General features: G+C 51.6%; 51 protein-coding genes and 1 riboswitch (1 of these 52 running past the window's edge). Of the genes, 27 read left to right on the forward strand and 24 right to left on the reverse strand.

Features of this window, described 5'->3' with window-relative positions; all coding sequences use genetic code 11:
• Together PsAD26_RS07520 and PsAD26_RS07525 are read left to right on the forward strand one after the other, a co-directional pair.
• Window positions 1-833 carry the end of an EAL domain-containing protein gene (locus PsAD26_RS07520; RefSeq protein ID WP_063287212.1) on the forward strand. 2,056 nt of this gene lie to the left of the window's left edge, so only the last 833 of its 2,889 coding nucleotides appear in the window; its start codon lies off the left edge, out of view; the stop codon is at window positions 831-833.
• 239 nt (window positions 834-1,072) lie between these two features.
• A complete protein-coding gene (locus PsAD26_RS07525) occupies window positions 1,073-2,089 on the forward strand; it encodes a D-alanyl-D-alanine carboxypeptidase family protein (protein ID WP_208985562.1) in 1,017 nt (338 codons plus the stop codon).
• Between the two features lie 23 nt (window positions 2,090-2,112).
• On the opposite strand, the gene PsAD26_RS28780 is transcribed toward PsAD26_RS07525, so the two are convergent.
• The 5 genes from PsAD26_RS28780 to ispH form a co-directional block, all read right to left on the reverse strand.
• Window positions 2,113-2,397, reverse strand: a complete 285-nt coding sequence (locus PsAD26_RS28780; RefSeq protein ID WP_084403602.1) for a PilZ domain-containing protein — start codon at window positions 2,395-2,397, stop codon at window positions 2,113-2,115.
• 263 nt (window positions 2,398-2,660) lie between these two features.
• On the reverse strand, window positions 2,661-3,590 hold the full coding sequence (locus tag PsAD26_RS07535; protein WP_063309894.1) for a YegS/Rv2252/BmrU family lipid kinase: 930 nt from the start codon (window positions 3,588-3,590) through the stop codon (window positions 2,661-2,663).
• Window positions 3,591-3,613: 23 nt separating this feature from the next.
• Window positions 3,614-4,066, reverse strand: a complete 453-nt coding sequence (gene rnhA / locus PsAD26_RS07540) for a ribonuclease HI (protein ID WP_057462906.1) — start codon at window positions 4,064-4,066, stop codon at window positions 3,614-3,616.
• Window positions 4,063-5,028 (reverse strand): homoserine kinase, encoded by a 966-nt coding sequence (locus PsAD26_RS07545; protein WP_063309895.1) that lies wholly within the window; start codon window positions 5,026-5,028, stop codon window positions 4,063-4,065. The genes rnhA and PsAD26_RS07545 overlap by 4 nt, the downstream gene beginning before the upstream one ends.
• 2 nt (window positions 5,029-5,030) lie before the next feature.
• Entirely contained in the window at window positions 5,031-6,026 is a 996-nt protein-coding gene (gene ispH / locus PsAD26_RS07550; protein WP_193758267.1) for a 4-hydroxy-3-methylbut-2-enyl diphosphate reductase, read from the reverse strand.
• A gap of 210 nt (window positions 6,027-6,236) precedes the next feature.
• Between ispH and PsAD26_RS07555 the strand changes: the two genes are divergently transcribed.
• From PsAD26_RS07555 to PsAD26_RS07580, 6 genes are all read left to right on the forward strand, one after another.
• Window positions 6,237-6,824 (forward strand): hypothetical protein, encoded by a 588-nt coding sequence (locus PsAD26_RS07555; RefSeq protein WP_063309897.1) that lies wholly within the window; start codon window positions 6,237-6,239, stop codon window positions 6,822-6,824.
• A gap of 121 nt (window positions 6,825-6,945) precedes the next feature.
• A riboswitch (glycine riboswitch) is annotated at window positions 6,946-7,040 on the forward strand.
• Window positions 7,041-7,239: 199 nt separating this feature from the next.
• Window positions 7,240-8,382, forward strand: coding sequence for a glycine cleavage system aminomethyltransferase GcvT (gene gcvT / locus PsAD26_RS07560; protein ID WP_063309898.1), 1,143 nt, complete (start codon window positions 7,240-7,242; stop codon window positions 8,380-8,382).
• A 69-nt stretch (window positions 8,383-8,451) separates the two neighbouring features.
• Window positions 8,452-8,823, forward strand: coding sequence for a glycine cleavage system protein GcvH (gene gcvH, locus PsAD26_RS07565; protein ID WP_063309899.1), 372 nt, complete (start codon window positions 8,452-8,454; stop codon window positions 8,821-8,823).
• 167 nt (window positions 8,824-8,990) lie between these two features.
• Window positions 8,991-10,340, forward strand: a complete 1,350-nt coding sequence (gene gcvPA, locus PsAD26_RS07570; protein WP_063309900.1) for an aminomethyl-transferring glycine dehydrogenase subunit GcvPA — start codon at window positions 8,991-8,993, stop codon at window positions 10,338-10,340.
• Complete coding sequence (gene gcvPB, locus PsAD26_RS07575) at window positions 10,337-11,926, forward strand: aminomethyl-transferring glycine dehydrogenase subunit GcvPB (protein ID WP_063309901.1); 1,590 nt, start codon at window positions 10,337-10,339, stop codon at window positions 11,924-11,926. The genes gcvPA and gcvPB overlap by 4 nt, the downstream gene beginning before the upstream one ends.
• A gap of 177 nt (window positions 11,927-12,103) precedes the next feature.
• Window positions 12,104-13,288, forward strand: a complete 1,185-nt coding sequence (locus PsAD26_RS07580) for a glycosyltransferase family 61 protein (RefSeq protein WP_063309902.1) — start codon at window positions 12,104-12,106, stop codon at window positions 13,286-13,288.
• 22 nt (window positions 13,289-13,310) lie between these two features.
• On the opposite strand, the gene PsAD26_RS07585 is transcribed toward PsAD26_RS07580, so the two are convergent.
• On the reverse strand, window positions 13,311-14,240 hold the full coding sequence (locus tag PsAD26_RS07585; protein ID WP_063309903.1) for an alpha-1,2-fucosyltransferase: 930 nt from the start codon (window positions 14,238-14,240) through the stop codon (window positions 13,311-13,313).
• 211 nt (window positions 14,241-14,451) lie between these two features.
• On the opposite strand from PsAD26_RS07585, the gene PsAD26_RS07590 reads away from it, so the two are divergent.
• Complete coding sequence (locus PsAD26_RS07590; protein WP_063309904.1) at window positions 14,452-15,150, forward strand: HAD family hydrolase; 699 nt, start codon at window positions 14,452-14,454, stop codon at window positions 15,148-15,150.
• A gap of 65 nt (window positions 15,151-15,215) precedes the next feature.
• Here the strand turns inward: PsAD26_RS07590 and PsAD26_RS07595 are convergent, their stop codons facing one another.
• Window positions 15,216-16,127: an alpha-1,2-fucosyltransferase gene (locus tag PsAD26_RS07595; RefSeq protein ID WP_063309905.1), complete on the reverse strand. Its 912-nt coding sequence runs from the start codon at window positions 16,125-16,127 to the stop codon at window positions 15,216-15,218.
• A 447-nt stretch (window positions 16,128-16,574) separates the two neighbouring features.
• On the opposite strand from PsAD26_RS07595, the gene tyrS reads away from it, so the two are divergent.
• Complete coding sequence (gene tyrS, locus PsAD26_RS07600; protein ID WP_063309906.1) at window positions 16,575-17,846, forward strand: tyrosine--tRNA ligase; 1,272 nt, start codon at window positions 16,575-16,577, stop codon at window positions 17,844-17,846.
• A gap of 45 nt (window positions 17,847-17,891) precedes the next feature.
• Here tyrS and PsAD26_RS07605 read toward each other — a convergent pair whose 3' ends face one another.
• From PsAD26_RS07605 to PsAD26_RS07625, 4 genes are all read right to left on the reverse strand, one after another.
• Window positions 17,892-18,299 (reverse strand): cytidine deaminase, encoded by a 408-nt coding sequence (locus PsAD26_RS07605; protein WP_063309907.1) that lies wholly within the window; start codon window positions 18,297-18,299, stop codon window positions 17,892-17,894.
• Between the two features lie 40 nt (window positions 18,300-18,339).
• On the reverse strand, window positions 18,340-19,566 hold the full coding sequence (locus PsAD26_RS07610; RefSeq protein WP_063309908.1) for a DUF418 domain-containing protein: 1,227 nt from the start codon (window positions 19,564-19,566) through the stop codon (window positions 18,340-18,342).
• 397 nt (window positions 19,567-19,963) lie between these two features.
• Window positions 19,964-21,061, reverse strand: a complete 1,098-nt coding sequence (locus PsAD26_RS07620; RefSeq protein ID WP_063287226.1) for a site-specific DNA-methyltransferase — start codon at window positions 21,059-21,061, stop codon at window positions 19,964-19,966.
• Between the two features lie 424 nt (window positions 21,062-21,485).
• Window positions 21,486-22,706, reverse strand: coding sequence for a glycerophosphodiester phosphodiesterase family protein (locus PsAD26_RS07625; RefSeq protein WP_063309910.1), 1,221 nt, complete (start codon window positions 22,704-22,706; stop codon window positions 21,486-21,488).
• 304 nt (window positions 22,707-23,010) lie between these two features.
• Between PsAD26_RS07625 and PsAD26_RS07630 the strand changes: the two genes are divergently transcribed.
• On the forward strand, window positions 23,011-24,489 hold the full coding sequence (locus PsAD26_RS07630; RefSeq protein ID WP_063293848.1) for an AMP nucleosidase: 1,479 nt from the start codon (window positions 23,011-23,013) through the stop codon (window positions 24,487-24,489).
• 64 nt (window positions 24,490-24,553) lie between these two features.
• Here PsAD26_RS07630 and mutY read toward each other — a convergent pair whose 3' ends face one another.
• A complete protein-coding gene (gene mutY / locus PsAD26_RS07635; protein WP_063309911.1) occupies window positions 24,554-25,606 on the reverse strand; it encodes an A/G-specific adenine glycosylase in 1,053 nt (350 codons plus the stop codon).
• A 146-nt stretch (window positions 25,607-25,752) separates the two neighbouring features.
• Between mutY and PsAD26_RS07640 the strand changes: the two genes are divergently transcribed.
• Complete coding sequence (locus PsAD26_RS07640; protein WP_208985563.1) at window positions 25,753-26,280, forward strand: DciA family protein; 528 nt, start codon at window positions 25,753-25,755, stop codon at window positions 26,278-26,280.
• A gap of 35 nt (window positions 26,281-26,315) precedes the next feature.
• Here PsAD26_RS07640 and PsAD26_RS07645 read toward each other — a convergent pair whose 3' ends face one another.
• Window positions 26,316-26,807: a hypothetical protein gene (locus PsAD26_RS07645; protein WP_152986677.1), complete on the reverse strand. Its 492-nt coding sequence runs from the start codon at window positions 26,805-26,807 to the stop codon at window positions 26,316-26,318.
• A gap of 509 nt (window positions 26,808-27,316) precedes the next feature.
• On the opposite strand from PsAD26_RS07645, the gene PsAD26_RS07650 reads away from it, so the two are divergent.
• The 7 genes from PsAD26_RS07650 to PsAD26_RS07680 all read left to right on the forward strand — a co-directional run bounded on the left by PsAD26_RS07650 (window position 27,317) and on the right by PsAD26_RS07680 (window position 34,352).
• Window positions 27,317-27,958 carry a DsbA family protein gene (locus PsAD26_RS07650; RefSeq protein WP_057462890.1) on the forward strand — a complete coding sequence of 214 codons (642 nt, stop codon included), beginning with the start codon at window positions 27,317-27,319 and terminating at the stop codon, window positions 27,956-27,958.
• Between the two features lie 93 nt (window positions 27,959-28,051).
• The gene (smc, locus tag PsAD26_RS07655) at window positions 28,052-31,510 is read left to right on the forward strand and encodes a chromosome segregation protein SMC (protein WP_063309912.1); all 3,459 of its coding nucleotides are present in this window, start codon (window positions 28,052-28,054) and stop codon (window positions 31,508-31,510) included.
• 196 nt (window positions 31,511-31,706) lie between these two features.
• Window positions 31,707-32,081, forward strand: coding sequence for an AtpZ/AtpI family protein (locus PsAD26_RS07660; RefSeq protein ID WP_108817844.1), 375 nt, complete (start codon window positions 31,707-31,709; stop codon window positions 32,079-32,081).
• Between the two features lie 52 nt (window positions 32,082-32,133).
• Window positions 32,134-32,901 (forward strand): F0F1 ATP synthase subunit A, encoded by a 768-nt coding sequence (locus PsAD26_RS07665; protein ID WP_057462888.1) that lies wholly within the window; start codon window positions 32,134-32,136, stop codon window positions 32,899-32,901.
• A gap of 74 nt (window positions 32,902-32,975) precedes the next feature.
• A complete protein-coding gene (locus tag PsAD26_RS07670) occupies window positions 32,976-33,203 on the forward strand; it encodes a F0F1 ATP synthase subunit C (protein ID WP_063295525.1) in 228 nt (75 codons plus the stop codon).
• A 100-nt stretch (window positions 33,204-33,303) separates the two neighbouring features.
• A complete protein-coding gene (locus tag PsAD26_RS07675) occupies window positions 33,304-33,855 on the forward strand; it encodes a F0F1 ATP synthase subunit B (RefSeq protein ID WP_063295526.1) in 552 nt (183 codons plus the stop codon).
• An 11-nt stretch (window positions 33,856-33,866) separates the two neighbouring features.
• Window positions 33,867-34,352, forward strand: a complete 486-nt coding sequence (locus PsAD26_RS07680; RefSeq protein ID WP_063293756.1) for an ATP F0F1 synthase subunit B — start codon at window positions 33,867-33,869, stop codon at window positions 34,350-34,352.
• An 89-nt stretch (window positions 34,353-34,441) separates the two neighbouring features.
• On the opposite strand, the gene PsAD26_RS07685 is transcribed toward PsAD26_RS07680, so the two are convergent.
• A complete protein-coding gene (locus PsAD26_RS07685; protein ID WP_063309913.1) occupies window positions 34,442-35,428 on the reverse strand; it encodes a hypothetical protein in 987 nt (328 codons plus the stop codon).
• A gap of 419 nt (window positions 35,429-35,847) precedes the next feature.
• Between PsAD26_RS07685 and PsAD26_RS07690 the strand changes: the two genes are divergently transcribed.
• Entirely contained in the window at window positions 35,848-36,120 is a 273-nt protein-coding gene (locus tag PsAD26_RS07690) for a hypothetical protein (protein WP_208980496.1), read from the forward strand.
• A gap of 42 nt (window positions 36,121-36,162) precedes the next feature.
• Here PsAD26_RS07690 and PsAD26_RS29940 read toward each other — a convergent pair whose 3' ends face one another.
• The 3 genes from PsAD26_RS29940 to PsAD26_RS07705 all read right to left on the reverse strand — a co-directional run bounded on the left by PsAD26_RS29940 (window position 36,163) and on the right by PsAD26_RS07705 (window position 38,654).
• Complete coding sequence (locus PsAD26_RS29940) at window positions 36,163-36,465, reverse strand: hypothetical protein (protein WP_208980495.1); 303 nt, start codon at window positions 36,463-36,465, stop codon at window positions 36,163-36,165.
• A 426-nt stretch (window positions 36,466-36,891) separates the two neighbouring features.
• The gene (locus PsAD26_RS07700) at window positions 36,892-37,545 is read right to left on the reverse strand and encodes a ribonuclease HII (RefSeq protein WP_063309914.1); all 654 of its coding nucleotides are present in this window, start codon (window positions 37,543-37,545) and stop codon (window positions 36,892-36,894) included.
• A 53-nt stretch (window positions 37,546-37,598) separates the two neighbouring features.
• Window positions 37,599-38,654, reverse strand: a complete 1,056-nt coding sequence (locus PsAD26_RS07705) for a PA0069 family radical SAM protein (RefSeq protein ID WP_244278184.1) — start codon at window positions 38,652-38,654, stop codon at window positions 37,599-37,601.
• 185 nt (window positions 38,655-38,839) lie between these two features.
• Here PsAD26_RS07705 and PsAD26_RS07710 point away from each other — a divergent pair, with 185 nt between their 5' ends.
• The 4 genes from PsAD26_RS07710 to PsAD26_RS07725 all read left to right on the forward strand — a co-directional run bounded on the left by PsAD26_RS07710 (window position 38,840) and on the right by PsAD26_RS07725 (window position 43,195).
• Complete coding sequence (locus tag PsAD26_RS07710; protein ID WP_063309916.1) at window positions 38,840-39,433, forward strand: glycosyltransferase; 594 nt, start codon at window positions 38,840-38,842, stop codon at window positions 39,431-39,433.
• Window positions 39,434-39,456: 23 nt separating this feature from the next.
• Complete coding sequence (locus PsAD26_RS07715; protein ID WP_063309917.1) at window positions 39,457-40,137, forward strand: ceramidase domain-containing protein; 681 nt, start codon at window positions 39,457-39,459, stop codon at window positions 40,135-40,137.
• Window positions 40,138-40,255: 118 nt separating this feature from the next.
• Window positions 40,256-42,580, forward strand: coding sequence for an NADP-dependent malic enzyme (locus tag PsAD26_RS07720; RefSeq protein WP_063309918.1), 2,325 nt, complete (start codon window positions 40,256-40,258; stop codon window positions 42,578-42,580).
• Between the two features lie 120 nt (window positions 42,581-42,700).
• Window positions 42,701-43,195: an Mpo1-like protein gene (locus tag PsAD26_RS07725; protein WP_063309919.1), complete on the forward strand. Its 495-nt coding sequence runs from the start codon at window positions 42,701-42,703 to the stop codon at window positions 43,193-43,195.
• Window positions 43,196-43,219: 24 nt separating this feature from the next.
• Here the strand turns inward: PsAD26_RS07725 and PsAD26_RS29655 are convergent, their stop codons facing one another.
• A complete protein-coding gene (locus PsAD26_RS29655) occupies window positions 43,220-43,390 on the reverse strand; it encodes a hypothetical protein (protein ID WP_167550265.1) in 171 nt (56 codons plus the stop codon).
• A gap of 108 nt (window positions 43,391-43,498) precedes the next feature.
• On the opposite strand from PsAD26_RS29655, the gene PsAD26_RS07730 reads away from it, so the two are divergent.
• A complete protein-coding gene (locus tag PsAD26_RS07730) occupies window positions 43,499-44,410 on the forward strand; it encodes a LysR substrate-binding domain-containing protein (protein WP_063309920.1) in 912 nt (303 codons plus the stop codon).
• Window positions 44,411-44,472: 62 nt separating this feature from the next.
• Here PsAD26_RS07730 and glyS read toward each other — a convergent pair whose 3' ends face one another.
• From glyS to PsAD26_RS07745, 3 genes are all read right to left on the reverse strand, one after another.
• Window positions 44,473-46,710 (reverse strand): glycine--tRNA ligase subunit beta, encoded by a 2,238-nt coding sequence (gene glyS / locus PsAD26_RS07735; protein WP_063309921.1) that lies wholly within the window; start codon window positions 46,708-46,710, stop codon window positions 44,473-44,475.
• A 205-nt stretch (window positions 46,711-46,915) separates the two neighbouring features.
• Complete coding sequence (locus tag PsAD26_RS07740; protein WP_063309922.1) at window positions 46,916-49,192, reverse strand: glycoside hydrolase family 3 C-terminal domain-containing protein; 2,277 nt, start codon at window positions 49,190-49,192, stop codon at window positions 46,916-46,918.
• Between the two features lie 248 nt (window positions 49,193-49,440).
• Window positions 49,441-50,397: a glycine--tRNA ligase subunit alpha gene (locus PsAD26_RS07745; protein WP_063309923.1), complete on the reverse strand. Its 957-nt coding sequence runs from the start codon at window positions 50,395-50,397 to the stop codon at window positions 49,441-49,443.
• Window positions 50,398-50,688: 291 nt separating this feature from the next.
• Here PsAD26_RS07745 and PsAD26_RS07750 point away from each other — a divergent pair, with 291 nt between their 5' ends.
• Window positions 50,689-52,314 (forward strand): FAD-binding protein, encoded by a 1,626-nt coding sequence (locus PsAD26_RS07750; RefSeq protein WP_063309924.1) that lies wholly within the window; start codon window positions 50,689-50,691, stop codon window positions 52,312-52,314.
• Window positions 52,315-52,400: 86 nt separating this feature from the next.
• Here the strand turns inward: PsAD26_RS07750 and PsAD26_RS07755 are convergent, their stop codons facing one another.
• From PsAD26_RS07755 to PsAD26_RS07765, 3 genes are all read right to left on the reverse strand, one after another.
• The gene (locus PsAD26_RS07755; RefSeq protein ID WP_208860103.1) at window positions 52,401-52,601 is read right to left on the reverse strand and encodes a hypothetical protein; all 201 of its coding nucleotides are present in this window, start codon (window positions 52,599-52,601) and stop codon (window positions 52,401-52,403) included.
• 72 nt (window positions 52,602-52,673) lie between these two features.
• Window positions 52,674-53,534 (reverse strand): S49 family peptidase, encoded by an 861-nt coding sequence (locus PsAD26_RS07760; RefSeq protein ID WP_063310082.1) that lies wholly within the window; start codon window positions 53,532-53,534, stop codon window positions 52,674-52,676.
• Window positions 53,535-53,729: 195 nt separating this feature from the next.
• Window positions 53,730-54,731, reverse strand: a complete 1,002-nt coding sequence (locus PsAD26_RS07765) for a uracil-DNA glycosylase (RefSeq protein WP_208985564.1) — start codon at window positions 54,729-54,731, stop codon at window positions 53,730-53,732.
• A gap of 390 nt (window positions 54,732-55,121) precedes the next feature.
• Between PsAD26_RS07765 and PsAD26_RS07770 the strand changes: the two genes are divergently transcribed.
• Window positions 55,122-56,801, forward strand: coding sequence for an electron transfer flavoprotein-ubiquinone oxidoreductase (locus tag PsAD26_RS07770; RefSeq protein ID WP_063309926.1), 1,680 nt, complete (start codon window positions 55,122-55,124; stop codon window positions 56,799-56,801).
• The last annotated feature ends 429 nt before the right edge of the window (window positions 56,802-57,230 follow it).

The raw sequence follows: 57,230 nt of genomic DNA on the forward strand, positions 1-57,230 counted from the left end.
TCTTCCGCCCAACGTTGAAGCCAGTTGCCAGCAACACGCTAGCGCTGGACAACGATCTGCGCTCAGCTCTTGAAAAAGACGAGATCAAGGTTTTCTTCCAGCCAATCGTACGTCTGTCTGACAAGACGACAGCAGGCTTCGAAGCACTGGCGCGCTGGGAACATCCAAGCCGTGGCCTGATCCCACCATCTGAGTTCATTCCGGTTGCTGAACAAAGCGGTCTGATCAATGAGCTTGGCCTGCGTGTGATGGAAAAAGGTGCTCGTCAGTTGGCGCAGTGGCAGCGTGAGTTCAAACACGCGCTACCGTTGTTTGTCTCCGTCAACATCTCTTCTCGCCAGCTGTTGAAGCCTGACCTTATTAACGATGTGAAAGCAGTTCTGGCACGCACAGCGCTGACACCGGGCTCTTTGAAACTGGAGCTGACTGAATCTCTGGTCATGCAGAACCCGGAATTTTCCGTGCAGGTTCTTGAGCGTCTGAAAGGTCTGGGCGCTGGCCTGTCTCTGGATGACTTCGGTACAGGTTACTCATCCTTGAGCTACCTGCAGCGCTTCCAGTTCGACACCATCAAGATCGATCAGTCCTTCGTCCGTCCTAACGGCCAAAGCGCTCGTCCGGTCATCTTGCGTACCATCGTAGCGCTGGGGCATGACCTTGGTATGGAAGTGGTTGCGGAAGGTGCAGAGACTGAGTCAGATGCGCTGGAGCTGTTCCAGCTTGGCTGTGAATACGTGCAGGGTTTCCACTTCGGTCAACCAATGCGTGCTGCTGAAGCAGGCCGCATGCTCAAAGAGCAGTTCGCCCAGCAGGGCCGCAACAACCAAAGCTGATATGAGCAGGTAAGTTAGAAAGGCCACATGGTTGCAATGGAAAATTGTAACCATGTGGCCTTCGCAGCGGTGCTGGAGAAAAATTGATCTATCTCCGCCAAGTTTCCTCTGAATAACTCTGGCGATGACATACTCGAGGCAATTTTCTAAGAGCATCTGTTCGGGCTCTCTTTTCCCTATCTGAGATTATTAGCTGCATGTTTTGTTTTGGTAATGCGTGTCGACAACTACACGTCGCTTTGGGTTTGATTCTGGTTACATTCAGTACCCTAACACCGGCAAGCGCCACACCATCGCTGGTTTTGAACCTTGATACGCAAAAGGTCCTCTACGCTGAGGATGCAGGTAATCCTTGGTATCCCGCTTCAACAACCAAGTTGATGACCGCACTCGTAACCTTTGAGGCTATTGCCAACAGAGAAGTTGACCTTGAAACGTCGGTGGTGATGTCTCCTTGGGCGATGAAACAAGATTCTTTGAAGTCCGGCTTGAAGGTCGGAAGCGTCATGACACTGCAGGATGCGCTTTATGCGGTGCTTGTTGGATCAGCCAATGATGTCGCAGTTGCGCTGGCAGAGAGTGTCGCAGGGAGTGAAGATGCATTCGCTCAGCGTATGAATGCCACCGCGCAACGTCTTGGGATGACCGCAAGCCACTTTGTGAATGCCAACGGCTTGTTCGAATCCGCTCAGCAAACATCCGCACGTGATCTGGCCATTCTGGCGAGTGAAGTCTATCTGCGGTTCCCGCAGTATCGTGACGTGTTCGCCACATCAAAAGTGCTCATTAATGGCGTAGAAATCAAATCTTACAATGAGTTGCTGACCCGACTGCCGGGTACTGTCGGTATGAAGACAGGCTTTGTCTGTTCATCTGGCCGCAATATCGTTGCACTTACAGATCGTGGCGGGCAGCGCTTTATGGCAATCATTCTTGGCGCGACGACGGGGCGGGAACGTAGCGAAAGAGCAGCCAAACTCCTGACTGAGGCAATGGCTGGTGAACTAGCCCCCAATGGTCAGCAACTAAAAGAAATTGCAAACGATCTGCATCGTCAGCCTGAAAATATGCGCAAACAGGTTTGTAGCAGCCAAAGTGCAGCCTATGAGGCGCAGCAAAATAAGCGCTATCCGATGGGCATCGGCAGGAACAAGAGTTACCTGAAAGCAGCGGTGAAGCACAAAAGCCATAGCATCCGCACTTGGCGGGCTGCCGTTGGTTTTAGCGGCCCAATACCCTATCCAAAGCCGAAGTGACTCGCGGCAATGCCTGTCACTTGTCAGAGTTTGGCAGGCTTAGAAGTGAACTTGATGCCTGCTTCTTCGCAATGCAGCCAGACGACCTTGCCGCTGAAAGAAAGCTTGCGGGTTGGTACCTGAATTTTCACCGTGTCTCCGGAAACGAGCTTCCCGGTATTGATCAACAACCGGCAACCTCCGTTGCTGATATCCTCAATCACGCAGGATCGGTTGAAATTATCCGTAAGCAGAACCACAGGCCAATGACAGGCATGCCGTTTGAAGTCTCGGTTCTCTATCTCTAAAAGTTTCGGACGAGGTATCATGTGACCACCGGCCTTTACATCAATATACGATAACTAGAATCATTAGTTTGGAAACTGATGTACGCATTATCAACTATATATTGCGCAGATATTAACGCGCAGGCGGCCTATCACCTCGATCTAAGTTATTCATATCATGAGAGAAATTAAGAAAGTTACAGCTCTAAATATGTTGAGCGTACAGGTTGCCTGTAACCTGCGGGAAGCACTACGTAAATTTGAGGCTGTAACCATCAAGTGGATTGTGAAAGGGAAGGACTGTTCTATTTTCCAGAAATAATCGTCAATTCACAGTCGCCAACAGAAACCTCAAGCGGTGTGCCGCCAAATGGTTCACCGTCGATTTGAACAGCTGCCGCACGATAAGCATCTATGCGGGCTGATTTGATGGTTCGGAACTCAACATTACGGGATTTGGCGACGCTGCCAGTAAGTAAGCGGCATGCGTATTTGAAGAGTGCCCACACTCCGTCTTCTTTGAAGACCAGTAGGTGCAGCTTCTTCTCTAAAATGGAAGCATCCGGCACCACGAGGTGCTTACCAGCGTAATAGCGACCATTAGTGATCAACACCATGGCACATTGCAGTTCTTCATCGTCTGCACGGACTTTAAAGCTGCCTTTACGGCGCGAAAAGGCCAGCTGGGCGGCAATGAAGAGATAAGCAAACCGACCGTAACGGCGCTTCAGGCGCAGGGGTACAACATGCACCACTTCTGCATCAAAGCCGGTTGAAGTGGAAAGAAAAAACGGGCGCCCGTTGGCAAAGCCATTGTGCAGTTTCGTCGTCTTGCCTGCGATGATGGTTTTAGCAATCTCACGCGGGGTATTCGGTACACTCAGTTCATGAGCAAGTACATTTGCAGTGCCAAATGGAATAATTGCCAGATGTGGCTTCATTCCACGCCCCAGCATGGCAGATGCAGCCTCGCTGACAGAGGCGTCCCCACCAGCAACAGCCAGAATATCCGTATTCAGATCAGGGTCCGTGCAGGTCTCAGCGATTTCGCTGGCACGACTGGTGAGTTTCAACTCCACCTTCATCCCAGCGTCCTCAAGGCACTTCACGATCTCAGTGATGCTCTGAAAACGGAAAGACGTTGCTGTTGGATTGGCAAGAATAAGCACGCGCTTGGCCTTGCGCGATTTCTTTTTCGCCTCATCCGGCCGAGAGTGGGGAAGCTGGTTTTCCATAAACCTGACCTTGCCTTCCCGACTTACTTGGATTTTTGAAAGGGTTTCATACCCTTACGCGCAAGTTCATCAGCACGCTCGTTTTCTTCGTGCCCGGCATGACCTTTGATCCAATGCCACGCAACATCATGGCGTTGTGCCGCTGTATCCAGCAGTTGCCATAAATCAGCGTTTTTAACGGGTGAGTTGGACGCAGTCCGCCAACCTTTACGCTTCCAGTTATGCATCCACTGAGTGATGCCGTTTTTCACATATGAGCTGTCTGTATAAAGATCGACGGCGCAAGAACGCTTCAGGGAATCAAGAGCCTGAATGGCCGCCATCAACTCCATGCGGTTGTTGGTCGTATCAGGCTCGCCGCCGCACAATTCTTTTTCATGCTCGCCAAAGCGCAGCAGCACGCCCCAGCCACCAGGTCCCGGGTTGCCGGAGCAAGCTCCATCAGTCCACGTCTCAACACGTTTGGTATCGGTCATTTATCCAGCCCGTATGCACTCGCATTGGATACGCCACGATGGAACCTGAGTTTATGCAGGTATTCAAGTGGATCTTTAGGAACAACAAGCGCACCTTCCGGCACTGACAACCAGTCGTAAAGACGCGTCAGCAGGAAGCGCAGCGCTGCACCACGACACAGCAAAGGCAGGTTGTCGAATTCAAGTTCGCTGAACGGGCGCACACTGCGATAACCTTCCAGCAATGCCCGTGCTTTCGTGACGTTGAACATGCCATCCGGCTCAAAGCACCAGGCATTAATGCAGATTGCCACGTCATAGGCAAAGGCATCATTACAAGCAAAGTAGAAGTCGATCAGACCGGAAAGTTCTTTGCCCAGATAAAACACATTGTCCGAGAATAGGTCAGCATGAATAACACCGTTTGGCAGTTCTTTCGGCCACAGTGCCTGTAGCTCATCCAGTTCCGCAGTCAGCTCTTCTGCAAGGCCAACCTTCACTTCATGCGCGCGCTCACGGCTGGCATCTAGTAAAGGAGCCCAACCATCAACACTCAGAGAGTTTGGTCGTTTGATCTCAAAGTCAGCGCCTGCCAGATGCATCCGCGCCATGCCTTTACCCAGCTCTGCGCAATGCACCAGCTGAGGCTTACGCACCCACATACCATCAAGGAATGTAACCATGGCCGCAGGACGTCCCGCAAGCTCGCCAAGCATCTGACCATCACGGTCAATAAGCGGAGTAGGGCAGTTCAGGCCATTATTGGCAAGATGCTGCATCAGTCCCAGGAAAAACGGCAAATCATCAGGATTAACGCGTTTTTCGTAGAGCGTAAGGATGTAATAGCCCGTCTCCGTATGAACCAGATAGTTGGAGTTCTCGACACCTTCAGCAATGCCCTTGTAAGAGAGCAAATTGCCAATGTTGAAACGGTCGATGAAAGCGCCCAGCTCTTCATCGGAAACATCGGTATATACAGCCATAACTATTCAGCCGGACTTGTTCCGCTAGGCGCGGCAGCGGTCCGTAACTCTTTCGGTAGATTGAATGAAATGTCTTCTTCAGCAGTTGTAACGGTTTCCAGTGTCACATCATAATGCTCACGGAAGGATTCAACAATTTCTTCAACAAGGATTTCAGGGGCAGACGCACCGGCGGTGATACCGATTGTTTTCGCACCTTCAAAATCATCCCAGAAGATCTCGGAGGCTCGCTGAATGAGGAAAGCCTTGTCACAACCTGCTCTCTCACCAACTTCGCGCAAGCGCTTAGAGTTGGATGAGTTTGGCGCTCCAACAACAATCATGGCATCGCACTTCGGTGCAATTTCCTTCACAGCATGCTGGCGATTGGTTGTTGCATAGCAGATGTCATCCTTGTGCGGCTTCGCAATGGTTGGGAAGCGTTCTTCAAGAATTTTGACAATCTCTTCTGTGTCATCAACAGAAAGAGTCGTCTGAGAAATCCACGCCAATTGCCGGTCGGTCTTCGGTTTAAACTGGCGGGCATCCTCTGCTGTCTCAATAAGAGAGACGCGTCCACGCGGCAGCTGACCCATGGTGCCAACAACTTCCGGATGGCCTTTATGACCGATCAGCAGAATTTCGCGCTCGCGTCTGTCGTGCAAAATAGCCTCTTTATGCACCTTGGAAACCAACGGACAGGTTGCATCAAGAAAGAACAGATTACGCAGTCGTGCAGCCTCAGGCACAGATTTCGGTACACCGTGCGCTGAGAAAATAACAGGACGATCGTCTACCGGAATCTCATCTAATTCCTCAACAAAAACAGCACCTTTGTTGCGCAGAGATTCAACCACATACTTATTGTGAACGATCTCGTGGCGCACATAAACAGGCGCACCGTATTTCTCGAGAGCGAGGTCGACGATCTGGATCGCGCGGTCAACACCGGCACAAAAGCCACGTGGAGCGCAAAGAAGAATTTTGACCGGTGCCTTTGTGGTCGGCGTAACCTGCATGACGTATTCCTGAGTTTTGACTTTGAGCAATTGAAGGATGTTGACTGCCTCTGTCAAGAAAAAGAGTTTTTAATCGGGCATCAAGCGCTGATTTTCTCCAATATTCAGCCTGTCAGCTTCCTCTACTGTGTTTCAGGTGCCTGATGTATCTCGCCATTTGCGTTTGTGGCTGATATAGAAACAAAAACTGCAGGTAAATTTGGGATTCGAATGGTGGGCAATTTATTGGCAAAATCACTGCTCAAAAACACAGGACGGGCAATTCTTCTGGTAGCACTTGGTGCTTCACTGGCAGGTTGCGGCAGCTTTATGTCATCAGACAACGAGCTGGAAGCATCCTCTGCAAACCCGCCTGCAACTGAAAAGACCTTTGATCTGTCCGTTCTCCAGGCACCAGCCTTATGCCCCGCTTTGCAGGAGCTTTCAGGAACAACCATCCTGACAGTGTACCCGCGCGGAAAAGAAAAGACGCCTGAGAATCTGAGCTATCAGGCCATCATCACGGATTGGGCGCGTACTTGTAAAAAGTCCGGTCAGAATTCCGCGATGAAATTGGGCATCGCAGGTAACATTACGCCCGGTCCAACCTGGAAAGGCGGCGAAATATTGCTTCCTGTGCGTGTAGCAGTCACACAAGATGTGGATGGCGGAGAAAAAACAATCTACTCCAAACTCTTCAGCGTTCCTGTCACTTTAGGGGCCGGATCACCGTCTGCAACATGGGCATTTGTGGAAGAAAATATTATTCTTCCGAATGAACCGCGACAAAATGTTGTATTTGGATTCGACGAAAACTGAAAAATAGGTTAGTAAGTGATTACAGCTTGGCGTCAAAGTGTCGCGCCAGCCTTCTTGAATGACACGTTGCAGTCATTCAGGGGGAATACATTCGCCGGGTCTGAGGAGGGCTGGCGAGTGATAGAGCTGTGCGGGAGAGAATAAGCCACCCATTGGGTTATCGCCGAAGGAGCAACCGCCCCGGAAACTCTCAGGCAAAAGGACCGCACAGTAAGCAACACTCTGGAAAGCAGTGCCAAGCACGCAATCCTGATGGATCGCATGTTAAGGCTCTCACCGAAGGAGTAACCGCTTTGGTATTTGTAGCTACCAGCGCGGGAAATCTCTCAGGTTCTCGAGACAGAGGGGGCGTACTCGATCATTCCGCGAATTTGGAATGGTTTTCGATGTGTACGCCACTGTCTGAGGGGACCATATGGCTGAAGCTGCAGACCTGCTAAAAACACCGCTTTTCGATCTTCATGTAGAGCTTGGCGCTAAAATGGTGCCGTTCGCTGGTTATGATATGCCAGTGCAGTTCCCGCTCGGCGTGATGAAAGAACACCTCTTTACACGTGAAAGCGCAGGCCTCTTCGATGTGTCTCACATGGGGCAGGCTTGGCTTGTAGGTCCAGACCACGCAACCACTGCGGCTGCTCTGGAAACGCTCGTTCCTTCCAACATGAAGGAACTGAAGCCGGGCAAACAGCGTTACACTGTTCTGCTAAACGACAATGGCTGCATCATTGATGACCTCATGGTCTCTCGTCCGCTGGCGAGCGAGGATGATGGTCGCCTCATGCTCGTCGTAAATGCTGCATGTAAAGACAACGATTATAAAATCATCGCAGCAGCTCTTCCAGACAACGTAAAGCTTGAGATCGTTGAAGATCGCGCATTGATCGCAATCCAAGGTCCAAAAGCTGCTGAAGTGATGGCACTGCATGCACCAGAAGCTGCAGAAATGGGCTTCATGGAAGCGCGTCCTCTGGAATTTGACGGCATCTCCGTTATCGCCTCTCGCTCAGGATACACTGGCGAAGACGGCTATGAGATTTCCATTCCTGCTGGTGCTGCTGAAGCAGTTGCAAAAGCGCTGCTCGCAGATGAGCGCGTTGAATCCATCGGGCTTGGTGCTCGTGACAGCCTGCGCCTTGAAGCAGGTCTTTGCCTTTATGGTCACGACATCGACGAAAACACCACACCGGTTGAAGGCAACATCACCTTCTGCATGCAGAAGCGCCGTAAAGAAGCAGGTGATTTCCCAGGTGGTGAGCGTGTGCTGAAGCAGCTGGCAGAAGGTACTGAAAATCTTCGTGTAGGCTTGCTGCTTGAAGGTCGTGCACCAGCACGTGAAGGCGCGGAAATCCGCGTCCCGGGTACAGAAGAAATTATTGGCCGCGTCACATCTGGCGGTTATGGGCCAACTCTCGGCGCGCCAGTTGCGATGGGTTATGTCCCGTCAAATCTGGCAGAAATTGGCACAGAACTGGAGCTTGTGGTCCGTGGCCGTGCGCTTCCTGCCAAGGTTGCTGAGATGCCGTTTGTAGCGCAGCGCTACTACCGCAAACCAAAATAATTCCGGTGAGGGCAGCGGGCTGCCCCAATCACAATCCAATCGACAAACGACAGTGTAGGGAACGCTTAAATGAGCACATATTTCACAAAAGACCACGAGTGGCTGAAGGTTGAGGGAGACGTAGCAACCGTCGGTATCACTGAGTTCGCACAGAGCCAGCTGGGCGATGTTGTGTTCGTCGAACTGCCAGAAAACGGCAAAAACGTCGATCAGGACGATGAAGTTGCTGTCGTGGAATCCGTGAAAGCTGCATCTGAAGTATATGCGCCGCTCGATGGTGAGATCGTTGAAGGCAACGAACTGCTCGTTGATGAGCCTGCAAAAGTGAATGAAGACCCAGAAGGCGCTGCCTGGTTCTTCAAAATGAAGCTCGGGAATGCTGCACAGCTTGAAGCCCTGATGAGCGAAGCTGACTACAAAGCATTTGTAGAAACGCTTTAAGGCAAAGCGTACTCCCGAAAAGCCCGACCGGTTTTCGGAATAAGAATATGCAATAAGCCAAAAGCCGTTCATCACCTGCCATGCACGACAGCCGCATGGCAGGAAATGGCAGAAGCCCTGTTCGCTTTTGCTGCAATGTGCATCAGACAATCTGATGGAGAGAGAACATGCGGTATCTTCCGCTTTCAGACAACGACCGCGCCGACATGCTGGCGCGTATCGGCGTAGACTCAATCGATGAGCTGTTTGCCGATATCCCAGAGGCCGTTCGCCTTGAAGAACTGACAACCTTGCCGCGTCGCAAGACAGAAATGCAAGTTGAGCGTCAGCTCAGCGCAATGGCGAACAAGAATGTCAGTGCTGGATCTCTACCGTTCTTCGTTGGGGCAGGGGCGTACAAACACCACGTGCCAGCAACCGTTGATCACCTGATCCAGCGTTCTGAATTTCTGACAAGCTACACACCGTATCAGCCAGAAATCACACAGGGCACGCTGCAGGCACTCTTCGAATTCCAGACACAGGTGGCAAACTTGACCGGAATGGAAGTCGCCAACGCGTCCATGTACGATGGATCTACCGGTACAGCTGAAGCTGTGTTGATGGCGCACCGTGTAACCCGCAAGAAAAAAGCGGTTCTTTCCGGTGGTTTGCATCCGCAGTACCGTGAAGTGGTTGAAGGTGTTTCTGCAAAGCTGCCTGGTGCATCTGTTGCGGCCCTCCCGGCAGACCCAACCGGCACAGAAGACATTCTGGCGCAGATCGACTGCGAAACCTCCTGTGTGGTGGTTCAGTCTCCGTCCTTCTATGGCCAGCTGATCGATCTGAAGCCGATTGCAGAAAAAGCGCACAAGCACAAAGCTCTGTTGATCGCAGTGTTCACTGAAGTTGTTTCCCTCGGCCTTCTGGAAAGCCCAGGCGCTCAGGGTGCGGACATCGTGGTTGGTGAAGGCCAGTCCATCGGTAACCCACTCACATTCGGTGGCCCTTACGTTGGTCTGTTTGCGACCCGTCAGAAATACATCCGCAACATGCCGGGTCGTGTTTGTGGTGAAACAACGGATGCTGAAGGCAAGCGCGGTTTTGTGTTGACCCTCTCCACCCGTGAGCAGCATATCCGTCGTGACAAAGCGACCTCCAACATCTGCACCAACTCCGGTCTGTGTTCCTTGGCGTTCACCATCCACATGACCTTGTTGGGCGGCAAAGGCCTCGCACGCCTTGCTCGCATCAACCACATGAGCGCAGTTGCTTTGGCAGATGCCCTTTCTGCGGTTGACGGTGTTGAAGTTCTGAACTCCGCGTACTTCAACGAGTTCACAATTCGCACGCCAAAGAATGCACATGATGTGATTGAAGCTCTTGCTGCAAAGGGCGTTCTGGGCGGTGTTCCTGTTTGCCGTTTGGACAAATCCGGCGGTGATATCGACAACCTGATCGTTGTTGCAAGCACAGAAGTGAACACCGATGAGGACCGTGCAGCCTACGCGCAGGCTCTGAAGGAGGTGCTGGCATGACTATGAACCATCAGGGACGTCCAACACGCGCTGGTGAAGCTGGCCCCCCAATGCCGCACCAGACCTTTACGGGCAACAAAGCATTGGACATGGAAGAGCCACTCATCTTTGAGATCGGCCACATGGACAACTGTGGTGTGGACCTTGACGAGCCAATGGACTTCGTTCCGCGCCTCGGCAGCCATATGCGTTCTGAGCCGGTAGAGCTTCCAGCTCTGTCCGAGCCGGAAACTATGCGCCACTACGTCCGCATGTCTCGCAACAACTATGCGATTGATTCAGGCCTGTATCCATTGGGTTCCTGCACCATGAAGCATAACCCGCGCCTCAACGAAAAGATGGCGCGTCTGCCGGGCTTTGCTGATATTCACCCACTGCAGCCAATCTCCACAGTTCCGGGCGCTTTCGAGCTGATCTCTGAACTGGCTGACTGGCTGATGGAACTCACCGGCACCAACGCTGTGGCCATGAGCCCGAAAGCTGGTGCTCACGGTGAGCAGTGCGGGATGATGTCTATCAAGCACGCAATTGCAGCCAAAGGCGAAGAACGTTCCATCGTTCTGGTTCCGGAAAGTGCTCACGGCACCAACCCGGCAACCGCTGCACTGGTTGGCTATAAAGTTGTGTCCATCCCTGCACGTGAAGACGGCACGGTGGCTGTGGAAGCTGTGATCGAAAAGATCGAAGCTCACGCAGGTCAGGTGGCAGCGCTTATGCTCACCAACCCGAACACCTGTGGTCTGTTTGAGCCAGAAGTGATTGAGATTGCAAACGCAATCCATGAAGCTGGTGGCTACTTCTACTGCGACGGCGCAAACTTCAACGCGATTGTTGGCAAGGCAAAGCCAGGTGATCTTGGCATCGACGCCATGCACATCAACCTGCACAAAACCTTCTCCACGCCGCATGGCGGTGGTGGCCCAGGTTCTGGTCCGGTTGTTCTGTCAGATCGTCTGGCACCATACGCGCCGCTTCCATTCATCCGCAAAAACGGCGATGAGTTGGAAGTTGTTGAGACAAACGATCAGTTGAAGGACGGCGAACAACCATTTGGCCGTATGACCGCATTCTTCGGTCAGATGGGCATGTATGTACGCGCTCTGTCCTACATGCAGTCTCATGGTTCTGATGGCCTGAAGCAGGCATCTGAAGATGCTGTGCTGAACGCCAACTACATCCGCGTTGGCTTGCAGGACCTGATGACTCTGCCATTCGGTGTGAAACCATGCATGCACGAAGTTCTGTTTGACGACAGCTTCCTGAATGACACTGGCGTCTCCACGCTCGATTTCGCAAAAGCGATGATCGACGAAGGCTACCATCCAATGACCATGTACTTCCCACTGGTCGTAAGTGGTGCAATGTTGATCGAACCAACCGAAAGCGAAAGCCGCGCATCTCTCGACCTGTTCGTCGCTACCATGCGCGATCTGGTGATGAGTGCAAAAGCAGGCGAAAAAGATCGCTTCGAAGGTGCTCCGTTCCTGGCTCCGCGCCGTCGTCTGGATGAAACAGCGGCAGCGCGTAAACCAATCCTAAAATGGGTGGCTCCAGAACCAACCAAGGTGGAACCAGAACTCGCGTAACAACGCGTTTTTTGGAAAAACTTACAGCCCGGCTCTTGCAAAAGACGCCGGGCTTTTTTCTGCGCGTACCCAATCCATTCCCATGCTTATTGATTGATCAGAATACGCGGATACTGGAGGTGTCTTGCCCGGTATACGCTCATTCGTGCTTAGCAGATAAAACGGGTGAGGTGGGGGATGCGTAAGGCACCTAAATGGCGCAGTTGGCTGCCAACAAGTCGGCAACTTCGGTTCCGGGCGCAATCAACCCTTGCCAGAACCTTCCCGTCCATTGGAGATCGAAACAACTTCTTTCCGGACAACGCAAATCCAAGGCTTGCGCCAAATGAGCACCTGCTAACCGCTGATGAGCGCAGCTCTCGTGCACTGCCGCAAGAGGTGCAGGCGTTTTTTGAAGAGCATGGCGCATTGGAGCAAAGCCGCTATCCTTTGCCAATCACCCCCGCCGGTCACACGCAGCTCAGGATGTATAAGCTCGTTGATGCACTGGTCCTCGGCAGCACTGGAGCAACCGTCTTAAAGGCGCAACATCGCCAGATAGAGGCCGCAGCGCCCAACACCATGCGGTTTGCGCGGTTAAAGGACAGGACGATCCAGACTGCAGCCATCAACATGCTGGGCATGGCCGCTGGTCATCGCCACTACTACCACTTTTTGTGCGATGTAGCCTTCCCGCTTCTGTTTCTGCTAGAGCAACTGGGGCCGCTGACATTCCCGCTGAAAATACTGCTTCGGGAAAATATCCCAGAGTTTCAGAAAGAGTTTTACGAGCATCTGGCTCAGGAGACGCCTCTCCTCAACCTGGAAGAGTGCAAAGCGAGCGAACGCATCCATTGCAAAACGTTGTTTCACTGCACGCCGGCAATGAACTGCGAATACAGAGTCCCAGCCAGCGAGCAGGCAGCATCTATGGTCGCAACGCATTATCTGGCTGCATACCAGCTTGATATGCACAAGACGCCAGCCACAAGGCTCTATATCGCGCGGGATGATGCAAAAACACGCCGAATAGTGAACGAGAAGTCACTCAAAGAGCAGTTGGAGGCACGGGGTTTTCAAAGCGTCATTCCCGGCAAACTAAGCCACAAAGAGCAGGTAGAACTCTTCAACAACGCCAGGATCATCGTTGGAACCCACGGCGCAGGCCTGACAAACCTGCTGTTCACACAAGCAGGCGGCAAGCTGATTGAGATCTTCCCCGCAGATTACGTCCAGAGTGCTTATGCATGGCTCGCACATGTGCGAGGGCTAAGATACGCGCCGGTTATTGGAGAAAAGAGCGGGGCGCACCAACACTTCTCTCTGTCTCAAAACGCAATCGGACAGATCTTGCACGAAGTTGATGCTTTGGAACTTGCTTAAACCGACTTCGGCATTGCAGGCACTATAATCGCTGCCAGTGCGGCGGAACGATCAAACTGTCATCCAGATTGGGGTTCTTGAACCACTTAAGCGGCGCTATCACGTGTTTCTCTTCATTCCCGTTTAAGAAAGCAGCCCACCAGCTGAAGGTGCTGTTGGCGGTGACGATGTGATCGCAAGATGACATAACCATCAGATCCTCATAGTCTTTTCCATCCTGCATCGGATCCGCAAAAAACACATTGTCTTGCTGCGAAACCACCTCACGCGCTCGTTCAGGACTGTCAGAGAAGACATAGAAGGTCAGGCCGGGAATGCGCTCTGAGAGGAAATCCATCGCGCCCTTGTAATAACCAGCGGAGCACAACCCAAAATTCTGTAGATTGTGTGCCTGACTATAATCGCCATAGCGCACATGCAAGGCTACAGATGGCCCGGAGTTAATCCGTTGCAGCAGTTTCAGCCGCTCAAGCACCATTGGTTTCTTGAGCGTGATCTCTTCTCGCAACTGCTCCATGATGGAAAATGGAATCTCCCACTTCTGCCAATACCCGTCCAGATAAGCGCTTTGCTTGAATATGGGAGTATCTCCATCTCGCAGCAACTCGTCCTCGCGCATGTAGCGGCGCTGATAGAAGGGATAGAACTTGCGGCATATCTTGACGGTTTGCCCAAAGGCCTGCGCTGGCCAAAGCACTGCCGACATTTCAGATTCAGTGGCAGATAAACCCTGCGTTTTGAAAAGGTTGAGGCAATAGGAGCGGTTGAAATACTGCGCGTACTCACTGTGGTCGAAACGAAGTTTCATCCCCGTTTCAAGCGCGATTTTCCGCCCGAAAGCATACTGAAAAAGCTGATTGCCAATGCCGCCGCGGATACGGACAATCAATGTTGGTTTGAGCTTGCGCCGTCGCGCAGCACCAGACTTTCGCACCTGAGAAGCAACTGACATACGTCCCCCGTACACAAATCAGCGTGTTTACCCCTCAGCCTACCGGAGCTTTGGCAAAGGCTCACTACTAGGTTTTTGGGAGTAAATCTCCTAGCTCGAGCTGAAACTGTGCTAGGTCTGCGAGGATAAGTTGTAATGTGCTCCTGCGGTATCATGAAAATGCCATGCTTGCTGACAACACTGCGCCTGATATAACCAACTGGATTTGCTTATGAACTACGATTTACTCATTTGGGATTGCGACGGCTGTTTGATTGATAGCGAGTGGATTGGCTGTCAGGTAGAGGCCGAAGGCTTCACCAAAGCTGGATACCCGATCAGCACGGAAGAAATGATTGCCCGCTTCTGCGGTGTGTCATCTGCAGAAGTATTCAGCCAGGTTGAAGCGGAAATTGGCGTCAACATTCGCCACCATGAGGCGCTCGTAAATCAGGATGAGGCGCTAAAGGCAGCCTTTGAGCAGTATCTCAAGCCAATCACTGGCATCCATGAAGCATTGCATGAGTTGGACAACTCATTCCCAAATTTGCAAATGTGCATCGCCTCCGGCAGTTCCATGGATCGTTTGGATCATACGCTCAAACTAACAAATCTATACGATCGGTTTGAGAGCAAGTACTTCTCGGCAGATTTGGTTGAAAAGGGCAAGCCAGCGCCAGATGTGTTCTTGAAAGCAGCAAGTGAGATGGGTGTCGCTCCCGAAAAATGCGTGGTTGTTGAAGATAGCCACCTCGGCTTGCAAGCGGCCCGAGCAGCAGGCATGACTGCCCTCGGCTTCACCGGAGCCTCCCACGGCAACGCAGATTTACACAGCCGCCTTGAGCAACAAAACCCAATGGCAATCTTTAATAATATGAAAGAGTTAGCCAGCCTCATCAAAAAGCTGAATCTGCTCAAAAGTACAGCTTAACGTTTGCGAGCTGTTTCAAAAAAGAGGCTAGCTCGTTTTTATCAGCCCGGAGCGCCAGAGTTGCCCTAGGTACTCTGGAGCATTGGAGTTGGGGAAACTGATGAAGCGTACTTTGCTACTCTTTGCCAGTTCTCAGGCAGGAAATATTGGTTTTGATGTTCTTTGGTTGCGCGCCAAGGATATGGAGCAAACACTTGTTTCTCCGGGTTTTTGTTCAGATAAGCAGCCCACCAGCTGTAGGTACTGTTTGCTATAATTTGGTGGGCGCAGCGGGACATAAGCATCATGTCCTCGAAATCCCTTCCATCTGTTGGAGCTTTGAAGAAGGCAACATTTGGAAGATGCGCTAACACGTCTTCACACCAGCTGATGTCATCAGAGAACACAACAGGCTTCGCAGGGCCTATTTTGTCTTCCAGAGTTTGCAGCGAGCGGAGATAGTACTCCACGCTGCACAGTCCATAACTTTGCCTCGCCGGCCCAGTCGCAAAGTCACCTCGGCGTATATGAAGTGCGACAGCGCGTGGGTGATCAACAATATCAAGATAGGGATATCGAGATGGTGTAAAGTCCAGTAGGTTCAAATCCTGCTGCAACGTCTTTCTTATGGCATCAGCTATATGAGAAGACATGAAGTAGCCATTTAAAAAATAGTTTTTGCTTGGAGATCTTCTTGCAGCTTCCAGTTCATCCAATGATAGAATCTGTCTGGTTTTAAAGGCTCTTACATGCAGCGACACTTGCTGAAGTTGTTTGGAGAATTTTCCAAATGGAAAGAAAACCTTCCTGAAGTCTTTTGGTTGTGCCACACGTGTGGGGAGGGGAAATCCCATCAGAGGTGGTGTCCTGCCAGCCTTCCGATCGCGCTCTCCGGAATACAGAACAATTTCGCTCTTTGAGGCGTCCGCGAGATATCGTGCAGCAGCCCATTGGAACAGCTGGTTACCCAACCTCCCCTTCAGATTTACAATGATCATGTGGCCTCAACGGTATGTTCCTCTTCACATCTCAAGACTATTTCAATGCAGATAACTCGACCATCTGTGAAAACTAGCTGTAGGCAATCTAAATTGAAGGTAGGTAGATATCTAAGGCGATTTTTCCGGTTATACCTCAATGAGTTACAGTACACTAAATCTGTCTAAGGAAAATTGCTCGAGAGGATCGAATATGCTGAAAATAAGCTTTTTGATTTATGTTTGAGGCACAAACTGCCAAAACTTTCTTGACAGGGCGGGGGCGTTGCGGTCATACACTTGGGCATGAACAAGAACCTGACCATCATTTCTGCGGTTTATTATTATGCGCCCGACATATCGGCGGCCGCGTTCCTATAAACTCATGTAAAATTGAGGTCAGAACCAAAAGCCGCCGCGTAGGCGGCTTTCGTGTTTTAGCTCTCCTGCGCGGCGAAGGAGAGCATTATGAAACACACAATGGTAGATACAACGCGCTGCTTCCGTCCCAAATCTGAAGCCCTTCAACTGCTGATCGATCGCGGCTTCCTGCATCAATGCACGGATCTGGAAGCACTGGATGAAAAGCTGCAAGCAGGCCCCATCACAGCATACGCCGGGTTTGATGCGACCGCTGACAGCCTGCATGTCGGCCACCTGCTGCCATTAATGGCCATGCGCTGGCTGCAGAAAACTGGACATAAACCAATCTTGTTGGTGGGCGGTGGTACAACCCGCGTTGGTGATCCAAGCTTCCGCAGTGAAAGCCGCCCGCTGCTGGATGATGCCCAGATTGAGCACAATCTCGCAGGTATCCGCGCAACCGTAGAACGTCTCTTCGATTTGTCTGAAGGGCAGGGCCAAATCGTCAACAATGCTGAGTGGCTCGATGAATTCCGCTTCCTCGAGTTCCTGCGCGACTTCGGCACGCACTTCACCGTCAACCGCATGATGACGTTCGACAGTGTTCGCTCTCGCCTTGAGGCTCAGCAACCGTTGTCGGTGCTGGAATTCTGCTACATGATGTTGCAAGCTGTTGATTTTGTTGAGCTCAATCAACGCTTTGACTGTACATTGCAGATCGGAGGTTCCGATCAGTGGGGCAACATCGTCAATGGTGTGGACCTTGGCCGCCGTTCTGGCAGCCAGCTCTTCGGCTTCACACTACCACTGTTGACAACAGCCTCGGGCAGCAAAATGGGCAAAACCGCAGAAGGCGCGGTGTGGCTTAACCCATCCCGCCTGTCCAGCTTCGGTTTCTGGCAGTTCTGGCGCAATGCTGATGATGCAGACGTGCCGCGACTGCTAAAGCTCTTCACCGACCTGCCGCTGGGAGAAATTGATCGCCTGTCCTCCCTTCAGGGGCAGGAGCTGAATGAGGCTAAGAAGATACTGGCAACACAAGTCACCGGCATCGTCCACGGTTTGGCCGCAGCAGAAGCCGCTCTCCAGCAAGGCGAAGCTTTGTTCAGCGGTCAGGAAGACCTAAGCCAGCCAACCCATGAACTGCCTCTGGCCCTCCTTGCCAAACCACTCGGTCTCTTGGACCTGCTGGTAAAAACCGGCTTCGCCACCACCAACAGCGAAGCCCGCCGCCTCATCCGCGGCGGCGCCGTCCGCCTCAACGGTGGCATCGTCATGGAAGAAACTCGACTGATCTCTGAGGGAGACCTGAAACCGGGTGAGCGTTTGACGCTCGCAGTTGGCAAGCGGCGTAAGGCTCTGGTGGAGTTTGTGTAATCGAAAAGAGGGTGGTCAGCTTAGATCTGGCCACCTCATTGCAAACTACAGCACTTCACCATTGACGATGGACCAATGATGGGGTTGCAAGTCTCGCAGGTTCTTAAAGATCAGCACATTTTCGCTGTTAGAAATCGCCGTCTTCACATCCCCACCCCAATGCACCAACCGCTCCTGACAAATTCCACAAGGAGTTAGAATAACAAAAGTGCTGTTTTCATCTTCGCGGTAGATACACAGGGAATGAGTGACAACCTCATCAAGCTTATGCGCTTCCAGAATTGCACCTACTTCCATGCAAAGGGATAGGCCATCATTCTTGGTATCTGGTGCAATACTGGTCAGGATTTTGCCGCTCTCAGTTCTAATAGAAGCAGCACCACCCCACCCGTTAGGATAGCGGCGCTCAATCAGCAGCTTAGCTTCTTCAAATAGAGTTTGCTCAATAGTCATTCTGCCACGCTAAAGTTGATCTGATAGGAAAAGAGCGGCTTCAACGACGAACGTGCGTGCTGTTCTCATCTTTGCTGAATGGAAAATACTGGTTGTAGGTCAGGCAACGCCACACCCATTCCAGTGGTCCGAGGTGATAACGTTGTAGCCAGTAAGTGCTGAGAGTGATTTGTATCACCCAGATCATGATGACGAAGCCGAGAAGTTCGACATAGTCATACTGTCCCAGTAGACGGAGGTGATAAAAAAGCGTCGTCGCTATCACGCTTTGAGCGATATAGTTCGTAAGCGCCAGCTTCCCGGCGATCGCTAGAATACGCATCGTCTTTTGCAGCAATGCTGATTTTATCAGAATGATCAGCAAGGCGGCATAACCAAGGGCGGAAAATGTACTTGCCCATAAAATGTATATTAAGCTAAGCATTGATGACGAATAGGCTACGGGCTCCTTATTTATGATTTCTGCCACCCAAAGAAGGTCAAGAGAAAGCCCACTCGGCAACGCGATTAGCAAAATGAGCAGGTATTTGCGTGTCGACCAATGGCCTGAAAGGAAACCGGTTTTTAAAAGCGCCATTCCTAAAAGCATGGTGCTTGCAACTTTCCAGTATGAAAAGAGCGGGCCCTCATAGATCAGGAGGGAAAAGTATGTCTCTCTCAGTTTGGCTGTACGTTCACTGAATGAGCCAGTTAATGCGGAAAGATCCTGTTGGTTCGCTGAGGACAAACTCTGCTGAGATTCTTTGTACATCTCCAGAAAGGAAGCCTTGTCAGCAGGAGAAAACAACGCGGGTAGATTAGCTAGGCAGATGTAAAATATAGATGGCAGGCAAAGTAGAACAATCGACCAAACAATCAATGTTTTGGCTTTTCTTCTTGTAAACGTCCACAGTACAACTGCCATCATTGCATAAACGAGTAATATGTCGCCATACCAAAAGAAAATTCCGTGAAAGAACCCGAGAAGACCGAGCCAAAACATACGGGTTAAGTGCATGTTAAGTGCATTACGCCCGGAGTGTTCTGCCTTATATGCGAATATGATGATCCCGGCTCCAAAAAGCATAGAAAGCAGGCTCAGGAACTTCTGTCCAAAAAGGAGAAAGGCGCCATACCAGGTCCAGTAGTTCAGAGAATCCATTTCTTGCCAGTAAGAAGTGTCGGTGGTCGTATAGTAGGGGAGCCCATACCCAGTAATATTGATGATCAAAATACCAAGAATGGCAAAGCCCCTTAAAATATCGAGGCTAGGGATGCGTTCTTGCATAAAGCTCTAAATGCTCCAATAAAATATGCAGATTGCCAGGTGGGTAAATACACTTCCCGAAACAAAGGAAACCACCGAATCTACGGCATATTAGGTATGGGCGGTATTTACCGCAAGGTGCGACGGCACAATACAGCTTGAAGACACCGCCCTAAAAAAGGGCCACCAATGTTGGATAGCTCACCTAAAAAACTACGCAGTGAAAACACCTTGTCCGATTGTAAATAGATGTATCATGCATGATTGGATGCTAGAGGAACTGGCAAAGGATGAAACCTTTGAGGGGGCAATAAAAAAGCCCCCGCCTAAAAAGGCAGGGGCCAAGTCATATGGATATGAAGCAGGGACAAACCCTGTAAACCGTGGGGCGAGATCGCCACACGAACTGTGTAAGACGCTACTTAGGCATCTGTGAACGGACGACTTCCCGAAGGGCGTCAACCGGCTCAAGGGCCTTGCCACGTTTAATGTGCCAGAAGGTCCAGCCATTACAGGCTTGCTGACCCTGAACGAGCGCACCCACCTTATGGATGGATCCTGAATGCTCGCCGCAGATCAAGGAACCATCGGCGCGAACCGTAGCCTTGAAGCGTCCACGGGCATCGGTCAGTTCCGCGCCCGGTGTCAATAATCCTGTCTCCAACAAATTGCCAAACGGAACCCGTGGAAGGGAGCGTTTGCCTTGTGTCATCGCCAGAAAATCATCGTTGGCAGGTGTAACCCGGTCAATCCGTTCGGAAGCTGCTTTGATGTAAGAGTCTTCACGCTCACATCCCACAAAGTGGCGGCCAAGCTTCTTGGCAACAGCACCGGTGGTGCCTGTGCCAAAGAATGGATCAAGGATCACATCGCCCTGGTTTGAAGTGGAGAGCAGCACGCGGTAAAGCAGGCTCTCCGGCTTCTGAGTTGGATGCACTTTGTCGCCATTGTCGTCCTTCAGGCGTTCATGACCAGTGCAGATAGGCAGCACCCAGTCAGACCGCATCTGAAGGTCGTCGTTAAACGTCTTCATTGCATCGTAGTTAAAGGTCGGCTTGCTCTCTTGTGAAGGGCAGGCCCAGATGAGCGTCTCATGAGCATTAGTAAAACGTTTGCCACGGAAGTTCGGCATCGGGTTTGTTTTCAGCCAAACCACATCATTGTTGATCCAGAACCCAAGGTCCTGCATCACCGCACCAACGCGGAAAATGTTGTGATAAGAGCCAATAACCCAGATGGACCCGTTTGGCTTTAACACGCGGCGAACCGCCTGCAGCCAAGCACGAGTGAACTCATCATAAGCTTTAAAGCTGGAGAACTGATCCCAGTGATCATCGCAGGCATCTACCTTTGAGTGATCAGGCCTGTGCAGATCTCCGCCCAGCTGTAGGTTATAAGGGGGATCGGCGAAAACCACATCCACGCTGTTGTCTGGAAGCTTGTTCAAAGCCTCAACACAGTCGCCCTTAATAATTGTATCAAGCCAGTCTGGCTTGGTGGAAATGTGGGGTGCCATCAAGGACACCCCTTCTTTACGCTGTACTCTCATTGCGACGCAACACCTCACGCAATTCATGAGTGCTATGGTTACCCACTATGGTAAACCAGAGGTTAATAGTGGATATCTTTTATTCTTTTAGAATCAACGCTTTATTTACAGATTCGAATATTCGTCTCGAAGTTAACTCCCATTAATATTCGACCGCGGATTCCCTTGGGGTAGAGGTTTATGAGGAGTTAAAATGGCGAAAATAGAGACCCTAAATATTTTTTTGAGAGTCAAGCTTTTTTGCTGGCTAAAAAGAACAAGGTAAACGCACTGCGGGGACAGCGGGCAAATCGGTTAACGAGTGTGGCAGGGCTTACGCTGCGGACAGCGCAAAAAAAAGCGCGCCATGTAAGGCGCGCTTCCAAAATGCAAATCAGTACAGGAGAGGGGCTTACTCAATCCCCATGCAGTTGGCGTAAAAAGTCACTGTCGCTGGCCAGTCAGAAAACACGCCGCTCACCTTCACATCCTGCGCCAGTACATCCAGCAGCTCATAAACACTACCTTCGCTGGTGATCGCATCATTGATGCTGCGGTAATACCAGCCGCCTTTGTTGTGAGAGAGCAGGCCAGAGCGCTCCAGCGTCCATGTGAAGATCTTGATGCCAGCCTCATTCGCAGCCTTCGCATAAGCAGACGGCACGATCTTCCCGTCATCCAGAGTGACAAGCATCCAGAGAGGAGGGGAGATATAGTTCACGCCCATCTCTTTCAACTCAGCCATGGATGGCTTGAAGCTGGTTGGATCAGATGTGTCAAAGCCCTGCATACGGAAGCGACCATCAAGGAACACGGCCTGTTTGCCAAACTCAGGCTCATTCTTGATCCAGTACAGCACATCATCCAAAAAGAAGGACTGCGGATAAACGTCAGAAGCTGGAATACCTGCTGCTTTATACTCTTCAATCAGCTTCTGAGCGAAATCTTCCTGAGTGAACCCGTCAAACGGCATCTTCACGCTCGGGCGCTTCAACTCCGGCGTAAATTTAACGCCCTGTTTTTTGAAGAGCTCGATGGATTGAGCATGGGCCATCAAAGTGCCACCAGCACCAGCTGCCGCATAAAGGTCCGTGCGCCAGTCTGCTGTGCCTTTCAGGAAGTCCTCAACCGTTGTTGCAGCTGGATTTGAGGCGTCCATTTTGCCAGTGAGACCTTGGAACTCCGCCAATGTGATCTCAGAGGTTCTGCACTCCGCCGCTGCTTTCTCGCCATCGGCAGCAGCAGTAAACGGAGCAACACACGTGCTGGCCAGATCAGTCGCGAGGATATCTGTGGTGGTCGCCAGATCATTTTGAGAATGACGGCAGACCAGCTCTTTGTCCTTGGTGAAGGTGACATCGCATTCCTGCCCCCCCGCACCCATCACAGCCGCAGCTTGATAAGACTCTAACGTATGCTCAGGAAACTGCAGTGGTGCCCCACGGTGCCCAATCGTGAAACTGGAAGCCTTTGCAGGATTGCCGATACAGGCGAGCAGCTTATCCTTCAACGGACTCTCTTGCATCTGCTCTACGAGAAAAGCAGGCCGCGGCCCCAACTGGGCAGCTTGTGCGCTCACAGTAAGGCAGGTGCCAGCTACCAAACCAAGCGCAGCAGTACGAACAAAGTGCATAAAAAGATCCCTCCCGATCATCTGAAGCGTAGTCCCGCAAAGTGCCTCTAGAACTCGCCCATGCAATTTTCGGGATAGTTTTACAGAATAAACTGAAGGAGATAAGGGTAAATATGTAGTTATGAATCTCAATTCTGTGTGCAGAGCTGAATCTGACGTTGCGTGAAAATATCCTCACTCACTAAAAAATAAACCATATTTGTCCGCAGTTTGTCTTGACCCTGTCGTAAACATCCCTCAGATATATAGTGACACGAAAGAGGAGAAACCGAACGTGTCGACTATATCCGATAGCGACGTTGTGATGGAAAGCCGTTCCATCCGTACGCCTGAGACAATTCCCCCACAATCCTTTAAAGATGCCAGTGAAGCTGTTGCGCACCTGATCTATCTGTTTGATCGGGCGACTGACTTTCTACGTGAGAATTTTAAAGAGGCTGCACAGGGCAGCATGTCGGAAACCCGGGTCAGAGCATTTTACCCGGAACTGCGATTTGAAGTATCCAGCCACATCCGCGTTGATACGCGCCTGTCCTATGGCTTTGTGGCAAGGCCTGGCAAATACAAAACCACAGTCACCCGGCCAGATCTGTTTAAGAACTACCTGGAACATCAGATTGATCTCCTGATCAAAAACCACGGTCTTGAAGTGGTGATCGCTGAAAGTGATCAGCCGATCCCGCTGCACTTTGCCTTTTATGATGGCGCACACGTGGAAGGCGCTTTGCCATCCAGCGAAGAGCGCCCGCTGCGTGATGTGTTTGATGTGCCGGATCTTGCCGTCATGGATGATGCCATCTCCAATGGCACCTACCGTTCAAAAGATGGCTTTGAGCCGCTTGCGCCGTTTACGGCTCCGCGCGTGGATTATTCCCTGCATCGCTTGCAGCACTACACCGCAACCGCGCCGCGCTATTTCCAGAACTTCGTGCTCTTCACAAACTATCAGTTCTACATTGATGGCTTTGCGCAGATGGCAAAAGAGCTGATCAATGATCCGGAGAGCGGATATGTAGCCTTTGTCGAGCCAGGTAATCTCATCACCTATGCAGGTGATAAAGAGCCACGTGAAGGTGTGGCCCCGCCGCGCCTGCCACAAATGCCAGCCTATCACCTGCTGCGGGAGGACAACTCCGGCATCACCATGGTGAACATCGGTGTTGGCCCGTCCAATGCAAAAACCATCACCGACCACATTGCAGTGCTTCGCCCACATGCCTGGTTGATGCTTGGCCACTGCGCTGGGCTCAGAAGCAGCCAGCAGCTTGGCGATTATGTACTGGCTCATGGTTATGTGCGTGAAGACAAGGTGCTGGATGCTGACCTGCCAACATGGGTTCCAATCCCGCCACTGGCAGAAGTGCAGGTCGCGCTGGAAGATGCCGTTGAAAAGACCACCGGTTACAGCGGCTATGATCTGAAGCGGGTCATGCGCACAGGAACCGTAGCCTCCATCGATAACCGCAACTGGGAACTGCGCGACCACCGCGAGCCGGTGCAGCGTTTCTCCCAGTCCCGTGCGATCGCGCTGGATATGGAATCCGCAACCATCGCTGCCAACGGTTTCCGCTTTCGCGTTCCTTATGGAACCTTGCTCTGCGTATCAGACAAGCCGCTGCATGGTGAGCTGAAGCTGCCCGGCATGGCGACAGACTTCTACCGGACGCAAGTGAATCAGCATCTGGAAATTGGTGTGAAGACCATGGAGGTCCTGAGGGAAATGCCGTTGGAACGGCTCCACTCTCGCAAACTCCGCAGCTTCATGGAAACCGCATTCCAATAAGCACCAATCAGCATTTGTAGAAACAAGAAAAGCCGGGCTCCAGACCCGGCTTTTTGCTGCGCACTTAAATCACGCCGCCGGCCTTCAGCGCTTTCATCATCACTGTTGGCAGGGCTTCCCCCTCAAGCTCATCTGGTGCCGACCACCAATATCCGTCAGGCTCATCGTAATGAGCGGGCGCCTGTGCCTGCCAGACGCTCATTTCTAGATGGAAGTGCGTGAAGGTGTGCTTCACGTCCTTCGGCGTACGCACCCAATCCGCAGTGATTGGAGCATGTGAGAGGTCTTCCATCGCTGCATCATCCGCCCAATGCGTGGTGATGGGCTCACTCATGCCAGCAAGCAGTCCTTTATCTTCGCGTTTGCGCAAAAGAATGCGGCCACGTGCATCGCTGAGCAGAAAGGCCATACCGCGTCGTGTCGGCTTCACCTTCTTAGGGGCTTTGCGTGGCAGAGTGTCCGCAATGCCTTGCTTGCGACCCTCACAAACATCCATCCATGGGCAGATGCCACAGGCCGGAGACTTCGGTGTACAGATTGTGGCGCCAAGGTCCATGATGGCCTGCGCAAAGTCGCCGGGACGGTCATGCGGCGTCACTTCAGCCATCAATGGCTTCACTTCAGCTTTGAGGGCAGGGAGCTCAGTCAGCAATGCATGGCGGCGGGACAGGACCCTCTCCACATTGCCATCAACCACAGCAGCATGGCGCCCAAAGGCTATCGTGGAGATTGCAGCAGCCGTGTAAGGACCAATGCCCGGGAGCTTTAAAAGCCGCTCTTCTTCCTCAGGAAAACGCCCATTGTGATGCAATTGGACAAATTTTGCACACTTATACAGATTTCTTGCACGGGAATAATAACCAAGCCCAGCCCACGCTTTTAGGATGTCTTCTTCCTCTGCATTGGCCATATCAGCAAGTGTTGGCCATGTCTTTATGAAGAGATTGAAGTAGTTTTTCACTGCCGCAACAGTAGTCTGCTGAAGCATGATTTCTGAGAGCCAGACATGGTAAGGGTCTGGTTTTACACCGGAAAGTATATCAGCAGGAGCTGTTCGCCATGGCAGTTGGCGAGAATTTCTGTCATACCAGTAAAGAACAACTAGATTATCTTGCATGGTTTTGTGGGTTAACCTTGGTTTTGATCCCTAAATAATTGGGGTTCCCTTGGTAATTCATGGTACCGCGGAAAACGGGACTGAATTAAGACTAATATAAAGCAATGGTCATATATGTGCCTTAATCTAATGGCGTGATGAAGACGATGAAAGCAACTGCGCAAAATCGGGTTTCCAGGAGATCAAGCCATCAGCTAAACGAGCTGATTGGTAAGACCATGCACCCTGTCGCGCGCAAGCGCGGATTTGCCAGTGCCGACCTTCTCACCGCCTGGCCAGAACTTGTCGGCAAGAAGTATCACGGAAAAGTACAGCCCGGTAGGCTTGTTTGGCCAAGAGCCAAAAGCTCTGAGGGAGAGCCGGTTGCAGAACCTGCAACACTTCTTGTTCATGCGGATGGCTCCACTGCTTTGTTCTTCACGCATGAAGCTCCACAACTGCGAGATCGGATAAACGCCTTTTTAGGCTGGAATGCGGTTGGCCGCATCAAGGTTGTGCAGCGTCCGGCGCTCAGAACCAAAAAGATCACACCAAAACCGCTTCGTGAGCTGTCAGAAATTGAAAACCGCCGCATCGAGCAGAAGGTTGCGTCAGTCTCTGATGAGCGGCTGAAGAATGCGCTGGAAAAGCTCGGCAAGAACCTCATTGCCCGCACACCTGCAAGCAACTCCTGATCCATCCTTAAAGACCTGCAGTTCTGAATGTGTGATTACTGGCTGACCACCAGATCATGCCCCTTTGCGGTATATCCCAGCAAAAGGTCAGGGCGCTCCATCAAAAGATAGGCTGTCGTTGTTTCCTGCGCATTCCGCAGCTCAATGGTATCACCATTCACCGCCCACGCCGTCACGCTGCTCAGCTCTTCATTTGTGCAGCCGCTTGTTGCTGCATGTCCGTTTGGAAAACTGCTGGTCACAGCTGGTGTCACAACAGCGGCGCCTGACGGGGTCTTGCTAAACTGAACCCGACAAGGAGCTGAGCTGTTTCCGCTGCCCTCGCTGACGACCCAGTTCGTAGAGGTAAGTGCGCCCAAATCTGCGGTGCCTGTATAAATTGTATTGGATGTGGCAGGTATAGCGGTCGTTTCAATCGTCGTTTCTTGAGTAGTTGTAGGTATAGCTTCGACGAAATCTTCAGATACAGAGGCTTGGCAGGCAATCAGTGGTGTGCTGAGAAGCATTAATGTAGTCAAGCGCTTCATAATGTATCCGTATATCTTGTTAGAGAGTTCTGTAAATATTTAATAACTCATTAATGAGGCAAAAACAAAACAACACGAGAAATTATTGTTGTTTTCCATGCATAAATTCTGTGGGTATGTATTAGCAGTGCAAATTTAATCATAGCGGATATCTTGGAACGCTCTCTGCCCGTTTATCGCGAAATGGCAGAAGTCCTTTGTTTTAAACGAAGAAAATCGTTTTTTCGCCTAACGTATGCGTCAATCCAGCTGCCTTACCAAAATTTAATATGACTACTCAGGATATTCGGTAGCATCCGACAAGTATTTGCCATAGTTTCCTGAAAACCAATTGTTGCTGGAAGGCGAGCTGTGGGCATGGCTGTATTCTGCGGATGTTCACCAGTTTGTGATCAATGGCTTTTGGGTTGGAGTGGTTATACTCCAGACCAGATGCTGGCTGTCTTTATGGCGATAAACGCGCCGGGTCAGCCAACAGGGCAACACATTTTAACTTGGGATAGAAAAACGTGACACTCTCTCGCCGTAAGTTTCTTGAGCGCACCAGTGCTCTTACAGCCGCTTCTCTTGCCTTTGCCGCTATGCCAACTGTTGCCTCTGCACAGACCTATTCTGAGGCAGACCTGAATAAGGTTGGCCCGTTGGGTGATAAGGTTATCGGCCAGGCAGACGCTCCTGTCACCGTCATTGAATATGCCTCTTTGACATGTGGTCACTGCGCCAACTTCCACAACACCACATATAAAGAACTGAAGAAGAAATACATCGACACTGGCAAAGTGCGTTTCATCTTCCGTGAATTCCCGCTGGATACAGTCGCCGCAGCTGGCTTTATGCTTGCGCGCTGTGCACCGGAAGACAAATACTTCGACATTATGTCTCTGATGTTCGAACAGCAGCGCAGCTGGGCATTCACCAATGATCCATACAGCGCCCTGTTGAATATGGGCAAGCAGCTCGGTTTCACTGAAGAAGCTGTAAAGGCTTGCTTGACGAATCAGGAAATACTAGACGGAGTAACCGAAGTTCGTGACTACGGCTCAGACACGCTGGGTGTAGATTCAACACCGACCTTCTTTATCAACGGTGAAAAAGTAAGCGGAGCACTCTCTCTTGAGGAGTTCAGCAAGTACGTGGATAAGAATCTGTAAGACAAGCGGGCAGCCCTCAGGGCTGTATCTCCTGCTCGCAGATCTATGCGCGTATGATCGCTTACACTCTGTTGTAAGAGTAGGGGGCGCTCTATGAAGTTTCAGCGCCTCCGTGTCCTTGGGTTCAAATCTTTTGTTGAGCCTATGGAGTTTGTCATTGAAGACGGCCTGACAGGCGTTGTCGGGCCCAATGGCTGCGGAAAGTCCAATCTTGTAGAAGCGCTGCGCTGGGTTATGGGAGAGAGCTCCTATAAGAACATGCGCGCCTCCGGAATGGATGATGTAATTTTCTCGGGCAGCCTCAACCGCCCGGCGCGTAACACAGCCGAAGTGACGCTCTTTCTCGACAACCAAGATCGAACTGCACCCACTGGATATAACGACAGTGACACGCTGGAAGTCACCCGCCGCATCGAGCGTGAAGCTGGCTCTGTCTATAAGATCAACGGCAAAGACGCTCGTGCAAGAGACGTACAGTTGCTGTTTGCCGACGCCTCCACTGGTGCGCGCTCACCGGCAATGGTGCGACAGGGGCAAATCGGCGAGCTGATTTCGTCCAAACCAACATCGCGTAGAAAGATCCTGGAAGAAGCCGCAGGCATCTCCGGCCTGCATAGCCGCCGGAAAGAAGCAGAAATCCGTCTGCGGGCTGCTGAAACCAATCTGGAGCGACTGGAAGATGTGGTTGTTCAGATTGAAGGGCAACTCGACGGCCTGAAACGGCAGGCAAGACAGGCCTCCCGCTACCGCAACCTCTCTTCTGAAATTCGCAAGGCCGAAGCGACGATCCTGTATCTGCGCTGGCAGGAAGCAACAGCCGCGCTTGACGCTGCCCGCAAGCAATATGCGGATGCTGAGATCGGAATGCGGGACATCGCAGGCCTGCAGGCGTCCACGGCGAAAGAGCAGGCACTTGCCGCCCATGAAATTCCAAAACTCAGAGAAGCCGCAGGCGGCGCTGCTGCTGCGCTCCAGCATCTGATTATCGCCAAAAATGATCTGGACTCAGAAGACCGCCGCATAAAAGAAAAACTGACAGACCTTCAGGCACGTCTGGCGCAGATGGAGCAGGACATTGAGCGCGAAGCTCAGCTCGCCAGCGAAAACACCAGTCATCTGGAAGAGCTGGAAGAGGAAAAGCAGGAACTCCTTGAAGCTGCCGAGACTTTGGAAGAGCGCGCCGCAGAAGCGGAAGAGCTTGTCCTGATATCAGAAGACAAGCTCGATGCCAGCGAGATGAAGCACTCGCGCATCACGCAGGATCACGCCAGCCTGCTTGCCAAACACACGCAGCTCGACAACCAGATCTCCGGTATCCGCCAGAAGAGCACCCGCTTTAAAGAAGAAGCAGACCGTTTCAAAGGCCAACTTGAAACGGTTGAGGCAGATATCAAAGCCGCCAGCGGCCCGAGCGACAAACGCGAAGAACTGGAACTAGCTCTGGAAGAAATGGCTGAAGTTGAAGAAAGCGCTGTTGAAGCCGAAGAAGCTCTGGCAGCCGCCCGTGAAGCCGAAAACAACTGCCGCAACCCATTAAATGAAGCGCATTCAGCTCTCTCAAGGTATGAGACAGAAGCAAAGACCCTTCACGCCGTTCTTTCCGCCGGTCAAAGCGGTGACTGGACCCCCGCCGTTGACAGGATGAGCGTGAGCCCCGGTCTGGAGACTGCGCTGGGCGCTGCTTTGGGCGAAGACCTTGATGCTGCAATGGAAGAAGATGCGCCGGTCCGTTGGAGCCTGAATGCGGGGGCGGGCAGTGATCCAGCCCTTCCAGCAGGCGCAACACCACTTTCCGAATATGTGCAGGCGCCCAATGAGTTGGCACGCCGTCTCGCTCAGGTTGGGCTGATTGAGGCTGAACACGGCTCAGCTTTGCGCAAAGAGCTGAAAGTTGGCCAGCGATTGGTCAGCAAGCAAGGGGATCTGTGGCGCTGGGATGGTTTGATCATCGCAGCAGATGCACCAACACCAGCTGCACAACGTCTCGCGCAACGAAACCGCTTGGCGGAACTGGAAGACCTCGTCGAACAGACGAGGGATCTGGTGGAAGAAAAGAAAGAAGCGCTGGAAACTGCGACCGAGCACAGGCGTCAGGCAGAAGTTGCTGAGCAGGATATGCGTCAGAAACTGCGTCTGGAGCAATCTCGTATTGTCGCCTTGCGTGAAGAACTCGCGACTGCTGAGCGTGCCCTAACAGAATTGTCGGTGCGTAAAACAACGCTTGAAGAACAGCTCCGCCGCGCAAATGAAGATTATGAAGAGACTGCAGCTTCGCTCGAAGAAGCCGAGAGCGCTCTGGAAGAACTACCGGATATTGCAGGCGTAACAGCTGAGCTGGAAAGTGCGTCCAAAGGTGTTTCCACCTGCCGCAGCAAACTGGCAGAGGCCAAAGGAGCCACCGATGCGCTGAAGCGGGAAGGGGAGCTGCGTGCGCGGCGCCTTGAAACCATTGAACGCGACAGACAGAATTGGGTTCAGCGCGCGCAAAACGCAGACAAGCAAATCTCCGTCCTGCGCCAGCGTCGTGATGATGCCGCAGAAGAGCGTCTCATCCTGTTGGAGAGCCCGGAGGAGATCGAGCTCAAACGTCAGGACCTGATGAATGGCCTCACATCTGCAGAGAGTGCACGCAAGGCAGCTGATGACAAACTCGCGGAAGGTGAAAAGCGCCAGCTGATCGCCGACCAGAAGGCCCGTGAAGCCATGGAAGGCTTATCGGGCGCTCGGGAGCGCAAGGTCCGGGCCGAGGAGCGCCTTGAAGCAGCCAAAGAGCGCCGCCTGGAAATTGAGCGACGCGTCGATGAGGTGTTGGAAGTCAATGTCTTTCGTCTGCATGAGATGGCCGGCCTGTCACCAGATGCGCCTTTGCCTGATGCCGAAGGCGCCGAACGCAAGCTTGATCGTTTGAAGGCTGAGCGGGAACGTCTGGGAGGCGTAAACCTGCGTGCCGATGAGGAAATGCAGGAAATTACGGAGCAGCGAGACACGCTGATTACCGAAAGAGACGACCTGATTGAGGCCATTAGGAAGTTGCGCACAGGAATCATGAACCTGAACAAGGAAGCGAGAGAGCGTCTCTTGAGCTCTTTTGATCAGGTCAACGACCACTTCAAGCGTTTATTCACACACTTGTTCGGCGGCGGAACAGCAGAGCTGAAACTGGTGGATGCGGAAGACCCGCTCGACGCGGGTTTGGAGATCTTCGCACGCCCTCCGGGCAAGAAGCCCCAGACCATGACACTGCTTTCAGGTGGTGAGCAGGCTCTCACCGCCATGGCGCTCATATTCGCAGTTTTCCTTACAAACCCTGCCCCAATCTGTGTTCTGGACGAGGTTGACGCTCCGTTGGATGATGCCAATGTTGAGCGTTATTGTGCTTTGCTGGAGGATATGGCGCAGAACACGGCAACGCGTTTCACCGTCATCACACACAATCCGATTACCATGGCGCGCATGTCTAGATTGTTCGGTGTAACCATGGCTGAAAGAGGGGTCTCTCAGCTCGTATCAGTAGATCTTGAGACGGCTGAACGATTCACGGAACCGGCCTAAAATAGGGTACAATACGGGCTTGAAAGTATCCTTTATACGTATTCTCTGTTAGAAACTCTGGAAACGCTTTAAATATCAGTTATTTAGATTAAGTAGCTCTAACCTTGACAGTGCAGATCACGAGCATTATGGTGCCCCCGACTTTCAGGGGCATCCATGTCTTTGAACTATCTGCCGGTATCTAGGAAGAATGAACATGTCTCCCGATGAGAATAAGCAGAGTGAAAAAGACATGAAAGAAACTGATCGTCACCTGTCTGAGCGGCTAGAAAAGCTCGGCAAAACGTTGGATACACGCTTGGACGAAGCCTCTGCTAAAGAGGAACCGAACAAGACCAGCGCGATGTCAGGCTTGTCACAGGCTTGGAAGATGTCTTCCGAGTTTATTGCCGCTATCTTTGTCGGGGGGGCACTCGGCTGGATGGCGGATAGCTGGATCGGGACCAAGCCGTGGGGGATGATAATTCTCCTGATGCTTGGCTTTGTTGCGGGAATATTAAACGTCCTTCGGGAGGCGGGCAAAGTCGCCGGCCCTGAAAGACGGATGAATTCTGGCAAGAAGCAGGACTAACTAATTCATCGCGCTCTTGCGCTCGTAAATTGGCACTTCAGGGGTACTACCTGTGGCTGGAAATTCAGGCAACGCGATCGATCCGATCCACCAGTTTCATATCTCCAAGATCTTTCCTGTGGAGATTGGCGGTGTTGATTTCTCCTTTACCAACGCTTCCTTGTTCATGGTTGTCACCGTCGCTGTAGCGACCTTGTTCCTCGTTCTGTCTACCAACAGACGTGGTCTGGTCCCTAGCCGCGCTCAACTCATGGCGGAAATGTCCTACGAGTTTGTTGCTGCCACATTGCGAGGATCAGCAGGCAATGACGGAATGCGGTTCTTCCCGCTCGTCTTCTCCCTGTTCATGTTCGTCTTCGTTGCAAACATGCTCGGGATGTTCCCATACTTCTTCACCGTTACAAGTCAGATCATCGTGACATTTGCACTCGCAATTCTCGTGATTGGCACTGTAACGATCTACGGTTTCTTCAAGCACGGTGCAGGCTTCCTTAAGCTGTTCGTCCCAAGTGGCGTTCCAGTTGGGGTTATTCCTCTGGTGTCCACGATTGAAGTTATCTCTTTCCTTTCACGTCCAGTTAGTTTGTCCGTTCGTTTGTTCGCAAACATGCTTGCTGGTCATATCACACTGAAGGTTTTCGCAGGTTTTGTTGTCATGCTCACCGGTTTCGGTGCAGTTGGCATCGCATCTGCGATCCTGCCTCTGATACTCACAGTTGCCATCACGGCTCTTGAGTTCCTCGTGGCATTCCTTCAGGCCTACGTCTTTACCGTTCTTACCTGCATGTATCTTGCAGATGCGCTCCATCCGAGCCACTAAGTAACGTGTAGAATCCGGGTTTCAAACCCAAAAACAAAGTCATAGACGCTATTGCTAGTTTAGGAGCACTTGTCATGGATGCAGAAGCAGCAAAATACATTGGTGCCGGTATCGCCTGCCTTGGTATGGGTGGTGCAGCTCTCGGTCTTGGAAACATCTTCGGCAGCTTCCTTGCCGGCGCACTGCGCAACCCATCTGCAGCAGATGGACAGTTTGGCCGCCTCATCCTCGGCTTTGCTGTGACCGAAGCTCTCGGCATCTTCTCCCTTCTCGTCGCACTTCTGCTGCTGTTCGCAGTATAATCGACGACAACGATTAGAGCGTTTTATGGTGACGGTTCCTCTTGGTAGGGACCGTCTCTAAAATCATAAAACGTTACGAAGAGCGTTCACGGAGAAGTTGATGTCGAATACTCAAGGCAACCTGAATACAACTGCCGAAGTTGGCATTGTAGAGGATAGCGGTAGCTTTCCTCCGTTCGACAGCACGACTTACCCGTCTCAGCTGTTGTGGTTGGTTCTTTCCTTCGGCGTTTTCTACTGGGTAATGTCGAAAGTGGTCCTCCCACGCATCGGCGGTATCCTTGAAGATCGTCGCGATCGCATCGCAGGTGATATGGCAGAAGCATCCCGTCTCAAACAAGAGACAGATGAAGCCATTGCATCCTACGAAAGTGCTCTAGCTGAAGCGCGCAAAAAAGCCACTACCATGGCTCATGATGCACGTTCTAAGGTGAAAGCAGAGACAGAAAGCGCCCGCGCAGCGGCTGAAGAGCAGCTGGCAGCTAAGCTTTCCGAATCTGAACAGAGCATTTCCAAGATCACAGCTGAAAGCCTGTCTCATGTTGGCGAAATCGCCGCCGAGACTGCAGGCGAGCTTGTGAAGGCACTTATCGGTGGCCGTGCTCCAGCGAAAGCTGAAGTTGCCAAAGCCGTTGATGCTGCACTTAAGTAAGGGGTGACAGAATGTTCGATGCAAGCCTTTGGGCACTCGTTGGTCTCATCCTCTTCTTTGCCCTGCTGTGGTACCTGAAAGTACCTGGCAAGGTTGGTGCAATGCTTGACCAGCAAGCGGACAATATCAAGCAAGAGCTTGAAGGCGCCCGTAAGCTGCGTGAAGAAGCTCAGGCTCTGATGGCCGAGTACCAGCGCAAGCGTAAAGAGGCTGAAGCGGAAGCAGATCAGATCGTTGCTGACGCAAAAGTTGAAGCTGATCGTCTGGCTGAAGAAGCCAAGGCAGCTCTCGAAGAGATGATTGCACGTCGCACCAAAGCAGCCGAAGCGAAAATCGCTCAGGCTGAAGCAAATGCGATTGCACAGGTTCGCTCCCGTGCTGCAGATGTTGCAGTTCAGGCAGCTGAAACCATCGTCGCTTCCAGCACTGCCAAAGAAGAAGTTCAGGATAAAGTGCTCAAGCAGAGCATCAAACAGGTTTCTGAAAACCTGAATTGATCCTCAGAATTTCTGACAAGAATATCAAAAAAGGCTCCCGAGTTTCGGGAGCCTTTTTCTTTGTCTAAACACTACTCGTTCTTAGTGTCTTAGACATGCCACTCAGCAAGTCCCAGTCTCTCTGAGGTGTCGATTTTAATTGGTAGCGGGCTGTCATCCGGCTGGTGCATCAAAACAACATCAGCTTCCGTACAATGTGTCAGCAACGCAATGATGCTGCCTGAGCTGAACGCATCGGCGTGAATTGTATTCCCCGGCACCAGAATTCCGCTGCCATGTGGAACAAGGAAGTTGGTGAGAGCAAACTGATCTTCTTCAAGCTGTGCCCCGACAGTGATGACAATCTCGCTCTGCTCAGAAGCTGGCATGAACACATGCGGGAAGTCGTGCGTTTCAATAAAGAACCCGTTCGCCACATCCAGCCGGTATTGTGGGTAGGCCTTGCCGAACTCGTACTCAACGGCATTGAGGTTGCCATCAAACTTCAGCGGAACAGTCTGTCCCTCATCAAAGATTTTGACACCAAAGGCAGCTGCGATGTCATCCCTGTTTGGACTGATTGGCGTCACAAGAGGAATATCGAGGCTGGTCTCAGCAGAGGCAAACAGCCCGCTTGCGCCAAACACGTTTCCGGGCGCAGGCACCTGCACGGTTGAAGCATCCAGCCATCTGCCCTGCGTTTGCAGATATGAACCATCTGGCAAATTCGCGATATCAGCAGGGGAGGCAGCAACTGACTTGTGTGTCCCAGCTGTTTCCTGAGCTGGTGAGGCGTTGGTTAAGAATGGGGCTTTAGCAGACAGCACTGCATCCTTACCGCCCTCCACGACGTTGTGAAGCGCATTTGTCGTCATTCCAAGTTTGTCATTGACCATACGGTGCACAGAAACCGCTGCAAGGCTGGAATCCACTTGTCGCTCTGGAATAGCGGGATTGTATTTTACGCTGATACCAAGATCTCCAAGATGACGTTCCTTATACGTCTCTTGTAGATCAGCCGGCTTGGCAGTGTTTTGAACCGCCTGTGGTTGGACTGGGAGGGTCTCGTTCCGCACGGCACCTGTGATAGCTGGCATTTCAATGCTCCTGAATTTAGAGTTGCAATGCCGCCATGATGTGAGCTGTTACGCCTCTGGGTTGTGTTAAAATGCACTCAAAGGCGAGTAAGTGCCGCAAGGTCATTCAACTCTGCGTTATAATGCGAGAGCATTGGGAAAGTCTGAGTGTTTGAGTCCAAATCAGCAATGCCGCTTTTGAGTTCGCTCTAACCGCTGGTCGAAATCATCGCTGTCAGTGCGAAACGCACATTTCCATTCACAATTCTAACCGATCACATGAACACCAATAGTGGCGTCCCTAAAATAAGTACCGACCTCACACGAATTAAGGAAAGTTCTGCCGTCCTAGGCCAAACGAGTACCTCAAGAACAACGGTTTCCTGCGCTTCGTAGCGGCATAAGTCTTGCGTGATCGAATTCTGAATTTTGCTTAAATTATGAGTTTTGATCAAATGATGAGCCACGCTAATTTTTCACTCACCAAACCACTCGCTTCTCTCAATGCTGTTCGCATTGAGGCTGATGAAGTAAGACCAATCAATCCAGAAGAAACGCGCAGTTTTATTAGGTTAGCAAATGCGGAGATAGATAAATTCTACACGAAGGGCGCACCAATCAAAATATCCACGAGCGGATCATCGGCGGAGATGATTGATATACAGCGTTTACTTTTGCAAACGCAGGAAATTTGGCAAAAGCACTTTGGATGATCTACAGGCACGATTGTCACCGTCTAAGAGGTTGAAACCAACTCAGAGACGCGTTCTGTGCTGGGTTGGTCGCGTTGCTTTTACGAAGAACCAGATCGTCTGAACCCCAAGCAGAAAGATGTAGACTTTGAATATGGTGAAAGGGAACAGAGACATAGCGATTAGATCTGCAAAAATGTTTCTCTGATTCAAAGTCTTTAACTGCGGACCGTCTTTAGCCTGAAGAGAGTAACCAACTCCATCAAACTGGAAATAGACACCAAGGCGTTCTGCTTCCTGAGTGGATGTTGGAAGGTAGTGGCCGGAGCATTTCTCGACGACTTTTGGCGATTGGGTTTCGCTCAATAGTGATCCGCTGAATGAATACAGCTGGAAGCTCGGACTTGAAGCGCGCTTGTGCGTGCAATCAATGACACGAGTATCCGGAAAGATCCTGAATACTCCGGTGACTGCCGTCTTTCCTAAAAAGAATCCAGAAAGAAATCCATGCTCTCGATGGTAAATCTGTATGCGATTCCAATAGGGCACGTAGGTTACAACAAAATCACCATCAACTGACAGTTCAGTATGTTCCGCGAGTGGAAACTCGACATGTGTAAGTTTGTCCCCACCATGGAAATAAGCAACTCCATGAAACAGAAAGCTCAGGAATAGAGATAGGGCAAAATATAAAAAGAAACAGCGCGCGAGTCTGTTTGTAAATAACTGGTTTAAATCGTCGGATGTCATAATATTACTCAGAAAGCATCCCTTGTCTTCAGGCTGACCGAACTACCCCTCAATCATCTCCCGAATAGGTCGGAAGGAACAGCGGTGGAGCGGGGTTACGCCGTGGGCGGCCAGCGCCTGCTGATGCTGTTTGGTGCCGTAGCCTTTGTGTTTGGCAAAGCCGTACTCCGGGAAATGCTTGTCCATCTTCACCATCAGGCGGTCACGGGTCACCTTGGCAACGATGGAAGCAGCTGAGATGGCGAGGCAGCGGCCATCACCCTTGATCAGCGCTTGCCCTTCCTGCGGCAAGTGATGGGGCACATCCTTGCCATCAATGAAGAACCGTTTCACCGGAACGCTGAGCGAGCGGGCGCAGGTGCGCATGCCCTGCAAGGTTGCTTCGCGAATGTTGATCCGGTCAACGGTCTGCGCGCTTTGCACACACACACTCACATCAGCCATCTCAAGGATCTGCTCAAAGAGCTCCTCGCGCTTGGCCTCGGTCAACTTCTTGGAATCGTTCAGTCCCTCTGGCAGGTTGTCGTAGTCGAGGCTGGCCGCGGCAACCACCACAGGGCCAGCCCATGGTCCGCGCCCGGCTTCATCAATACCGGCAAACCGCCCTTGCAGGTCTTGCTCAACAGAGCGCTCAAAGCGCAGATCCGGAGCATCAGGGAAGGCGATATCAAAGAGGGAGTTTGCAAAATACGACATGCCTCTCTTTGCCACGCAGCCCTTCAGCTTTCAAGCATCACAACATGCCTCGTCTACAGCAATGAAAGCTGCACACCGCCGCAAGTTGGTTTGATGAAATGGTCACAGGACAACTTCATTGAGCGCGAGGATAAACGCTTGCTCTTACACGCCAGCTGAAAGCGCTTTGCCAGCTGGTCTGCGTAAGGACCTTTACCCTTGAAGCGCTGCGTCCACTGAGCGTCATAGTCCTTTCCATCACGCATGGAACGCAAAAGGCTCAGTACGCGTCTGTAACTGCCCGGAGCCTCCCGCAAAAGCCATTCCTTGAAGAGTTCAGAAACCTCGCGAGGAAGGCGCAGCAAAATGTAACTGGCCTCTGTCGCACCATGCTCCTTACAAACCTCAAGAATGCTCTCAAGTTCATGATCCGTCAGTCCGGGAATGATCGGAGCTGCCAGCACAGCGGTTGGAATACCCGCATCAGACAGTGCCTTGATCGCTTGCAAACGGCGAGGTGGCGTAGACGCGCGCGGTTCAAGACTCCGCGCGATCTTCCGGTCCAGCGTGGTCACAGAAATTGCCACCTTTGCCATATTACGCTCTGCCATTTCGCTGAGAATATCGATATCGCGCATAACAAGAGCGGACTTGGTGACAATGGTCACCGGATGTCCTGTCTTGTTCAGCACTTCCAAAACCTCACGCATGATTTTGTGTGTGCGTTCAATCGGCTGGTAAGGGTCCGTGTTCGTCCCGATCGCAATGGGTTTCGGCTGATAGGAGGACGCCCCCAGCTCCCGCTCCAGCACCTGTGCTGCATTGGGCTTGGCAAACAACCGGCTTTCAAAATCCAGCCCTGGCGACAGGCCCATATACGCATGGGTTGGCCGCGCAAAGCAGTAGATGCAGCCATGCTCACAGCCCCGATACGGATTGATCGAGCGATCAAAAGGCAGGTCAGGAGAGCTGTTCTTGGTGATCACATGCCGTGCAGTTTCAATCTGCACTTCTGTCTTGATCGGCGGAAGTTCATCAATTGTTCCCCAGCCGTCATCCATCAGTTCCCGGCTTTCCGCCTCAAACCGGCCAGCCTTGTTGGAATGTGCCGCACGGCCCCGACCTGTCATGTTGACCGGAAGCGAAGATCCCAAAGGATCAGCGGCCTCAGTTTCGGCCCTGTGATTTTGTGCAGTTGACATGGGGCATGCACTTTCATCTTCTTATGAGAACATAAGTGGAACATTGCTCAAAATATCTGGATTTGCAAGCCTTTACTTTCCAAAGATAAGGCAAATCACTGTAAGCTGTTGGAATGATTAGTGCACTTATTCCCACCTATAACAGCGAGCACCGGCTGGTGCTTACCCTGTCCGCTCTGGTCCCGGCTTCCGCAGAAGGCATCCTGAAAGAAGTTATTATCGCCGACGAAGGCTCATCTGATGGGACAGAGATTGTCGCGGATGCCAGCGGTGCGGTTTTCGTCAGCACCACCTCAAAATCTGGTTTCGCTCTGGCCGAAGGGCTCCAACGGTGCACCCGTTCCAACTGGGTTTTGCTCATCCAACCCGGCGCTATTCTGCAAGCGGGCTGGCAGGCAGAAGCCGCATCCTTCATAGAGCGCGCGGAGCGAGTCGGAACCGAACAGAATCTGGTTGCTGTGTTTCCCAGCCGAACGGAGGAATTCGGCACTGTGGCACAACTCAAGCAGAAACTTATCACCCTCACGCATCGCTTGCTGAAAGCATCATGCCACCAGCTGCCCATGCTGATCCACAAAGACCACCTGCAACAAGCGCTGGCGAACGCCTCAGGAGTGAACCGGCAGGCTCAGCTCCAGAAGGTTTTGAGGGCTAGCCGGGTCCATTGGTTGAACGGTACAGTGATCTTTCAAAATACGACGAAATAACGCGGTACCAGCTTGGAGGGCTCATGGATTGGAATCAACAACTGAACCAATACTGCGAGCGCACCTCCGCTGCATTCTGGTCTGAGCCACTCAATGCAGCGAGCAACGCTGCTTTTATCATTGCCGCGCTGATTGCCCTTCAATTCTGGTTGAACGCACGCAGTAACGCAAAAAAAACGCATTCAACGCAAACCAACGCACAAGATAACGCAGCTTTGGTTCTCATTGCTCTGCTGACCATAATTGGGATCGGGTCGTTCCTGTTCCACACCTTCGCAACCCTCTGGTCTATGCTGGCTGATGTCATCCCGATTGCGATCTTCATGCTGGTTTACTTCTACCTTGCCACGCGTCGATACATGGATGCCAACCTCTTGATATCACTGGGCGCAACGCTGCTGTTCTTTGGGGCAATGGCATTTGGCCCAAGGCTGTTTGAAGGGATACTTGGATCCACTGCTGGCTACTTCCCGGCACTCCTCGCAATCCTGCTTTTTGCAGGCCTGGCCCGCAGCAAAAACAGGCAAACATCCAACGCTTTGTTGGCCGCAGGCGTGGTCTTCGCACTTTCGATGAGTTTCCGGATTTTGGACGAACCAATTTGCTCGATTTTGCCAGTTGGAACACATTCCTTGTGGCATATTTTGAATGCAATTGTTTTGCTTATTCTAATTCGCGCATTTATACGCTTTAAGACGTATTGAGATACTGCAAAATCCTAGGCGATGGTCTAGTTTTTGCAAAACTGCGACATCTGAACCGGAAGTCATAGTGATTCCCGGTGGCGAGCCGCTCATTCACTCGGTCAGGCAAGAATAGACGATGACGGACAAAAAACGCCCTACCTCCGGCGAACTCGATGAACAAGCGCTCTTTTACCATGAGTATCCGCGCGCGGGTAAATTGGAAATTCAGGCAACTAAGCCATTGGGAAACCAGCGAGATTTGGCGCTTGCCTATTCTCCGGGCGTGGCAGCTCCGTGTTTGGCAATCCATAAGGATGAGTCAAAAGCGGCTGACTATACCGCACGTCAAAACCTTGTTGGTGTCATCTCCAATGGTACCGCAGTCCTGGGTTTGGGCGCGATTGGTCCTCTGGCATCCAAGCCGGTGATGGAAGGTAAGGCTGTCCTCTTCAAAAAGTTCGCTGGCATTGATGTATTCGACATCGAAGTCGACCAGACCAACGTTGATAAGTTTGTTGATGCAGTTGGCGTTCTGGAGCCAACTTTCGGCGGTATCAACCTGGAAGACATCAAAGCGCCAGAGTGTTTCCAGATCGAGAAACGCCTGCGCGAAAGAATGAATATCCCGGTTTTCCATGATGATCAGCACGGTACAGCGATCATCGTGTCAGCTGCGGTGCGCAATGGCATGGAGCTCTCCGGCAAAAAGCTGGATGAGATTAAAGTCGTTGCCTCTGGTGCGGGCGCTGCAGCGCTGGCCTGTCTTAACCTGCTGGTGTCCTCCGGTGTAAAGCGCGAGAACATCTGGGTCTCTGACATTGAGGGCGTTGTTTATGAGGGCCGCGAAGCCCTTATGGATGAATGGAAATCCGTATTCGCGCAGAAAACCGACAAGCGCACGCTGGATGATATCATCGAAGGCGCTGATGTCTTCATCGGCTTGTCAGCAGCTGGTGTGCTGAAGCCGGAGATGGTTGCCAAGATGGCAAAACGCCCTCTGGTGATGGGCCTTGCCAACCCGAACCCGGAAATTATGCCTGAAGATGCACTGGCTGTTCGTGACGATGTGGTCATGTGTACAGGCCGTTCGGATTACCCGAACCAGGTGAATAACGTCCTCTGCTTCCCATACATCTTCCGCGGTGCTCTGGACGTTGGCGCAACGGCCATCAACGAAGAAATGAAGCTGGCTGCTGTTGAGGCAATTGCCGCTCTGGCACGGGAAGAACCGACCGATGTTGTAGCCAAAGCCTATGGCGGTGTCACCCACACATTCGGCCCGAACTACCTCATTCCATCCCCGTTCGATAACCGCCTGATCCTGCGCATTGCTCCTGCTGTTGCAAAAGCTGCCATGGAAACTGGTGTTGCAACCCGCCCGATCGAAGATTTCGACGCCTACATGGATAAGCTGAACCGCTTCGTGTTCCGCTCCGGTATGGTGATGAAGCCAATCATTGCACAGGCAAAGGCAGATAAGCAGCGCGTTATCTACGCTGATGGTGAAGACGAACGCGTGCTGCGCGCCGCTCAGGTGGTGCTGGAAGAGGGCCTCGCGACACCAATCCTCATTGGTCGTCCGCAGGTTCTGGAAAACCGTTGTGAGCGCTTCGGCCTGCGCATTCGCCCGGGTACAGATTTTGAGTTTGTGAACCCGGAAGACGATCCACGCTACCGTTCCTATGTTGACACACTGGTGCAACTGGTTGGCCGTAAAGGCGTAACTCCGGAAGCTGCCAGAACGATGGTGCGTACAAACTCCACTGTCATTGGTGCACTGGCGTTGCATAGAGAAGAAGCTGATGCACTCATCACAGGCCTCGAGGGCCGCTTTGATAAGCACCTGCGCGACATCAACAACATCATTGGTTGTTCCGAAGGTGTAACGGACTTCTCAACGCTCTCTCTGCTGATCAACTCCAGCGGCGCGTATTTCCTTGCAGATACATATGTCACTGAGTGTCCATCTGCTGAAGAGATTGCCGAGATCACTCATCTTGCATCAGAGCAGATCAAACGCTTCGGCATTACACCCCGCGTTGCGTTGCTGTCTCACTCCAACTTTGGCTCCCGCCCATCTGCGACCTCCAACAAGATGCGGGAAGCCCTGCAGATGGTTTGGAAACAGCTGCCAGAGCTTGAAGCTGAAGGTGAAATGCATGGTGATGCTGCGTTGAAGCCGGAAATCCTGAAACGCTACATGCCAGATGCGCATATCTCCGGTCCTGCGAACCTGCTGGTGTTCCCAACTCTGGACGCCTCCAACATCGCATTGAACCTCATCAAAGCAATGACAGACGCGCTTCATGTTGGTCCAATTTTGCTGGGCGCGAAGAAAACTGCTCACATCATCACGCCATCCGTGACCTCACGCGGCATCGTAAATATGACAGCACTTTCAGCAGTTGATGCGCAATGTCGTAAGGAAAATGCCGGCGTTTGCCTGACACCACATAGCTAAAACAACTCCTTCGGCGGGCACTGGTTAATATGCCCGCCGAAGTTTTGTCAGCTTGAAAATACCTTCCCCTTACGGCATGCTGGCTGCATTGATACCGCTTGATATTACGGGGAGGGTAGTATGAGCTTTTCAGAAGCAACCGGGCGTCGCATTGACCGCCTTCTGGGCGAGTACGGCGAAAGCCACCAAAATCACAAAAACAAAGCCATTCACTGGATCTGTGTGCCGATCATTTTTTGGACGGTGACTGCACTGCTGTGGTCTGTTCCAACACCCATCGGTTTTTCGAATATCTCACCGTGGTTGAACTGGTGCACGATCGGGCTGGGGCTGTCGATCATCTACTATCTGTCATTGTCCATCACATTGGCAATCGGCATGGCCGCGTTCTCAGCATTGATGATCTGGATTAACATGACCTACCAGCAGTTTGGGCTTGGTATCCCACTCTGGCAGACAGCTTTGGTAGTGTTTGTGATTGCATGGGTCGGCCAGTTTATCGGCCATCATATTGAGGGGAAAAAGCCGTCCTTCTTTAAGGATCTTCAGTTCCTGATGGTTGGACCTGCGTGGCTAATGCATTTCATTTATAAAAAGATTGGCATCCCATATTGAGGGACAAAATAAAAAACGCTGCTCTTAAGGCAGCGTTTTTTCTGGGTTGATGTAAACATCACCAATTTCGCGCGTATCCATCCGCTGAAGAGCAGGGTGTGAAAGTGGGTCAGCACAATAAGGCTTTGAGCCTGCAGCTACTTTGGCCTTTCGGGGGGATTTCCCGCGCAGCAGATCTTTAAAAAGATTTTTCATTGTCATTTCCTTTGTGACTTGATGGAGCGACAATGCGTCAATTGCGTTGCAAGTGCTATCTGGAATAACTAAACCCCGGTTTAGATTTACTGCTCGGAACTGTCCTCGATGAAAAATCTCAATCAAGTCAGCCTCGCTGGCCTTCGCGTTGTTGAAGCTGTCGGGCGCTTGGGCTCCCTGAAAAATGCGGCTGAAGAGTTGGGCATTACGTCCGGCGCCGTCAGCCAGCAACTGCACAAAACCGAGCATCAGCTGGGCCGCCCGCTGTTCACTCGAGAGACAGGCGGTTTGAAGCTGACAAGCCTTGGCGCCGAGATTTGTCACGAACTCACATCAGGCCTCAAGCAAATCTCAGAGGCTGTTGCATTGGCAGACCGGGACAGGGAAGAAAGTCTGTTCCTGTCAGTTGCTCCACTCCTTGCGGAAAAGTGGCTGGTCTGGCGCCTGAGCAGCTTCATGAAAGCCAATCCAGACATCAATCTCAGGCTGGATGCCAACGACCAGTTGGTAAACCTCAATCACTCCGACGTAGACGCCTGTGTCCGCGTCCATAAACGAGCGCCTGATGATGTTTACTCAGAGCGCTTGTGTGAGCACTTCATCTATCCGGTCTGCACTCCTGAGATCGCAGAGCGCCTCAAAGAGCCACGGGATCTTCTGAATGAAGTGATCATCCGCGACTATAACTCCTATTACCGTTGGAGCGACTGGCTGGCCCCGTTTGGTCTCAAAGAAAGTCAGCTTCCAAGAGGTCACGGCTTCTCCAACGCATCTCTCTGCATGGATGCTGCAATTGCAGGCCATGGCGTCTTCTTGGGCTGGGATACGCTGGTCGCCAATGCTGTGAAGCAGGGTCAGTTGAAGATCCCGTTCGGTCACCGCTGTTCAACAGGGCGGTCCTACTGGTTCATCTGCAGGGAAGGGGCCTTGCGCAGCCCCAGTGTTCGCAAGCTGCGGGATTGGCTGAAAGAAGAAATCGCACAAACGGCGGTTGAGTACGAAAAAGCTGTCAAAGTCTAATCAAATAAAAAGCCCGGTAACTCAAGCGAGTCCCGGGCTTTAAAATGTCTTATGATGTCAGCTTAGCCAGCGATCTTTGAGAAATCAGCGACCTGATGAACAGCTGCACGAATTTCAGAAAGGATCTTCAGACGGTTCTCGCGAACCTCCGGCTTTTCAGCATTCACGTGGATGTGGTCAAAGAAGCCGTCAACCGGACCGCGCAGTTTGGCAAGAGCAGCCATTGCAGCGGAGAAGTCAGCAGCATCAAGCAGCGGCTTGATTTCAACCAGAACGCTATCCAGCGCAGCTGCCAGGTCTTTTTCTGCCTGTTCTTCCAGCAGAGCAGCATCAGGCTTGCCTGTAAAGGCCTTGCCGTCCTTCTTCTCTTCCGCACGCAGAATGTTCGCGGCACGCTTGTAACCTGCCAGCAGGTTGACCCCGTCTTCGCTGCCCAGCAATCCAGCAAGAGCTTCTGCCTGTTTCACGATCAGATTGATATCATCCTGACCACCACGAGCCAGAACTGCGTCAACCAGATCATGACGCACGCCTTTGTCTTTCAGAACCACCTTCATGCGGTCTGCGAAGAAGCTGAGCAGATCATCAATCAGACCTGATTCCAAAGAGGTCTCAGGGATCTTGTCGGAAACGTTTGCCAGCACCACGTCAGCAGCTTTGGAAACCATGGAGAAGATGTCTTTAACAACGCTTTCGCCGGTTTTGCCTTTGCCGATGAATGGAAGATCGGAGAGCGCACTTTCACCGCGTGCAGCTGCAATGTCTGCAAGGTTGCGGCGCAGGCTCTGAACCAGAACATCACGCAGTGGCAGGCGCAGGTCGTTTTCAAGCACAAGGCGGATAACACCCAAAGCAGCACGGCGCAGTGCAAATGGATCTTTGGATCCGGTTGGCTTCTCGTCGATTGCCCAGAAGCCAGCAAGAATGTCCAGTTTGTCTGCCAAAGCAACAGCGATGGAAACAGGTGATACTGGTACATCATCAGACGCGCCAGCTGGCTTGTAGTGATCTTCAATCGCCTGAGAAACAGCAGTATCTTCGCCCTGCGCTTCTGCATAGTAGCGACCCATCAGGCCTTGCAGCTCAGGGAACTCGAAAACCATTGCAGAAACGAGGTCAGCTTTCGCAAGACGTGCAGCACGCTTGGTCTGCTCGATATCAGCACCAACAAGTGGAGCGATTTCCGCAGCAAGACGCTCAAGGCGATCAACACGGGCAGCTACAGTACCGAGCTTCTCGTGGAACACGATGTCCTGCAGCTTGGAGACGTTGCTGTCCAGCTTGGTTTTCAGGTCCGTTTCCCAGAAGAATTTTGCGTCGGCAAGGCGTGCAGAAACAACCTTTTCGTTACCAGCAATGATCTTGGTCCCACCATCTTTTGCAACGATATTCGTAGTCAATGCAAACTTGTTGGAGAGGCGAGATGTGGCTGGATCGCTCAGCACGAAGTTCTTCTGGTTCACCTTAATGGTGAGCTGAATGACTTCGTCAGGCAGCTGAAGGAAGCTCTCATCGTAGGAACCGATAAGCACGGTCGGCCACTCGTTGAGGCCAGACACTTCGTCAAGAAGGCCAGCGTCTTCAACCAGTTCAAGACCAAGCGCCATAGCAGCGTTTTTCGCATCTACATCGATGATGTCTTTGCGGCGGTCCGCATCAAGCACAACCTTGGCAGCTTCCAGCTTGGACATATAGTCTTCCAGGCGGCGCACTTCGATTGCATCAGGTGCCATAAAGCGGTGACCATAGGTGGTCTGGCCTGATTTGATACCATCAACTTCAAACGGAATAACTTCTGGCTCTTCGGTCTCAGGACCGAAGGTACAAACGATTGAGTGCAGCGGGCGAACCCAGCGCAAGCTGCCAGAACCCCAGCGCTGAGATTTCGGCCAAGGGAAGTTGCGAATGATGTCTGGCATCACGTCAGCAACAATATCCTCGGTCTTGCGGCCTGGCTTTTCGATAACAGCGACGTAAAAATCACCCTTTTTCGGGTCATTTTGAATTTCAGCGTCGTCGATAGAAGAAAGGCCTGCACCACGCAGGAATCCGGCCAATGCTTTCTCAGGCGAGCCAACGCGCGGGCCCTTCCGCTCTTCACGGGTTGCTTTGGAGCCTGCAAGCAAGCCAGCAACGTGCAGTGTCAGGCGGCGTGGAGTGGCATAAGCCTTCGCGCCTTCATAGGTTACACCTGCATCAACAAGAGCATTGGTCAGGAGGGATTTCAAATCCTCAGCCGCACGACGCTGCATGCGGGCAGGAATTTCCTCGCTAAAGAGTTCGAGGAGAAGATCTGGCATTGGTGAACGACGCCTTTAACTGGTCAATCAATCGCGAATTTCTAAGGTGGATAGTGCCTAGCAATACTCAAGGGCATTGTCACCCCCAATAGGCAGCGCGGAACCGTAAATGAGCAAAAAACATCAGCCGGGCACAACCAATCAACAGGGGTGTGAACAGCTGCCTTGCATCAGACTTTGTAGTGCTGAGATAATCTAAGCCCGTCTACGCAGGTTCCTCAGTAGTTTCATTGAGTTCACCAAACAGGTCGAGTTCCAGTCGCAGGCTGTTGGGATCCTGACTAGAGCTGCCCACAACCACTTCGTAGACGATGCGCTCAACCACCATCTGGTTGCGCTCACTATCGAATATCGCAAGCTCCTCAACCGGGATGGAGACAGTCACCTGCCTGCTTTCACCAGCTGGAATACGAAGACGTTGGAAGCCCTTCAGCTCCTGTTTAGCGCGTTCTACTGCGGACCCCTTAGGAGCAATATAAACTTGCGAAACTTCTTCTGCCTCAACCTGCCCGATATTGGCGATGGAGAACTGCACGTCAATGCTACCAGTAAGGAGCTCATCAGGCGGTGTAACAACAAGTTCCGAATAATGGAATTGAGAGTAGCTCAGACCAAACCCGAAAGGATACGCCGGTGTGACATCATCTTTGTCTAGTTTCCTGTATCCATGCCAAAGGTCATAGATCACTTTACGCGCATTGCGATCAAAGTCAGGCAGGTCACTTTCTCGTCGTGGGATGACAAACGGCAGCTTGCCACTGGGGGAGACTTCGCCGGATAGAATGCGGGCAAGTGCAGTTCCTCCCTCCATCCCTGGATACCAATGCAGTAAGATGGCAGCAGGCTTATCCTGCCATTCATTCATCAAAATAGTACCACCCCCCATAACAACCACGACACAGTTGGAATTTGCGGCACAGACCTGCTTAATCAATTCAACATCGTGCGGAGGCAGACGAAGGCTTTGCCTGTCGCCGGAACCATAACCGTCTTCAGCCTCTCCGGATGTCTGAGGTTTGCCCGCAGAACCTCCACCACCAAATGCGCGTAAAAATTGAGAGGCAATCTTTGCCTCTTCGCGGTTCCGAGGTTGAGGAAGAACTTCATGAAAGCGTGTTGCCAGATCAGCGGAAACCCATTCACCTTCACGGCTGTGGTCATTCCCGACCACCAGCACAACGGCATCCGCTCGTTTTGCGATCTGGAGGGCGCGATTGATGTTCTGGCCTCTGTCCTGCCAGATGTCGATCTTGTGTTTGTAGTAGGAGCGAAGGCCTGCGAGCGGTGTGGTTATATGTGTCGGCTGTGTATCACTCGTTCCTTTGTCGCCTGTGTTGGCCACACTTGCTAAACGACCAATAACACCAATGCTTTGAATGTCCTTAAGAGGCAGAAACCCACCTTCGTTCTTCAGGAGCACGGTCGACTTCTCAGCGGCCTCCTGCGCAACAGATCGAAATTCGGCGCAACCAACGCGGGTCTTCTCGTAACGGCCTTTCCGCAGCACTCTGAGCTGTTGCAGAATAAGCCTGTAACAGGCGTCATCCAATGCTGCCTCGGAGACCTCTCCATCATCGATCAGCTCTGACAGGTGCTGGTGAAAGTGCAGTTGGAACGGCATCTCCAGATCCATGCCGGCAAGAGCAGCCTCCCTCGCATTGCGTATGCCGAACAGGAAGTCACTCAGCACAAATCCCTTAAACCCCCAGTCTGTTTTCAGCAGTTGGGTGAGAAGCTCTTTGTTGTGTCCGCAAAGCTCGCCATTGATGGAGCTGTAGGACGTCATGACAGCCGCAGCACCTGCCTCAACCGCCTTCCTGAAGTGAGGAAGATACACCTCATAGAGTGCGCGCTGTCCCACTGTAACATTGAGGGAAAGCTTGGAGTGTTCCATAGATGCCAGAGCAAAGTTCTTGATGCATGCCATGCCATGTTGTTGAACACCGCGAACGAGAGCTGAGCCCATTGCACCGATCAGAAAGCTGTCTTCGCCATAGGATTCCTGTGCTCGTCCCCATGCGGGATGGCGCATCAGGTTAAGCGGCACACCGCCAAACAGTGTGCCACCAAAGGCGCGCATCTCATATCCAATGATTGCGCCAATCCGTTCTTCCAACTCAGGGTCAAAGGTTGCCGCTCTTGCAATCACTGTAGGAAACGTTGTGGCACCCTTCAGCACGATCCCGCGTGAGCCTTCTGTGTAATGAACACTTGGCAAGTGATGCTCTGGTAACGCCCCCGCTGCCCACGGACCGGATTGAGAGCCGTTCTTCATCATGTCCCGAACGCCCGGCCAGAAGGCCTGATCACCGTCTCGCATGGCCAGTTTATCATCACGGCTCAACCGCGAAACAATCGCATTGGCGATCTGCTCATCACTCAGGTTTTGCGTGGAGGAAGGTTGAGCAGTCATCTCAGGTGTAGGGACGGAAGAGGCTGCTGCAGTGCCATCTTCATGCGCTTCGGTACTTTCGACAGTCATGGAAAAGAGAACTCCGCGAATGCACCCCAATTTGGATCAGCGCATAGATACGCAGGCAGCTGGCAACAGGGGGAGTGATTGGCAAATCAAACAGTATATCTCTTTAAAAATATCCGTTTGATTGCAGTCCTGAAAACCTATTGATTATCAGCAGGCATCTTTCAAGGAGTCGTAGGGCAGAGAGGTGACAACAAAAAATGCCGAGGCATTTCTGCCCCGGCACTAAGAATTCATCATGTTGACTGGGATTAGCCTTTGTAGCCCACACCACCAGCTTCGGTCTGCAGGAAGGCTGCACCACAAGCTTTGGAAAGTTCACGCACACGCAGAATATAGCTCTGCCGCTCGGTTACGGAAATGACACCGCGCGCATCAAGCAGGTTGAACACGTGGGAACATTTAAGCGCTTGGTCATAAGCAGGCATAACAACCTTCTGCAGGCCATCGCCAGCTTTCTCCATCGCTTCTGCGCTTGCTACCAGCAGGCGCTTACACTCACGCTCATGATCCGCAAAGTGGCGGAACAGCATTTCAGTGTCGGAATGCTCGAAGTTATGACGGGAATATTCCTGCTCGGCCTGCAAGAACACATCGCCGTAAGTAACCTTCTCGTCGCCTTCAAGGCCATTGAAGTTCAGGTCGTAAACATTGTCGACACCTTGAACATACATGGCAATGCGCTCAAGGCCATAAGTCAACTCACCAGCAACTGGCTTACATTCAAAACCGGCTACTTGCTGGAAGTATGTGAACTGAGAAACTTCCATGCCGTCACACCAGCATTCCCAACCAAGGCCCCATGCGCCCAGTGTCGGGTTTTCCCAATCATCTTCAACAAAGCGGATGTCGTGGATGTCTGTGTCGATGCCAATTGCGCGCAGGGAAGCCAGATACAGTTCCTGAAGGTTCTCAGGAGACGGCTTCAGCATAACCTGAAACTGATAGTAGTGCTGCAAGCGCATTGGGTTTTCACCATAGCGACCATCCGTAGGACGACGTGATGGCTGCACATACGCCACTTTCCATGGACGAGGCCCAAGCGAACGCAGTGTTGTTGAGGGATGGGACGTACCCGCGCCGACTTCCATGTCATAAGGCTGCACGATAACGCAGCCCTGATCGGCCCAGAATCTCTGGAGGGTCATCAGAAGACCCTGAAAGGACTTGGTCGGCTGCATATGTGCCGGAACGGCTTCACTAGACATGGGAGTGTTTCCTGAAAATCCAAAATGTACTGCACCGAAACGGCGCAAAATCCTAGTTGGGGCACAGGTGCCACGTCAAACAGGGAAGGTCAAGCATTCCTGAAAAATCAAAGATATTTTGTGAAAAAGACGGGGAGTAAGGCGGAATACTCTTCTCATGGTCAGCGCTGTAATCGCAGTCGCGCTTCGGCTCAGCCTCGTACCCCACAATATCAAGGATATTGAGCACGGGAAAAAGCTTATTTAGTGGCGGGGTCATTGTAGTCTGCATAAAAGCCGGAGAGCGTACCGATGGTGATGTCCCGCCTGCCTGTTCTGAGTGATCGTCAAGGATTTGACCGCCGCTGGTATGCGCCAAACTTGAAACGAGTATACGCCCCTGCCTCTGCTGCAGAAGTAACAGCGGCATGGAGAGAGGTGATTGCGTCAGGAGCAAAAGCAGGTGAGTTGCAAATCACCTGTGGTCGCCATTGCTACGAAAACTTTGTCTACAATGCGGGCACAAAATACATCATCGACCTGACCGGGCTACGCGGTGTGGGCAGTGATCCAAACTATGGGTATTACATCGATGTGGGCTTTGGAAACTGGGATATGTATCGCATGTTCAACAACATGTTTGATACCACACTTCCAGCGGGCAGCTGCTATTCAGTCGGACTAGGCGGACACATCACTGGGGGAGGGTATGGTCTCTTTTCCCGCGCTTTTGGACTGACGGTTGATTACTTGTCTGCAGTGGATGTGGTGATTATGCCTCAAGGGGCTCCAACGCCTGAATTTTATGAGAAAATCTCTCCCGTGAACCACCCGGATCTGTTTTGGGCGGTCTGTGGCGGTGGCGGAGGAAACTTCGGCATTATCACCCGCTACTATTTCCAGGACACTCCGAAAGCACCGCAATATCTTTACACCACCGCGTTTTCATTTGATTGGCAGGATGAAAATGGAAACCTGCTGATCACAGAACCTGTCCTCAGGCAACTACTGGACAACTTCACCCAGTTCTCACAGGAAGGGCAGGACGGAGACAAATCCAAATGGCCCAGCTTTGGCATATTCCATGCGAACCATCTTGCTGCTGGGAAAATGGTTTTCGCATCCTATTATTTTGATGCCCCATCACTAGGGGTTCAAGGTCAGGAGTATGAGGCCTATCTGAATGACAGGATCAAGGATCAGAAAAGAACACTGGGCGAGATAACAAGACTATCAACCGAGCCGGGGCCCATAAACGGACATCCATGGCACGGCACTGCAAAGGCTATCAGTCCGGTGAGTGCAACGGCCCAGCTTCGCTGCTTCACGTTTCTGGAAGGTGTTCAAAACACAAATGGTTCCGGCCCAAATCAGTTTGGAAAATACAAATCCGCTTATATGAAGAAAGGCTTCACTGACGACATGGTCGCCGCGCTCCATGAACATCTGCAGAAGGTCCCGGATGGAGTGCCATTGAGCGATATGAGCCAGAGCCTGTGTCAGATTGACAGTTACGGCTGTGCTATAAATCAGGTCTCCAGCACAGCAACGCCAATCGCACAACGCAGCTCAATCATGAAACTGCAATACCAAACCTATTGGGACAATGACGCGGCAATCGGACAAGATAACAAGCAGCTTGAAAAAGCTCATGTTGGCTGGATCAACGAAATGTATGCTGACGTTTACGCCAAATATGGCGGTTTTCCTGATCCACGAAACGATCCAGACGACATCGTCGACGGTTGTTACTTCAACTATCCAGATTCATGTTTGGGAGTAAATGGGGAGAACTCACCCGGCATAGATCATGCCATGTATCTCTATTTTCTGGAAAATTACGATACAGGTCCGGCAGATCGAAATCTGCGGGCAATAAAATCAAACTGGAATCCGCAAAACTGGTTTGCAAGCGCGCAGTCTATTCCTGTTAAATAAGGAATACGTGCAACATTACGTCGGCACCAGGCCCGCAGACCAAACGTCATGCGGGCACCTGTCAGTCAAAGACTAGAGCACGGCTCTTAGTAGTTGCTTACAGGGCGGTATTTGCCAGTGGCCGGATCTTCAACCAGACGTGTATATGCTGGGTCAACCGGACGCTTGCGAGCAGTTGCATAGGCAGGCTGTTTCTTGAATGCCATATTGGAAATTTCTTTCTTTACGGCTTTGTAAAGAGCATATCCACCTGCAATCAAAGCAACAGTTCCTAATACCTCAGTCATCTGCATTTTCCTTCCATCACTTATGTGAAGCATTGTTATTTCTGGCAATTTAGGCAATCCTATGGAGATTGCTTAAAGACCAAACTTTGCCCAAAGGCTTTTTTCTTCCAGGGTTGCAAGTGTAGCAGCAGGCAATGTGCCAACAGCCTCATTCAGACCTCCCTGAAGGTTCGCACCGGGAATAAAGCGGCTAAGAAAACGCTTTTTGGTGCCAACAAATTTCACTTTGGTTTCTTTGCCGTACCGCTCATGGATCGTGGAGTGAAGATCGCCCAGACCATCTACGAGGCCCAGATCACGCGCTTTGGCTCCAGTCCAGAACAAGCCGGAAAATAGGTTTTCGTCATCGCTCAACACGTCACCGCGGCGACTCTTCACCATGTCGATGAACATCTCATGGATTTCGTGTTGCAATGTTTTGAGGTGCTCAATGTCCTCTTTAACTTCCGGTGAGAACGGGTCCAGTGTGACCTTCTTGTCTCCGCTGGCATAAACACGGCGCTGAACGCCGGTTTTCTCCAGAAGCTCCGTAAAGCCAAAACCGGCAGATACGACACCGATGGATCCAACGATAGAGGACGGATCAACAATGATATCATCACCAGCCAGTGCAATCATGTAGCCACCGGATGCGGCAACATCTTCCACGAAAACAAGAATTTGCTTGTTGTTTTCATCAGCTAGCTGACGAATGCGTTTGAAGATAAGATGAGACTGAACCGGCGAACCGCCAGGTGAGTTGATGGACAAGGCAACAGCTGGAGCTTCTTTAAAGCTGAAAGCTATTTCTAGCGCGTCTTCAACACTGCTCAGGTTCAAACCTGATTTCAATGGAGATGCAGCACCAATAGCACCATGCAAACGGACGACGGGTACGATAGGTCTTACTTTGCCCAATTTGCCCGGAAGGTAGCTGCGCAGCTTGTTCAACAACTCAAAATTCTCCTTTGCGTCGATAACTTGTATGTCGTTAGGGTAACCAACTTCATCCAATATAGGCAGCAATCATCAGGAGAGAAGAGCTTTTGCCAAAAGAAATGGCAATTTACGCAATAAAACGCAACAGTGTGATCCTCATAACAAATCTACACCTTGAGAACTCAGAGAGCCTAATCAAAACAGCGGGGATTACTCGGTTGTTTCAAGCTCGGCACGAATCTGGAGCATGTCTCGCCAGGCATATCTTTTCTCAGCAGGGCTGCGCAGAAGATAAGCAGGGTGATAAGTCGCGATCGCCTTGCGCTGAGTACCCTCGCCGCCATAGCTCAGCCATTTCCCGCGCAGCTTGCGAATTCCATCACGAGCACCGCTGAGTGTCTTGGCAGAGGCCGCTCCGAGGAAAACAACAATCTCCGGATCAACCAGCTCAATCTGCCGCTGAATGAACGGACGGCAAATTTCCGTTTCATGCGGAGTAGGGGTGCGGTTTCCCGGTGGACGCCATGGAACCACGTTGGCAATGTAAACCATTGACCGGTCAAGTCCGGCAGCTTTCAACATCCGGTCCAGCAGATGACCCGAACGCCCCACGAACGGCACGCCCTGAATGTCCTCTTCGCGTCCTGGAGCTTCCCCAACAAACATTATGCGTGCTTTGGAACTTCCATCCCCAAACACAAGGTTCTTTGCTGTCAGTCGCAGATTACAGCCCTCAAACCCTGCAAGGATTTTCCGAAGCTCATCAAGAGACTGCGCTGAACCAGCTGCGGTTCTGGCCGAACCAACTGTTTCCGCATTAGGAATAACAGCATTCGCGTCTGTCACCGCAGTTGGTGTAGACGTCGTAATAGCCGCTTCCTTGGCAGCACGCTGCCGCTCCAGAATCTTCTTCGCTTCCTGCTTGGCATCTGCGGAGACGCCATTCTCGCGCAGGTTACGTGCCATTTCAGCAGGTGAAATACTGAGGTTTTTGGACTGTGACGGCGCTGGCTCTGGTGCGCTGAACGAGCTGACTGGAGCGATGTTCTGCTGCGGAGCAGGGCGGGCCTGCACCTGCTTTTCCATCTGGCTCTGAGTTTGCGCAAAGCGGTCCACTGGAGCATCTTCCAACGCACAGTCGACGCCGACAGCGCTTAAAAACTCCAGATAAGCCTCCAGCTCGGCGGCATTTGCGACAGGAACTTCAGACATAGCCATTTACTAGTTGTGGCACACAGATCGGCACAGGCAAAAGGGAATAACTCTTTTGCAATGCACCATGGATGGGCGGCAGCCCAGTCCGCCCTATATTCATCATGAAAGCGCAACTGTCCAATAGAAAAACGAGAATGAGCTAACTCAATGGGGAACAGTGTAAAGTGGTTCACGTTAACTTGGGGAAATTACAATAATTCCTTAAGGTGTAGATAGTTTTTTTGCTGGGGTACCTGACGGAATGCACCTTAAAACGCATTGCGCTATAGTATCCGCTCAATTACACAGAGACTAAATAAAGTTTTGACACTTGAGGTGCTGGAAAATAATGCGCTGCCACATCATTTGACGCGAAATGAAGTGGATAAAGTGTAAAGGGAGAATACTATGTCTGAAGGGGAAACTCTGGCAGAGCGCGAATCCATGGAATTCGACGTTGTGGTTGTAGGTGGTGGTCCTGCAGGTCTATCAGCGGCAATCCGGATTAAGCAGCAGGCTGCGGAGAAGGGAGAGGAAGTCTCCGTCGTCGTGCTCGAAAAGGGCTCTGAAGTTGGCGCTCATATTCTGTCTGGTGCCGTGATTGATCCAATTGGCATTGATCGCCTGATCCCTGACTGGCGTGAAGACGAGAGTGCTCCGATCAAGACACCTGTCACAGCAGACCATTTCAATCTGCTTGGCCCTGCGGGTTCCCTTCGTCTGCCAAACTTCCTGATGCCGAAGCTCATGAACAACCACGGCAATTACATTGTGTCTCTGGGCAATGTCTGTCGCTGGCTTGCAGAAAGAGCAGAAGCGCTCGGCGTGGAAATCTATCCAGGCTTTGCAGCAGCTGAAGTGCTTTACGACGATTCCGGCAAGGTGATCGGCGTTGCAACGGGTGATATGGGTGTTGCGCGTGATGGATCTCACAAAGATGGCTACATGCGTGGTATGGCGCTGCTCGGCAAGTACACGTTGATCGCCGAAGGTGTCCGTGGCTCGCTTGCAAAGACGCTGGTAGACAAATTTGACCTTGATCGCGACAGTGATCATCCGAAATTCGGTATTGGTATCAAAGAGCTGTGGGAAGTAGATCCATCCAAGCATAAACCGGGTCTGGTTCAGCACTCCATGGGTTGGCCGCTGGACGGTAAAACCCAGGGCGGGTCTTTCCTCTACCATCTGGAAGACAATCAGGTTGCTGTTGGGTTTGTTGTGAACCTCAACTACCAGAACCCGTATATCTCTCCGTTTGATGAGTTCCAGCGTTTCAAAACTCATGCGGGTGTGAAGGACGTCTTTGAAGGCGGTAAGCGCATTTCGTACGGCGCTCGTGCCATCTCCGAAGGGGGATATCAGTCCGTACCGAAGCTCTCTTTCCCAGGTGGTCTTCTCATCGGGTGTTCCGCTGGTTTCGTCAACGTTCCGCGCATCAAAGGCTCTCACAACGCTGTTCTCTCCGGTATTCTGGCTGCAGATATGGTCGTTGAATCGCTGGGCCGTGGAGACGCACACGAAGAGCTGGACCAGTTCGACGGCGCATGGCGCAATTCCGAAATCGGCAAGGATCTCTGGAAGGTACGCAATGTAAAACCATTGCAGACCAAGTTCGGCAGCTTGCTGGGCATGGTCTTCGGTGGTCTCGACATGTGGACCAACGAGCTGATGGGCTTCTCCTTCTTCGGCACCATGAAGCACGGCAAAACCGATGCTGCGAGCCTGAAGCCGGCGAAGGACTGCAAGAAGATCAATTACCCGAAACCAGACGGGAAGATCTCCTTCGACAAACTGTCCTCTGTCTTCCTCTCCAACACCAACCACGAGGAAGACCAGCCGATCCATCTGAAGCTGCGCGACGAGACTTTGCAGAAGCTTTCCGAGCACGATGTCTACGCTGGTCCGTCGAACCGTTATTGTCCCGCTGGTGTGTATGAGTGGGTAGAAGAAAACGGCGAACCACCACGCTTCCAGATCAACGCTCAAAACTGCGTTCACTGTAAGACCTGTGACATCAAAGACCCGAACGGCAACATCACCTGGACCGTTCCGGAAGGCACTGGCGGACCGAACTATCCAAACATGTAAGCTGTTGGATAAAATCAGAACAAGAAAAAGGCCCGGTCATCAGATCGGGCCATTTTTAATGGTGAATAGGTAGAAGAAAATCCTATCTTGATGATTAGCATTAAGCTCGTAAGAGAGACTAAGATGGATATTTCTTGATAAGAAGTACCTTTTCTTTTGTCGCTGATGTGAGAATGCCTAGAGCAAAGCAGAGAAATTATGAATTACATTGTCCTCTATGTAGTAAGCATTTTAATGGTTATATTCTTTTATTTTATGTGCTCATTTGGTGCGAATATTCAGAATATTTCTAAAAGGAAAGAAGAAGATAATAAGTTATATAATTTTCTTCAGTTTTTTACGGATAAGATTTGCTGTCAAATGAATATTAAGAATACTGCCACCAATAAAGCTGCAGTTAATCTCGCAATATGCGCAGCAATAATCTTG

Origin of the sequence: Pseudovibrio sp. Ad26, assembly GCF_001623285.1 — a bacterium.
In the GTDB taxonomy this organism is placed as follows: domain Bacteria; phylum Pseudomonadota; class Alphaproteobacteria; order Rhizobiales; family Stappiaceae; genus Pseudovibrio; species Pseudovibrio ascidiaceicola.

What these genes read in the sequence shown, in the direction of transcription:
- PsAD26_RS28780 (WP_084403602.1), bottom strand. Translation starts at nt 2,397, where the DNA reads ATGATACCTCGTCCGAAACTTTTAGAGATAGAGAACCGAGACTTCAAA.
- PsAD26_RS07535 (WP_063309894.1), bottom strand. Translation starts at nt 3,590, where the DNA reads ATGGAAAACCAGCTTCCCCACTCTCGGCCGGATGAGGCGAAAAAGAAA.
- rnhA (WP_057462906.1), bottom strand. Translation starts at nt 4,066, where the DNA reads ATGACCGATACCAAACGTGTTGAGACGTGGACTGATGGAGCTTGCTCC.
- PsAD26_RS07545 (WP_063309895.1), bottom strand. Translation starts at nt 5,028, where the DNA reads ATGGCTGTATATACCGATGTTTCCGATGAAGAGCTGGGCGCTTTCATC.
- ispH (WP_193758267.1), bottom strand. Translation starts at nt 6,026, where the DNA reads ATGCAGGTTACGCCGACCACAAAGGCACCGGTCAAAATTCTTCTTTGC.
- PsAD26_RS07555 (WP_063309897.1), top strand. Translation starts at nt 6,237, where the DNA reads ATGGTGGGCAATTTATTGGCAAAATCACTGCTCAAAAACACAGGACGG.
- gcvT (WP_063309898.1), top strand. Translation starts at nt 7,240, where the DNA reads ATGGCTGAAGCTGCAGACCTGCTAAAAACACCGCTTTTCGATCTTCAT.
- gcvH (WP_063309899.1), top strand. Translation starts at nt 8,452, where the DNA reads ATGAGCACATATTTCACAAAAGACCACGAGTGGCTGAAGGTTGAGGGA.
- gcvPA (WP_063309900.1), top strand. Translation starts at nt 8,991, where the DNA reads ATGCGGTATCTTCCGCTTTCAGACAACGACCGCGCCGACATGCTGGCG.
- gcvPB (WP_063309901.1), top strand. Translation starts at nt 10,337, where the DNA reads ATGACTATGAACCATCAGGGACGTCCAACACGCGCTGGTGAAGCTGGC.
- PsAD26_RS07580 (WP_063309902.1), top strand. Translation starts at nt 12,104, where the DNA reads ATGCGTAAGGCACCTAAATGGCGCAGTTGGCTGCCAACAAGTCGGCAA.
- PsAD26_RS07585 (WP_063309903.1), bottom strand. Translation starts at nt 14,240, where the DNA reads ATGTCAGTTGCTTCTCAGGTGCGAAAGTCTGGTGCTGCGCGACGGCGC.
- PsAD26_RS07590 (WP_063309904.1), top strand. Translation starts at nt 14,452, where the DNA reads ATGAACTACGATTTACTCATTTGGGATTGCGACGGCTGTTTGATTGAT.
- PsAD26_RS07595 (WP_063309905.1), bottom strand. Translation starts at nt 16,127, where the DNA reads ATGATCATTGTAAATCTGAAGGGGAGGTTGGGTAACCAGCTGTTCCAA.
- tyrS (WP_063309906.1), top strand. Translation starts at nt 16,575, where the DNA reads ATGAAACACACAATGGTAGATACAACGCGCTGCTTCCGTCCCAAATCT.
- PsAD26_RS07605 (WP_063309907.1), bottom strand. Translation starts at nt 18,299, where the DNA reads ATGACTATTGAGCAAACTCTATTTGAAGAAGCTAAGCTGCTGATTGAG.
- PsAD26_RS07610 (WP_063309908.1), bottom strand. Translation starts at nt 19,566, where the DNA reads ATGCAAGAACGCATCCCTAGCCTCGATATTTTAAGGGGCTTTGCCATT.
- PsAD26_RS07620 (WP_063287226.1), bottom strand. Translation starts at nt 21,061, where the DNA reads ATGGCACCCCACATTTCCACCAAGCCAGACTGGCTTGATACAATTATT.
- PsAD26_RS07625 (WP_063309910.1), bottom strand. Translation starts at nt 22,706, where the DNA reads ATGCACTTTGTTCGTACTGCTGCGCTTGGTTTGGTAGCTGGCACCTGC.
- PsAD26_RS07630 (WP_063293848.1), top strand. Translation starts at nt 23,011, where the DNA reads ATGGAAAGCCGTTCCATCCGTACGCCTGAGACAATTCCCCCACAATCC.
- mutY (WP_063309911.1), bottom strand. Translation starts at nt 25,606, where the DNA reads ATGCAAGATAATCTAGTTGTTCTTTACTGGTATGACAGAAATTCTCGC.
- PsAD26_RS07640 (WP_208985563.1), top strand. Translation starts at nt 25,753, where the DNA reads ATGAAAGCAACTGCGCAAAATCGGGTTTCCAGGAGATCAAGCCATCAG.
- PsAD26_RS07645 (WP_152986677.1), bottom strand. Translation starts at nt 26,807, where the DNA reads ATGAAGCGCTTGACTACATTAATGCTTCTCAGCACACCACTGATTGCC.
- smc (WP_063309912.1), top strand. Translation starts at nt 28,052, where the DNA reads ATGAAGTTTCAGCGCCTCCGTGTCCTTGGGTTCAAATCTTTTGTTGAG.
- PsAD26_RS07660 (WP_108817844.1), top strand. Translation starts at nt 31,707, where the DNA reads ATGTCTCCCGATGAGAATAAGCAGAGTGAAAAAGACATGAAAGAAACT.
- PsAD26_RS07670 (WP_063295525.1), top strand. Translation starts at nt 32,976, where the DNA reads ATGGATGCAGAAGCAGCAAAATACATTGGTGCCGGTATCGCCTGCCTT.
- PsAD26_RS07675 (WP_063295526.1), top strand. Translation starts at nt 33,304, where the DNA reads ATGTCGAATACTCAAGGCAACCTGAATACAACTGCCGAAGTTGGCATT.
- PsAD26_RS07680 (WP_063293756.1), top strand. Translation starts at nt 33,867, where the DNA reads ATGTTCGATGCAAGCCTTTGGGCACTCGTTGGTCTCATCCTCTTCTTT.
- PsAD26_RS07685 (WP_063309913.1), bottom strand. Translation starts at nt 35,428, where the DNA reads ATGCCAGCTATCACAGGTGCCGTGCGGAACGAGACCCTCCCAGTCCAA.
- PsAD26_RS07690 (WP_208980496.1), top strand. Translation starts at nt 35,848, where the DNA reads ATGAGTTTTGATCAAATGATGAGCCACGCTAATTTTTCACTCACCAAA.
- PsAD26_RS07700 (WP_063309914.1), bottom strand. Translation starts at nt 37,545, where the DNA reads ATGTCGTATTTTGCAAACTCCCTCTTTGATATCGCCTTCCCTGATGCT.
- PsAD26_RS07705 (WP_244278184.1), bottom strand. Translation starts at nt 38,654, where the DNA reads ATGACAGGTCGGGGCCGTGCGGCACATTCCAACAAGGCTGGCCGGTTT.
- PsAD26_RS07710 (WP_063309916.1), top strand. Translation starts at nt 38,840, where the DNA reads ATGATTAGTGCACTTATTCCCACCTATAACAGCGAGCACCGGCTGGTG.
- PsAD26_RS07715 (WP_063309917.1), top strand. Translation starts at nt 39,457, where the DNA reads ATGGATTGGAATCAACAACTGAACCAATACTGCGAGCGCACCTCCGCT.
- PsAD26_RS07720 (WP_063309918.1), top strand. Translation starts at nt 40,256, where the DNA reads ATGACGGACAAAAAACGCCCTACCTCCGGCGAACTCGATGAACAAGCG.
- PsAD26_RS07725 (WP_063309919.1), top strand. Translation starts at nt 42,701, where the DNA reads ATGAGCTTTTCAGAAGCAACCGGGCGTCGCATTGACCGCCTTCTGGGC.
- PsAD26_RS29655 (WP_167550265.1), bottom strand. Translation starts at nt 43,390, where the DNA reads ATGAAAAATCTTTTTAAAGATCTGCTGCGCGGGAAATCCCCCCGAAAG.
- PsAD26_RS07730 (WP_063309920.1), top strand. Translation starts at nt 43,499, where the DNA reads ATGAAAAATCTCAATCAAGTCAGCCTCGCTGGCCTTCGCGTTGTTGAA.
- glyS (WP_063309921.1), bottom strand. Translation starts at nt 46,710, where the DNA reads ATGCCAGATCTTCTCCTCGAACTCTTTAGCGAGGAAATTCCTGCCCGC.
- PsAD26_RS07740 (WP_063309922.1), bottom strand. Translation starts at nt 49,192, where the DNA reads ATGACTGTCGAAAGTACCGAAGCGCATGAAGATGGCACTGCAGCAGCC.
- PsAD26_RS07745 (WP_063309923.1), bottom strand. Translation starts at nt 50,397, where the DNA reads ATGTCTAGTGAAGCCGTTCCGGCACATATGCAGCCGACCAAGTCCTTT.
- PsAD26_RS07750 (WP_063309924.1), top strand. Translation starts at nt 50,689, where the DNA reads ATGGTGATGTCCCGCCTGCCTGTTCTGAGTGATCGTCAAGGATTTGAC.
- PsAD26_RS07755 (WP_208860103.1), bottom strand. Translation starts at nt 52,601, where the DNA reads ATGACTGAGGTATTAGGAACTGTTGCTTTGATTGCAGGTGGATATGCT.
- PsAD26_RS07765 (WP_208985564.1), bottom strand. Translation starts at nt 54,731, where the DNA reads ATGTCTGAAGTTCCTGTCGCAAATGCCGCCGAGCTGGAGGCTTATCTG.
- PsAD26_RS07770 (WP_063309926.1), top strand. Translation starts at nt 55,122, where the DNA reads ATGTCTGAAGGGGAAACTCTGGCAGAGCGCGAATCCATGGAATTCGAC.